This is a genomic window from Bacillus sp. BSL6 (genome assembly GCF_052928345.1).
This window is the reverse complement of sequence record NZ_JAVGCW010000003.1, coordinates 173,015-230,685: the sequence shown is the minus strand read 5'-3', so window position 1 is coordinate 230,685 and position 57,671 is coordinate 173,015. Positions and strand designations below refer to the sequence as shown.

The 57,671-nt window shown below is 35.1% G+C and carries 57 protein-coding genes and 1 pseudogene (1 of these 58 cut by a window edge); 17 read left to right on the top strand and 41 right to left on the bottom strand.

Translation table 11 applies throughout. From position 1 onward, the window contains the following. Positions 1 to 100 carry the 5' end (the start) of a spore coat protein CotH gene (gene cotH, locus RCJ96_RS12175; protein WP_074607244.1) on the bottom strand. It extends 977 nt beyond the left edge of the window, so the window shows 100 of its 1,077 coding nt (coding positions 1-100); the start codon lies at positions 98 to 100; its stop codon lies off the left edge, out of view. Between the two features lie 181 nt (positions 101 to 281). Between cotH and exsB the strand changes: the two genes are divergently transcribed. After that, entirely contained in the window at positions 282 to 860 is a 579-nt protein-coding gene (gene exsB / locus RCJ96_RS12170) for an exosporium protein ExsB (RefSeq protein WP_000817501.1), read from the top strand. A gap of 55 nt (positions 861 to 915) precedes the next feature. Here exsB and RCJ96_RS12165 read toward each other — a convergent pair whose 3' ends face one another. The 6 genes from RCJ96_RS12165 to RCJ96_RS12140 form a co-directional block, all read right to left on the bottom strand. Continuing rightward, on the bottom strand, positions 916 to 1,527 hold the full coding sequence (locus RCJ96_RS12165) for a phosphoserine phosphatase 1 (RefSeq protein ID WP_270794944.1): 612 nt from the start codon (positions 1,525 to 1,527) through the stop codon (positions 916 to 918). A 12-nt stretch (positions 1,528 to 1,539) separates the two neighbouring features. Continuing rightward, the gene (locus RCJ96_RS12160; RefSeq protein WP_074607243.1) at positions 1,540 to 2,085 is read right to left on the bottom strand and encodes a short-chain dehydrogenase; all 546 of its coding nucleotides are present in this window, start codon (positions 2,083 to 2,085) and stop codon (positions 1,540 to 1,542) included. A gap of 13 nt (positions 2,086 to 2,098) precedes the next feature. Beyond that, complete coding sequence (gene fosB, locus RCJ96_RS12155) at positions 2,099 to 2,515, bottom strand: FosBx1 family fosfomycin resistance bacillithiol transferase (RefSeq protein ID WP_000911692.1); 417 nt, start codon at positions 2,513 to 2,515, stop codon at positions 2,099 to 2,101. Between the two features lie 58 nt (positions 2,516 to 2,573). Further along, on the bottom strand, positions 2,574 to 4,235 hold the full coding sequence (locus tag RCJ96_RS12150) for a peptide ABC transporter substrate-binding protein (RefSeq protein ID WP_070805838.1): 1,662 nt from the start codon (positions 4,233 to 4,235) through the stop codon (positions 2,574 to 2,576). Positions 4,236 to 4,318: 83 nt separating this feature from the next. Beyond that, a complete protein-coding gene (locus RCJ96_RS12145; protein WP_270794946.1) occupies positions 4,319 to 5,314 on the bottom strand; it encodes a DUF2628 domain-containing protein in 996 nt (331 codons plus the stop codon). Positions 5,315 to 5,339: 25 nt separating this feature from the next. Next, positions 5,340 to 5,792, bottom strand: a complete 453-nt coding sequence (locus RCJ96_RS12140) for a methylated-DNA--[protein]-cysteine S-methyltransferase (RefSeq protein ID WP_000283894.1) — start codon at positions 5,790 to 5,792, stop codon at positions 5,340 to 5,342. Positions 5,793 to 5,925: 133 nt separating this feature from the next. Between RCJ96_RS12140 and namA the strand changes: the two genes are divergently transcribed. Then, a complete protein-coding gene (gene namA / locus RCJ96_RS12135) occupies positions 5,926 to 6,963 on the top strand; it encodes an NADPH dehydrogenase NamA (RefSeq protein ID WP_071730043.1) in 1,038 nt (345 codons plus the stop codon). 29 nt (positions 6,964 to 6,992) lie between these two features. Here namA and RCJ96_RS12130 read toward each other — a convergent pair whose 3' ends face one another. After that, positions 6,993 to 7,652, bottom strand: a complete 660-nt coding sequence (locus tag RCJ96_RS12130) for an oxidoreductase (RefSeq protein WP_001042754.1) — start codon at positions 7,650 to 7,652, stop codon at positions 6,993 to 6,995. A gap of 115 nt (positions 7,653 to 7,767) precedes the next feature. Then, the gene (locus tag RCJ96_RS12125; RefSeq protein ID WP_000540927.1) at positions 7,768 to 7,917 is read right to left on the bottom strand and encodes a hypothetical protein; all 150 of its coding nucleotides are present in this window, start codon (positions 7,915 to 7,917) and stop codon (positions 7,768 to 7,770) included. Positions 7,918 to 8,184: 267 nt separating this feature from the next. Between RCJ96_RS12125 and RCJ96_RS12120 the strand changes: the two genes are divergently transcribed. Together RCJ96_RS12120 and RCJ96_RS12115 are read left to right on the top strand one after the other, a co-directional pair. Beyond that, entirely contained in the window at positions 8,185 to 9,135 is a 951-nt protein-coding gene (locus RCJ96_RS12120; protein WP_001126173.1) for a metal ABC transporter substrate-binding protein, read from the top strand. 136 nt (positions 9,136 to 9,271) lie between these two features. Then, a complete protein-coding gene (locus RCJ96_RS12115; protein ID WP_000172423.1) occupies positions 9,272 to 9,742 on the top strand; it encodes a GNAT family N-acetyltransferase in 471 nt (156 codons plus the stop codon). Positions 9,743 to 9,838: 96 nt separating this feature from the next. Here the strand turns inward: RCJ96_RS12115 and RCJ96_RS12110 are convergent, their stop codons facing one another. Further along, complete coding sequence (locus RCJ96_RS12110) at positions 9,839 to 10,789, bottom strand: CobW family GTP-binding protein (protein ID WP_000613439.1); 951 nt, start codon at positions 10,787 to 10,789, stop codon at positions 9,839 to 9,841. A 164-nt stretch (positions 10,790 to 10,953) separates the two neighbouring features. Here RCJ96_RS12110 and RCJ96_RS12105 point away from each other — a divergent pair, with 164 nt between their 5' ends. Then, positions 10,954 to 11,856, top strand: coding sequence for an aldo/keto reductase (locus tag RCJ96_RS12105; RefSeq protein WP_270794951.1), 903 nt, complete (start codon positions 10,954 to 10,956; stop codon positions 11,854 to 11,856). A 24-nt stretch (positions 11,857 to 11,880) separates the two neighbouring features. Here the strand turns inward: RCJ96_RS12105 and RCJ96_RS12100 are convergent, their stop codons facing one another. Both RCJ96_RS12100 and RCJ96_RS12095 read right to left on the bottom strand, forming a co-directional pair. Beyond that, positions 11,881 to 12,465 (bottom strand): GNAT family N-acetyltransferase, encoded by a 585-nt coding sequence (locus tag RCJ96_RS12100; RefSeq protein WP_416503732.1) that lies wholly within the window; start codon positions 12,463 to 12,465, stop codon positions 11,881 to 11,883. 75 nt (positions 12,466 to 12,540) lie between these two features. Continuing rightward, positions 12,541 to 14,013, bottom strand: a complete 1,473-nt coding sequence (locus RCJ96_RS12095) for a flavin monoamine oxidase family protein (protein WP_416503731.1) — start codon at positions 14,011 to 14,013, stop codon at positions 12,541 to 12,543. A 177-nt stretch (positions 14,014 to 14,190) separates the two neighbouring features. Here RCJ96_RS12095 and RCJ96_RS12090 point away from each other — a divergent pair, with 177 nt between their 5' ends. Both RCJ96_RS12090 and RCJ96_RS12085 read left to right on the top strand, forming a co-directional pair. Next, a complete protein-coding gene (locus tag RCJ96_RS12090) occupies positions 14,191 to 14,382 on the top strand; it encodes a DUF3896 domain-containing protein (protein ID WP_000805513.1) in 192 nt (63 codons plus the stop codon). A 105-nt stretch (positions 14,383 to 14,487) separates the two neighbouring features. Beyond that, positions 14,488 to 15,489 (top strand): LLM class flavin-dependent oxidoreductase, encoded by a 1,002-nt coding sequence (locus tag RCJ96_RS12085; RefSeq protein WP_270794957.1) that lies wholly within the window; start codon positions 14,488 to 14,490, stop codon positions 15,487 to 15,489. Between the two features lie 45 nt (positions 15,490 to 15,534). Here RCJ96_RS12085 and RCJ96_RS12080 read toward each other — a convergent pair whose 3' ends face one another. From RCJ96_RS12080 to RCJ96_RS12070, 3 genes are all read right to left on the bottom strand, one after another. Continuing rightward, positions 15,535 to 16,479, bottom strand: coding sequence for an alpha/beta hydrolase (locus RCJ96_RS12080; protein WP_416503730.1), 945 nt, complete (start codon positions 16,477 to 16,479; stop codon positions 15,535 to 15,537). 226 nt (positions 16,480 to 16,705) lie between these two features. Further along, entirely contained in the window at positions 16,706 to 17,161 is a 456-nt protein-coding gene (locus RCJ96_RS12075) for a DUF3939 domain-containing protein (protein ID WP_446699789.1), read from the bottom strand. Between the two features lie 154 nt (positions 17,162 to 17,315). Next, complete coding sequence (locus tag RCJ96_RS12070) at positions 17,316 to 17,759, bottom strand: Dps family protein (RefSeq protein WP_000105198.1); 444 nt, start codon at positions 17,757 to 17,759, stop codon at positions 17,316 to 17,318. A gap of 241 nt (positions 17,760 to 18,000) precedes the next feature. On the opposite strand from RCJ96_RS12070, the gene RCJ96_RS12065 reads away from it, so the two are divergent. Next, the gene (locus tag RCJ96_RS12065; RefSeq protein ID WP_003293891.1) at positions 18,001 to 19,041 is read left to right on the top strand and encodes a YkvI family membrane protein; all 1,041 of its coding nucleotides are present in this window, start codon (positions 18,001 to 18,003) and stop codon (positions 19,039 to 19,041) included. Between the two features lie 36 nt (positions 19,042 to 19,077). On the opposite strand, the gene RCJ96_RS12060 is transcribed toward RCJ96_RS12065, so the two are convergent. The 5 genes from RCJ96_RS12060 to RCJ96_RS12040 form a co-directional block, all read right to left on the bottom strand. After that, positions 19,078 to 19,446, bottom strand: a complete 369-nt coding sequence (locus RCJ96_RS12060; RefSeq protein WP_270794960.1) for a DUF3979 family protein — start codon at positions 19,444 to 19,446, stop codon at positions 19,078 to 19,080. 251 nt (positions 19,447 to 19,697) lie between these two features. Further along, positions 19,698 to 20,003, bottom strand: a complete 306-nt coding sequence (locus RCJ96_RS12055; RefSeq protein ID WP_000539566.1) for a hypothetical protein — start codon at positions 20,001 to 20,003, stop codon at positions 19,698 to 19,700. Between the two features lie 193 nt (positions 20,004 to 20,196). Then, positions 20,197 to 22,179, bottom strand: a complete 1,983-nt coding sequence (locus RCJ96_RS12050) for a HAMP domain-containing methyl-accepting chemotaxis protein (RefSeq protein WP_000533101.1) — start codon at positions 22,177 to 22,179, stop codon at positions 20,197 to 20,199. A gap of 204 nt (positions 22,180 to 22,383) precedes the next feature. After that, positions 22,384 to 23,433, bottom strand: a complete 1,050-nt coding sequence (gene rsgA, locus RCJ96_RS12045; RefSeq protein WP_270794964.1) for a ribosome small subunit-dependent GTPase A — start codon at positions 23,431 to 23,433, stop codon at positions 22,384 to 22,386. 182 nt (positions 23,434 to 23,615) lie between these two features. Beyond that, a complete protein-coding gene (locus RCJ96_RS12040; protein ID WP_074607228.1) occupies positions 23,616 to 24,143 on the bottom strand; it encodes a DinB family protein in 528 nt (175 codons plus the stop codon). 197 nt (positions 24,144 to 24,340) lie between these two features. Here RCJ96_RS12040 and RCJ96_RS12035 point away from each other — a divergent pair, with 197 nt between their 5' ends. The 3 genes and pseudogenes from RCJ96_RS12035 to RCJ96_RS12025 form a co-directional block, all read left to right on the top strand. Further along, on the top strand, positions 24,341 to 24,688 hold the full coding sequence (locus RCJ96_RS12035; RefSeq protein ID WP_000426313.1) for a DUF4257 domain-containing protein: 348 nt from the start codon (positions 24,341 to 24,343) through the stop codon (positions 24,686 to 24,688). An 84-nt stretch (positions 24,689 to 24,772) separates the two neighbouring features. After that, the gene (locus RCJ96_RS12030; protein WP_000162601.1) at positions 24,773 to 24,997 is read left to right on the top strand and encodes a hypothetical protein; all 225 of its coding nucleotides are present in this window, start codon (positions 24,773 to 24,775) and stop codon (positions 24,995 to 24,997) included. A gap of 266 nt (positions 24,998 to 25,263) precedes the next feature. Beyond that, a pseudogene (locus tag RCJ96_RS12025) lies at positions 25,264 to 25,491 on the top strand (ArsR/SmtB family transcription factor); the annotation flags it as partial. A gap of 112 nt (positions 25,492 to 25,603) precedes the next feature. Here RCJ96_RS12025 and galT read toward each other — a convergent pair. The 12 genes from galT to RCJ96_RS11965 all read right to left on the bottom strand — a co-directional run bounded on the left by galT (position 25,604) and on the right by RCJ96_RS11965 (position 43,423). Next, positions 25,604 to 27,094: a UDP-glucose--hexose-1-phosphate uridylyltransferase gene (gene galT / locus RCJ96_RS12020; protein ID WP_074607224.1), complete on the bottom strand. Its 1,491-nt coding sequence runs from the start codon at positions 27,092 to 27,094 to the stop codon at positions 25,604 to 25,606. A gap of 404 nt (positions 27,095 to 27,498) precedes the next feature. After that, entirely contained in the window at positions 27,499 to 31,875 is a 4,377-nt protein-coding gene (locus RCJ96_RS12015) for an endo-alpha-N-acetylgalactosaminidase family protein (RefSeq protein WP_074607223.1), read from the bottom strand. A gap of 503 nt (positions 31,876 to 32,378) precedes the next feature. Further along, positions 32,379 to 33,386: a tagatose-bisphosphate aldolase gene (lacD, locus tag RCJ96_RS12010; RefSeq protein WP_074607221.1), complete on the bottom strand. Its 1,008-nt coding sequence runs from the start codon at positions 33,384 to 33,386 to the stop codon at positions 32,379 to 32,381. A gap of 15 nt (positions 33,387 to 33,401) precedes the next feature. Next, positions 33,402 to 34,337 (bottom strand): hexose kinase, encoded by a 936-nt coding sequence (locus tag RCJ96_RS12005; protein WP_074607219.1) that lies wholly within the window; start codon positions 34,335 to 34,337, stop codon positions 33,402 to 33,404. Positions 34,338 to 34,363: 26 nt separating this feature from the next. Further along, complete coding sequence (gene nagA, locus RCJ96_RS12000; RefSeq protein WP_074607218.1) at positions 34,364 to 35,512, bottom strand: N-acetylglucosamine-6-phosphate deacetylase; 1,149 nt, start codon at positions 35,510 to 35,512, stop codon at positions 34,364 to 34,366. A 20-nt stretch (positions 35,513 to 35,532) separates the two neighbouring features. Beyond that, complete coding sequence (locus RCJ96_RS11995) at positions 35,533 to 36,699, bottom strand: SIS domain-containing protein (RefSeq protein WP_074607216.1); 1,167 nt, start codon at positions 36,697 to 36,699, stop codon at positions 35,533 to 35,535. A 68-nt stretch (positions 36,700 to 36,767) separates the two neighbouring features. Further along, entirely contained in the window at positions 36,768 to 37,664 is an 897-nt protein-coding gene (locus tag RCJ96_RS11990; protein WP_048556911.1) for an ROK family protein, read from the bottom strand. A gap of 108 nt (positions 37,665 to 37,772) precedes the next feature. Further along, a complete protein-coding gene (locus tag RCJ96_RS11985) occupies positions 37,773 to 37,940 on the bottom strand; it encodes a DUF6903 family protein (protein WP_000646587.1) in 168 nt (55 codons plus the stop codon). Then, positions 37,930 to 40,101: a 1,3-beta-galactosyl-N-acetylhexosamine phosphorylase gene (gene gnpA / locus RCJ96_RS11980; RefSeq protein ID WP_074607214.1), complete on the bottom strand. Its 2,172-nt coding sequence runs from the start codon at positions 40,099 to 40,101 to the stop codon at positions 37,930 to 37,932. Before gnpA ends, RCJ96_RS11985 begins: the two co-directional genes overlap by 11 nt. A 12-nt stretch (positions 40,102 to 40,113) precedes the next feature. Continuing rightward, complete coding sequence (locus RCJ96_RS11975; protein WP_000449885.1) at positions 40,114 to 41,103, bottom strand: carbohydrate ABC transporter permease; 990 nt, start codon at positions 41,101 to 41,103, stop codon at positions 40,114 to 40,116. Between the two features lie 15 nt (positions 41,104 to 41,118). Further along, positions 41,119 to 42,009 carry a carbohydrate ABC transporter permease gene (locus RCJ96_RS11970; protein ID WP_074607212.1) on the bottom strand — a complete coding sequence of 297 codons (891 nt, stop codon included), beginning with the start codon at positions 42,007 to 42,009 and terminating at the stop codon, positions 41,119 to 41,121. 70 nt (positions 42,010 to 42,079) lie between these two features. Beyond that, a complete protein-coding gene (locus tag RCJ96_RS11965) occupies positions 42,080 to 43,423 on the bottom strand; it encodes a carbohydrate ABC transporter substrate-binding protein (RefSeq protein WP_074607281.1) in 1,344 nt (447 codons plus the stop codon). A gap of 170 nt (positions 43,424 to 43,593) precedes the next feature. Between RCJ96_RS11965 and RCJ96_RS11960 the strand changes: the two genes are divergently transcribed. The 3 genes from RCJ96_RS11960 (at position 43,594) to RCJ96_RS11950 (ending at position 46,758) form a co-directional block, all read left to right on the top strand. Then, positions 43,594 to 44,454, top strand: coding sequence for an AraC family transcriptional regulator (locus RCJ96_RS11960; RefSeq protein WP_074607210.1), 861 nt, complete (start codon positions 43,594 to 43,596; stop codon positions 44,452 to 44,454). Positions 44,455 to 44,522: 68 nt separating this feature from the next. Beyond that, positions 44,523 to 45,386: a PucR family transcriptional regulator gene (locus tag RCJ96_RS11955; RefSeq protein ID WP_000615939.1), complete on the top strand. Its 864-nt coding sequence runs from the start codon at positions 44,523 to 44,525 to the stop codon at positions 45,384 to 45,386. A gap of 268 nt (positions 45,387 to 45,654) precedes the next feature. Continuing rightward, on the top strand, positions 45,655 to 46,758 hold the full coding sequence (locus RCJ96_RS11950) for an ABC transporter ATP-binding protein (RefSeq protein ID WP_074607208.1): 1,104 nt from the start codon (positions 45,655 to 45,657) through the stop codon (positions 46,756 to 46,758). Positions 46,759 to 46,966: 208 nt separating this feature from the next. On the opposite strand, the gene RCJ96_RS11945 is transcribed toward RCJ96_RS11950, so the two are convergent. The 3 genes from RCJ96_RS11945 to RCJ96_RS11935 all read right to left on the bottom strand — a co-directional run bounded on the left by RCJ96_RS11945 (position 46,967) and on the right by RCJ96_RS11935 (position 50,476). Further along, on the bottom strand, positions 46,967 to 47,917 hold the full coding sequence (locus RCJ96_RS11945) for a serine protease (protein ID WP_001089035.1): 951 nt from the start codon (positions 47,915 to 47,917) through the stop codon (positions 46,967 to 46,969). A gap of 274 nt (positions 47,918 to 48,191) precedes the next feature. Continuing rightward, complete coding sequence (locus RCJ96_RS11940) at positions 48,192 to 48,479, bottom strand: AbrB/MazE/SpoVT family DNA-binding domain-containing protein (RefSeq protein WP_000648330.1); 288 nt, start codon at positions 48,477 to 48,479, stop codon at positions 48,192 to 48,194. A gap of 116 nt (positions 48,480 to 48,595) precedes the next feature. Next, on the bottom strand, positions 48,596 to 50,476 hold the full coding sequence (locus tag RCJ96_RS11935) for an ABC transporter permease (RefSeq protein WP_416503726.1): 1,881 nt from the start codon (positions 50,474 to 50,476) through the stop codon (positions 48,596 to 48,598). A gap of 271 nt (positions 50,477 to 50,747) precedes the next feature. Between RCJ96_RS11935 and nadE the strand changes: the two genes are divergently transcribed. Beyond that, positions 50,748 to 51,566, top strand: a complete 819-nt coding sequence (gene nadE / locus RCJ96_RS11930; RefSeq protein WP_000174879.1) for an ammonia-dependent NAD(+) synthetase — start codon at positions 50,748 to 50,750, stop codon at positions 51,564 to 51,566. Positions 51,567 to 51,614: 48 nt separating this feature from the next. Here the strand turns inward: nadE and RCJ96_RS11925 are convergent, their stop codons facing one another. The 4 genes from RCJ96_RS11925 to RCJ96_RS11910 all read right to left on the bottom strand — a co-directional run bounded on the left by RCJ96_RS11925 (position 51,615) and on the right by RCJ96_RS11910 (position 54,467). Continuing rightward, positions 51,615 to 52,076, bottom strand: a complete 462-nt coding sequence (locus tag RCJ96_RS11925) for an NUDIX hydrolase (protein ID WP_000035005.1) — start codon at positions 52,074 to 52,076, stop codon at positions 51,615 to 51,617. Between the two features lie 31 nt (positions 52,077 to 52,107). Further along, a complete protein-coding gene (locus RCJ96_RS11920; protein WP_001048092.1) occupies positions 52,108 to 52,305 on the bottom strand; it encodes a DUF4083 domain-containing protein in 198 nt (65 codons plus the stop codon). 103 nt (positions 52,306 to 52,408) lie between these two features. Further along, entirely contained in the window at positions 52,409 to 53,569 is a 1,161-nt protein-coding gene (locus RCJ96_RS11915; RefSeq protein ID WP_242303587.1) for a transglutaminase domain-containing protein, read from the bottom strand. A 145-nt stretch (positions 53,570 to 53,714) separates the two neighbouring features. Further along, on the bottom strand, positions 53,715 to 54,467 hold the full coding sequence (locus RCJ96_RS11910; RefSeq protein WP_242303586.1) for a YwqG family protein: 753 nt from the start codon (positions 54,465 to 54,467) through the stop codon (positions 53,715 to 53,717). Between the two features lie 224 nt (positions 54,468 to 54,691). On the opposite strand from RCJ96_RS11910, the gene RCJ96_RS11905 reads away from it, so the two are divergent. Continuing rightward, positions 54,692 to 54,838 (top strand): YjcZ family sporulation protein, encoded by a 147-nt coding sequence (locus tag RCJ96_RS11905; protein ID WP_000540425.1) that lies wholly within the window; start codon positions 54,692 to 54,694, stop codon positions 54,836 to 54,838. An 88-nt stretch (positions 54,839 to 54,926) separates the two neighbouring features. After that, the gene (locus RCJ96_RS11900) at positions 54,927 to 55,892 is read left to right on the top strand and encodes a patatin-like phospholipase family protein (RefSeq protein WP_074607200.1); all 966 of its coding nucleotides are present in this window, start codon (positions 54,927 to 54,929) and stop codon (positions 55,890 to 55,892) included. 106 nt (positions 55,893 to 55,998) lie between these two features. On the opposite strand, the gene RCJ96_RS11895 is transcribed toward RCJ96_RS11900, so the two are convergent. Both RCJ96_RS11895 and RCJ96_RS11890 read right to left on the bottom strand, forming a co-directional pair. Continuing rightward, positions 55,999 to 56,166, bottom strand: coding sequence for a DUF3933 family protein (locus tag RCJ96_RS11895; RefSeq protein WP_446699788.1), 168 nt, complete (start codon positions 56,164 to 56,166; stop codon positions 55,999 to 56,001). 12 nt (positions 56,167 to 56,178) lie between these two features. Continuing rightward, positions 56,179 to 57,621, bottom strand: a complete 1,443-nt coding sequence (locus tag RCJ96_RS11890) for an aminotransferase-like domain-containing protein (protein WP_074607198.1) — start codon at positions 57,619 to 57,621, stop codon at positions 56,179 to 56,181. Positions 57,622 to 57,671 lie beyond the last annotated feature (50 nt).

Genomic DNA, 57,671 nt, shown 5'->3' with positions numbered 1-57,671 from the left:
CATAAGTTAATTTTGCTGGTACTGGACTGTCTGACCAAATGTCTTTTTTCAATTCCACTAAGTACATTGGATGAATAAAAAAATCATATGAAGGTAACATGTTTTCTCATCCCTTCTCAGTTCTCTTCATTCAATGTATGCACTTTGCCTTGTCCATACATCCGCTATCAACCATTTATATAAAATTACACTCTTGTCCTGTTCAGAAAGATACCTATATACATATCCTGTTAATGAAAAAGAATACCTTTTCACCTGAATACATGATAAGGAGGATTTCTATGAAACGTGATATTAGAAAAGCGGTTGAAGAAATCAAAAGTGCTGGGATGGAGGATTTCTTACACCAAGATCCAAGTACTTTTGAATGCGATGATGATAAATTCACTCATCATACTTGTACAACTGGATGTAAATGTACAACTGGGGGTAAATGTCCAAGAACAAGATGTACTCGCGTGAAACATTGTACGTTCGTTACAAAATGTACGCATGTGAAAAAATGGACATTTGTTACGAAATGTACTCGTGTACGCGTTCAAAAATGGACGTTCGTTACGAAAGTGACGCGTAGAAAAGAATGCGTTTTAGTTACAAAACGTACTCGCAGAAAACATTGTACATTCATTACAAAATGCATACGCTTTGAAAAGAAATTTTTCTGGACTAAACGAAGTTTCTGTAAAAAGTGCGAATTCTTCCCGCATAGACACGGCGGCTCTTGCGATGATTCATGCGATCATGGTAAAGACTGTCACGATGATGGACACAAATGGAATGATTGCAAAGGCGGACATAAATTCCCATCTTGCAAACACAAGAAATTTGATCACTTCTGGTATAAAAAACGTAATTGTTAGTTTTTATGCCTACAAAAAAAGGCCGTTTTGCGGCCTTTTTTACGTTTATCCCGCTTTATTGAAAATGACTTATATCTGCAAATTGCTTCACTTCACCTTTACCATCTTCAAATTCTATTATACTGAGACTAGCACTATGCATAAATGGATCATTCCACACATTTTCTATTTCAATACCTGCAAAATGTCCTACAAGTAATTTTGCTGCTGCCGCATGGGAGACAATTAATATACTTTCTCCTTTATGCTTTTCCAAAAGAAGCTGCATCCCCTCAATTACCCTTTTATGAACAGCCTCAAAATTTTCTCCTGATGTTGACTGAAAAAGATGTGGTTCATACCAAAATAACTGTATGTCGTCTGGGTATTGCCTTTCTATATCATCAATTGTCTGTCCTTCCCATATACCCATGCTAATTTCATAGAAATGCTCATCCGCGATTATCGGTATATCACGTTCTCCCTTTATTAACTCTGCAGTATGAAGGGTTCTTTCACTCGGACTACTATAAATCGCATGAATAGATAAATCTTTCATTCGCTCTCCTAATTGCTTAGCTTGTAGCATACCATTTTCAGTTAAAGCAGAATTTTTCCGTCCTTGCATTCGCTTCGCTACATTCCATTCCGTTTCACCATGCCTTGTTACATATACCGTTGTCTTCACTTCAATTCCCCCTTACCATGTTGGCCGCAATTCCCACGGTTCTACTCGTCCTACAATCCATTCATTACATTTACTTTCAATTCCTTTTATTACCCCATCCGATATTTCTTCATGAGTAAGCCATCTTGCGTATGTATCTTCTAATATAAAACCTAAAATTATTCTATGATAGCTACATCGCGTACCGCCTATTTTTTGTGAGGCTATTCTCGATGCTTTACTGCCTAAAATATGAAAAACTTCGTATGTTTCAGACGACAAGTCTAATTCTCTACAAATAAGTGATAACGCATCTTTTGCACTTGAGTGTATCCATGCGACAACTAATGTTATTGGGCCATTCTGCTCAATTGCGCTTTTAATAGCTACCCTTACATCGTCATCATTATGATAATCTAACGGAAGGCATGTGATATTTTCTGGTATAGCACTCTCTCGTTTAACATTTTCTAATTTCACTTCATCTCTTCCAATAATAGAAACTTGAAACTCTTGCTCACAAAGCCATATAGAAACCCTCTTTAGCATTCCTGTTCCACCAATTACTAGCGCATGCAACTTCTTTTCCTCCTTAGTAAAATGTCATATGAGGTTTATCTTCCCTATAATAATTAAGTCTGTCTTGCAATGTCCCTGAATGAAATTCAAACTTATGCCCGTCTGGGTCAACAAAATAGATAGATTCACAATCCCTTACATCACGTTCTCTTCCTTGTAAAATATGAACATCATTTTCTTCTAATCGCTGCAGTAGACGTTCAAAGTCTTTCTGTTCAACAGAAAACGCAATATGTGTATAAGATTGATGAATCTCGTTTCTTGGAATATGTATTTCTTCATTAAGCGCTATCCATACTCCACATATATTAAAATATGCAAGTTTTCTTCCTCTAACTAATAATTCTCCTTCCAATACTTTTTCGTAAAATGTAATAGAATCTTCTAAATTAGATACTGAAAAACAAAGATGATTGATCCCTTTTAACAACTCTAATTCCTCCTATACAAATAAAAGATGAGCGAAAATTCACTCATCTTTTATTATACTATTTTTTTGTAATATATGCCCATTTATAACTGAAGTCCCCACCAAACGTATGATTTGCAATACCTTTTACGTATGGTTTCTCTAAGTATGCGGTACTTTGTTGGTACGTAGGAGAAATGGCAGCATCTTGACCAATTAAGATTTTTTCCGCTTCTGCAAGTGCATTCCAGCGTGCTTTATCATCTTTTAATAGTTCTCCTTTTGATTTCGCTACTAACTCATCATACTTTGGATTAGAATAATCCATTTCATTAAATGAGCTTCCAGTAACAAACATATCAATATAAGTCATTGGATCTGGATAATCTGGACTCCATGCAGATAACGAGAATTCATATTCAAATTTCTTTTCTAAATCCAACTTCTGCTTATATGGCTGTTGTTTTAAATTCACTTTAATACCAGGTAAATTTTTCTCTAACTCTTCTTTAATAAAGTCTCCTACTTTTTTACGACTACCGTTATCATCATTTAGTAATTCGACTGTAATTGTATCTTGGCCAAGTTCTTTCTTTGCTTCTTCCCATAATTTTTTCGCTTTTGCTGCATTATCTTTACTGTCACGGAAATTTTTATTTACAGTACGGAAATCTTTCCCATCTGGTCCTGTCGTAAATTTTTCAGGTACTAAGAAATATGCTGGCAGTGATCCGTCATTTAAAATAACATTTGCAATTCCTTTTTTATCATATGCTAGGTCAATTGCTTCACGAACCTTTTGATTTTTAAACGTTGCATTTTTTTGGTTAAATCTTAAGAAATACATACGCGGATCTAACTTCGTTTTAAATTCATCTGGCTTATTCTTTTTATATTTATCAACAAATTCAGAAGTTAAAATAACACGGTCCGCTTGATCACTATCATATAAATTTACTCCTGTACTTGTTTCCTTCACAATATTCACATTAATTTCTTCTAACTTCACAGTATCTTTATCCCAATAATTAGGGTTTTTCTTTAACTGATAACTTCTTTCATGTTTCCATTCACTCATCGTAAACGGTCCATTATATAATAATTTATCTGCTTCTAATCCGTATTTATCTCCTTGTTCTTTCACATATTTTTCATTTAAAGGGAAGAATGTTGGGAATGAAGTAAGCTCAAGGAAATATGGTGCTGGTTGTTCTAATTCTACTACTAACGTTTTATCATCCTTCGCTTTCACTCCTAATTGATCTAACGGTAACTCTCCTTTATTTACTTTCTGTGCATTTTTCACATCAAATAAAATAAATGCATACTCAGCTGCCATTGCTTTATCTAATGTACGTTGCCATGCATATACAAAATCTTGCGCTCGAACTGGATCACCATTTGACCATTTTGCATCACGTAATTCAAATGTATATGTCTTTTTATCTTCACTAATTTTCACGTCTTTTGCCATACCTGGAGTTGGTTTATTATCCTTATCCAAACGATATAATCCTTCCATTGCATTTACAAAGGCACGGAATGATACAGAGTCTGTTGATTTTGACGTATCCATTGAAGGAATTTCAGCTGTTTCTAGTAAGTTTAATACTTGCTTATCTGCTGCCCCCTTACCTGTTTCTTTCTTCGTTGTAGATGCCTTCTCCCCATTTCCGCAACCTGCAACTAATACACTAGTCGATAATGCAACTGCAGCAATCGTTGTTACCTTTCTCTTCATTCTTCCTTCCCCCAATCTATATGTATAAATGAAAGCCAGTATAATACATATTATTATACAAAAGATTCAGATTATTTCAAATATTATTTTCGTATATACAAAAAAAGAAGCGGATAGAGAGCTCTACTATCCACTTCTTTTTCTTTTTCTATTTCTTTTACTTGTAATCCATCCTCTATGTCAAATGGATTTTGAACTTTAAATATTTCGTCCATTATCTTTAAAAATTCTTCCTCATTTTTAGATTCGCCATTAATCATAAGTGAGTATGGCTCAATCTCACCCAATTTATAATCAACAACAAATTGGATCGTAACCTTTTTCTTCGACATATCCGGACTATCCCCTTGGAACTCTACCAATTCTAATCCTTCAGTGCCACGATAATATGCCCAACCCGGATTTCTAAAATAATTTTCAAACGATTCACCAATTGAAAAGAATGGATATTCATATAGCGAGCTTGTACGAACTTTTTGAATAATATCTCGATCAGTCGGGAAAAAGAAATGGCTGATAAAAATACTAGCAACCGCTAAAATCGTAACAATTGTTGCTCCCATTTTACTCGTTCCACCACTATCACGAATGAGGTACTTTTCAACTGATCCATCTTGAATTTCTCTTGCTTTTATTCGATATATACGCCTTTCTGCAAATTGATAATATAATCCATTCGCAAAAATCGCCATTCCAAATAAAATAAAAACGAGTAATAGAAACGTAAGAGGCACCATATTAATGATCGGCAATGCTACGTTGAAGCCCATATAATAAGAAAACGCATCACACGCTAATAATAACACTACAAATAAAGCTGCAGGTAAATAATACTTACGATATCCGAGCCAACCTACATTGAAAATAGCTGCCCAACCATTCCAGCTCCACCTAGCAATCCGCTTTTCCTCAAGCTCCCATTTCCTTTTGTAATACGGATATTGTCTCCCTACATATACTTCTAATTCCTTGTCTATTAGCGAACTTCCTTCACTCTGTTCAGTATGCAAAGTCCGCTGGCAACTTTCACAATTTAACTGATTTCCCTCGCAAAGTTGCCCACAATTTATACATTTCAAAACAATCCCTCTTCCCATCCATACGTCATTTCAAAATACCTTCGTGTTTTAATAACCACTCTTTCCTCCATAAACCGCCCGCATACCCAACAAGTTTCCCGCTCTTTCCTATTACACGATGACACGGAACGATTATTGAAATCGGATTGCGACTATTTGCTCCTCCTATTGCTCGTACAGCTTTCGTATTTCCGACTTTCTCTGCAATATCTAAATATGAAGCACTTACGCCATAAGGAATCGTATAGAGCGCATCCCATACATTTTTTTGAAATGCTGTTCCCTCAGGAGACAACGGGACTGTGAACTCTTTTCTATTCCCCTTAAAATATTCATCGAGCTCATTTATACATTGATCTATCATTTCATTTGTATGTTCTTCTTGTCTCTCATCAACAAATATAACAGACGTAATTCCTTTATCGTTCGCTGTAATTTCTAGCAAGCCTAATTCACTTTCATAATAAGCTTGGTACATATGTCATCCTCCAATTCAATTCATATTCATTATTGTAACACGAATAGACAAAATTTTTCGTATAAGCGTTTTATTAGAGAAACGAAAAAGAGAATGATACAATGTAAGAAAATTCAATCTAGGAGGCTATTGGATGAATTCCGAACTTTTTTCACCTTATACAATTAAAGACGTTACACTAAAAAACCGGATTGTTATGTCACCTATGTGCATGTATTCATCAGAAAACGAGGATGGCCAAGTAACGAATTTCCATCTCGTTCATTATGGAACAAGAGCTGCCGGTCAAGTTGGTTTAGTAATGATTGAAGCAACAGCCGTGTTACCTGAAGGTCGAATTTCAAATAAAGACTTAGGCATTTGGGATGACAGTCTAATTGAAGGCTTACATAAAACGACAACTTTTATACATGATAACGGTGCAAAAGCTGCCATTCAACTCGCTCATGCTGGAAGAAAAGCTGAATTAGAAACGGATGCTCTCGCTCCATCCGCCATTCCGTTTAATGAAACTATGAAAACACCAGTAGAAATGAGTAAACACCAAATTAAAGATACTGTATTAGCTTTTCAGCAGGCTGCAATACGATCAAAACAAGCTGGATTTGACGTTATTGAAATACATGGCGCCCACGGTTATCTCATTAATGAATTTCTTTCTCCGCTTTCCAATAAGCGGACTGATGAATATGGCGGTTCACCTGAAAACCGCTATCGTTTCTTACGCGAAATCATTGACTCGATAAATGAAGTTTGGAACGGACCGTTATTTGTTCGTATTTCAGCAAATGATTATCACCCTGACGGGTTAACGGTTCAAGATTACGTTCAGTATACAAAATGGATGAAAGAACAAGGAGTAGATTTAATCGATTGTAGTTCTGGGGCTGTTGTACCTGCACGCATCGATGTTTATCCTGGATATCAAGTACAATACGCTAAACATATTAAAGAACATGCTAACATTGCAACTGGTGCAGTTGGATTGATTACGACCGGGGCACAAGCAGAGCAAATTTTAAATAATAACGAAGCAGATTTAATTTTTATCGGACGTGAGTTACTTCGCAATCCTTACTTCCCAAGAATAGCCGCCAATGAACTTGGCTTTGAATTAGAAGAACCGTATCAATACGAGCGAGCGCCTGGGAAAATCAGTACAAATAAATAAAACCGAGAAGCTCTTCTTCTCGGTTTTATTTATTCTATCGTTGTAATTTCATTCGAATTATAAATGTGGATACCTGATTCTTCTCGCAATGCAGTTATATACATCCCTTTTGCCACATCTTTAGCGGAAATTGGTTTATACTTTTTGAAGGCTCCTTTAAATATAAAAGGAATCATACGAGATAATTTTTCCGCCATTCTTTCACCAAAGCGAAATTCTTGTCGATTTCCTACTAATAAAGATGGCCTAAAAATGTGAATACCACCAATTACTAACTTTTGCAATTCCTCTTCCATTCTTCCTTTCACTTGTGAATAAAAGAAAAACGATTTAGGATTCGCTCCCATTGAGGACACAACAAGGAAATTTTGCACCCCTTGTTTTTCAGCTAAACAAGCCGCTCGTAACGTATATTCATAATCTACCTTTTTGAAATTAGCTTTCGTTTTTGCTTTTTTGATTGTTGTTCCTAGACAACTAAATACGTCATCTACAGCAAAGAACTCTTTATATTCCTCTAATGCCAAATAATCTACTTGCTTTTGCTGTAACTTTTCATGTTGCCATTGCATTGGTTCTCTTACAAAAATAGTAACCGAATCGTAGTAATCTGATTCAAGTAATAGACGCGTTATCTCTTGCCCAACTAAACCACTTGCACCAAGTACTAACGCTGTTCGCTTATTCATATATGCATATACCTCTTATTTTACTTTTCTCTCCTTTAGTAACATACAACTTTTAGGAGTTTCCTTCTCTCATTTTACCACAAGTAAAGCACTATGCGTACGCATAGTGCTTTACTCACTCTTTTTTCTCATCTTTCTCTCGTAATTTTGTTACGGTTGATGCATCTCCTAAATTACTTATTAATCTTCTTAAAAAAATTAAGACTACGGCTAATGGTAATACTACCGCTAATATCAATAAAATAGCTTCCATTAAGTAACCCAAACACTCAGCCCCCTCTACACCCTCCTTTCATATATATGAACACAGCGTTGTCACATATGCATGTATTCGCAAAAATAACACACCTATATTTGACAACTTTATAACAAAATCAAATCGGAATGATTATTATTTATTGCAACTTTATAAAAGATGTATTATACTAAGTTCGCAAACTAAAACGTAATTATTCCGTTTTGTATTAAAATGATATTTTTCTTCTATAATTTGGGAAAATATATCCGTAAAAAAAGAAAAGAGGAGAACTTCATGCCTAAAAGATTGACTATATTTTCATTCTTACTTATTTTCACTTTAATTTTTACTGGCTGCTCAAATACAAAAGAAGGTAATGCCAAGAAAGACGGAAAGCTAACTGTTTATACAACTATTTTTCCTCTTGCAGATTTCGCAAAAAAAATTGGTGGCGACTATGTAACTGTTGAAGCAATTTATCCGCCTGGTGCCGATTCTCATACATTTGAGCCAAGTCAGAAACAAACAGTACAAGTTGCAAAAGCCGATTTATTCGTTTATAACGGTGCTGAATTAGAACCATTTGCTGAAAAAATGGAAAAAACATTACAAAAAGAAAACGTTAAAATTGTAAATGCATCAAAAGGTATTGAACTGCGTACTTCTACTGAAGAAGAGCATCATGATCACGGAGACGGCCATAAAGAGGATGAACATCATCACGATAAAGACCCACACATTTGGTTAGACCCTACTCTAGCAATGAAACAAGCAGAAAAAATTAAAAATGCACTTGTAGCATTACAACCTGACCATAAACAAGAGTTCGAAAAAAACTTTGCAGCACTTCAAACAAAATTTACTGATTTAGATGATCAATTTAAAGCAGCAGTTGCGAATGCAAAAACGAAAGATATTTTAGTTTCTCATGCGGCTTATGGATACTGGGAACAGCGCTATGGCCTGAAACAAATTGCTATCGCCGGTATTTCAGCTTCTGATGAACCATCTCAAAAACAACTTGCTGACATTACAAAAACAGTAAAAGAACATAATCTAAAATATATTTTATTTGAAACATTTTCTACTCCAAAAGTAGCATCCGTTATTCAAAAAGAAACAGGTACAAAGATTTTACGCTTAAATCACTTAGCTACTATTTCTGAAGACGATGCGAAAAATAATAAAGATTACTTCACTTTAATGGAAGAAAACGTAAACACATTGAAAGAAGCTACTAACTAACCAACTTTTGATAAGAAGCTGAATACGACATTCAGCTTCTTTTTTTATGTGTTTCTGCTTGACTTGACCAAAATAACAAGTAAAATTATCCATATTAGCTTTTAAGCTATATTAATTTAGAAGGTGAGTTGGAATTATGACTCTTCACATTTGTGAAGTAACAGAAAAAAATTGGCGTTCGGTAGCTGCTTTAAACGTCGCAAAAGACCAGCAGCAATTTATTGAAAGCAATGCGTTTTCTTTAGCAGAATCATTATATGAGGGAAACGGAACGTCAGTAGGTTTATATGATGGAGAAACACTTGTAGGATATGCAATGTATGGATGGTATTGTGAAAAACGTAAAAGCGTATGGTTAGACCGCTTTATGATTGACCAACAATATCAAGGAAAAGGATACGCAAAACGTTTCCTTCGCTTGCTTATTCAATTCTTACAAAATAAATTTGAATGTAAAACAATTTATTTAAGTTTACACCCAGACAACAAACTTGCAATGGGATTATATGAGTCATTTGGCTTCCGTTTAAATGGCGATATTGATGATGAAGGCCCTGTTGTAGGTGTTGTAATGGAGTTACTTTTAGATGAACATACAAACCTGTGAAAACAGGTTTTTTTAGTCCTTCGTTTTTGGCAATCTAGTATTTTTCTACAAAACACTTAGTTAAGTCCAAAAAATAAGCCTGCAATAAACGCAGACTTATTTCACACACTCCTCGAAATGTGCTTGGAACCATTCTTTATTAATATCTTTTCCGATAAAAACAACTTCACTTACTCGATCTTCGCCCTCTTGCCACTCTCTATCATACGAAGCAGCAAATAACGTATGTACGCCTTGGAAAACGATACGTTTATCCACTCCATCAATCGATAAAATTCCTTTGTAGCGATATAAGTATTCTCCTAGTTCTTGAACGACAGCTGACATCCACTCATTTAGTTTTTGTAAATCTAACGGACGCTCTTCGCGTAGTACAAACGATTTTACACCTTCTAAATGATTATGCTCTGTATGAGGATAAATTTGTAACGTATCTTTCGTTTTAAACGTTTGAATTTGTAGTAACGATGGAATATCCACATCACAATTAGTCGACTGAATTAACTTTGCAGTCGGGTTTATTCCTTGCAGTTCATGTAGGAGATTTTCTTTTTCACTCTCTTCAATTAAATCTAACTTATTCACTAATACAACATCGGCAAATGCAATTTGTTCTTTTGCTTCTAGCCCTTTTTCAAAATGTTTATGTATATGATAACTATCTACTACTGTTACAACACCATTAATTTGGTATGCAGATTGAATAACAGGATCTAAAAAGAATGTTTGAATAATAGGACCTGGATTTGCAAGACCCGTCGTTTCAATTACTAATCCATCAAAGTCCATTTTCCCTTCTGCTTTTACGTCCAGTAATTGTTTTAACGCAACGAGTAAATCCTCACGTACAGTACAGCATAAACAGCCGTTTGTCATTTCCATAATTTCTTCTTCAACATTCATAATCAACTGATTATCAATACCAATTTGCCCGATTTCATTTACGATCACCGCCAATTTCTGACCGTGATTCTCTGATAAAATACGATTTAATAATGTCGTTTTCCCTGAACCAAGAAAACCAGTTAATATTGTTACTGGAATCATTTTGTACCTCTCCTTCTAGCTATATGTTTTTACATTATATCATATAGAAATAATCGTTTTTGTAGCAAAACATATTTATTGTTTGTACGCCCCTCTAACTATATAATAATATGTAGTAAGAAAGCCTTTTCAAAATAATAACCATTCATCAAGGGGGTACTATAATGGAACGAGTTCAAATGGCCGAAACGCTCGAATTTTCTCGTATTATTCAAGGTTTTTGGCGTTTAGCAGAATGGAATATGACGAAACAAGAATTACTTTCTTTCATTGAAGATTGTATGGATATGGGAATTACTACTTTTGATCATGCTGATATTTATGGCGGTTATACGTGTGAAGGACTGTTCGGAGAGGCATTACAACTAAAGCCTTCTTTACGTGAAAACATGCAAATCATCACAAAATGTGGAATCGCTCCCCCATCACCGAAATTTCCAGAGCGATATGTTGCTCACTACAACACTAGTGCAAAACATATTATTCAAAGTGCAGAAGCATCACTTAAAAATTTACATACAGATTATATTGACGTATTACTTATCCATCGTCCTGATCCTTTCATGGATCCAAATGAAGTGGCAGAAGCGTTTTTACGCTTAAAGCAAGAAGGAAAAGTTCGTCATTTCGGTGTATCTAACTTTTTACCTTCTCAATTTAATATGTTAAGTTCATACTTAGATTTCCCGCTTATTACGAACCAAATTGAAGTATCTGCACTGCAACTTGAGCATTTTGAAAAAGGAACAGTTGATTTATGTCAGGAGAAACGAATCAACCCAATGATTTGGTCACCTCTTGCTGGCGGAGAAATCTTTACTGGTCAATCAGAACGCGCTGTACGTGTACGTGAAACCGTTCAAAAAATCGCTACTGAACTAGGTGTTACTAGCATTGATACTGTTATGTATGCATGGTTACTTGCACATCCAGCTAATATGATGCCAATCGTTGGCTCTGGTAAATTAGATCGTGTTAAAACGGCTGCTCTTGCTACAAAAGTTAACTTAGACCGTCAACAATGGTTTACAATTTTCGAAAGCTCTAACGGACATCCTGTACCATAATACACAAAAAGAAGAGCCGTTTCTTTACAGCTCTTCTTTTTCATATGTATTTCTCGTCATAGCAAAGACACACATATCTCTTAATCCATTTCCATCTACTGCAACACTCGCACTTTCTAACGTCCCTTCTAATTTGAAGCCCAATTTTTCAGGGATCGCTCTACTCTTCTTATTTAAAGCATCACAACGAATTTCTATGCGGTTTGCTTTTAGTTCAGAAAAGGCGAAATCCGTTATCCCCTTTGCAGCCTCTATCATATAGCCCTGTCCACTAAATCTTGAATCAATCCAATACCCGATTTCAAATTGAGGTATATCCCAATTAATACGATGCAATCCAGCTGATGCAATAAACTCACCTGTTTCTTTCGAAAAAACTAGTAACCTTAAATCCTCACGCTGCAAAAATTGAATATGCGATTTTCTAATGCTCACTTCTACTTCTTCCTCTGTTTGCTCTTTTTGCGCAAAAACCATCCATGGTTTTAATTCTTTCATAGAAGCTTGAATGGCATCGTATACAACTTTACCATCACCTGGTTTCGGCATTCGAATCAATAACCTTTCAGTATAAAATTCAGAAGGAAAATCGAATAATAACGGATTCACTTTCAACCCTCCATATAATTCTTTTATATATAATAATATCCATCTCAAACTATACAGTAAAGAAATTTCTGAATTTTATACATTTAATTCATTTACATCGACCGCAACACGAACGCCAGATTCAATTGCCCCTTGTATCCATCCGTGATATAACGTTGTATGGTCTCCAGCAAAGAATATTCTTCCCTCTGGTTTGACAATCGCTGGTTGCAACTCTGATTCTTGACCGGCCTGAAATAGAGCAAACCCTCCAAGTGCATATGGATCCAACGTCCAACTTTTTGATATACCAGATAAGAATTCATCATATACTTGGCCACCTAATATCGTTGCTAAGTTTTGTAATGTGTAATAAATACGGTCACCCTTTGATAAGCCATCCCATAACAACGCATCATAAGACCATGTATAGCTTCCTAGCATCATAGCTGGTCCCTTCTCTCCAATTCCATAGCTTGGATAATAGGCGTAACGAATTGGCAAATCTGTTATAATTCTGCCACCTAACTGTCCTTGTTCTTCCCAAAATCGACTTTTAAATTGAATTCCTATTTTTGTCGCTGGCATATAATGCAATTCACGAATTGCTTTCCATTTCTCATGAGATATAGAATCAAATGGATCTACTTCTACAAACCGCATTGTCGAAAACGGAATGGTAACAATAACTAAGTCCCCTGTAATACTACTATATTCAAACGTTTCTTCGTTTCGATAGAAAGCTGTCACACCATTATCATGCTGATGTAGCTTCATTAATTTTTGATTATATATAATATTTTCTTCTAATTGTGGTAAAAAGGACTTTGGCAATCTATCATTCCCGCCTACTATTTCACAAAATCCGCTCTCCTCTTGCATAATATATAAAAAACGTAATGTCTCAACAAATGAACGTTCTAAAAAACCTTCTAAATCTAATAGAACACCGATCATCTCAATCGTTACTGGCGAAAAATATGTATTATATTGATACGGATGATACTTTAAAAATTGTCCTGTAGAGTATCTGCCAAAATCATTTACTACAACATCCCAATTTTTCTCTGGGTTCTTTTTTATAAAATTTATAATAGGCTGTACCGCTAACAATAATAGCTCCTCAGACGTTTTCCCCACTTCATTCATTTCTACAGGATACTTTAATATACTTGGATCTTTTTCATATTGTTTTAATGTCGTTTTCCGGCCATTTACGTAAATGATATCAGTCTCATTCCTATTAATAAAAGGGCTCACCTGTAGCCCAAATTTTCTTATATATGCCATCGTTAATATATGCGAATACGGAATTCTCATTGCCCCTACATCCAAATATAAACCGGTATCTTCCATTCTAACTGTCTCTATGCGGCCACCTACCCGGTTATTTGCTTCAAAAATCTTCACTTCATGTCCCGCAGCTTTTAATAAAGATGCCGAAACTAATCCAGCCATGCCAGCCCCTACTACAATAATTTGCTTCGGGCTCGTCGTCTTCTTTAATCCTTTATTTATAATTTTTAACGTTTCATCCATCTCAGTGTTATACATTATATCTTTCTGCACAATTCCACCCCTTACTTCATCAAATGGGCATTAGTCGTTTAGTGCATTTTATTCATAAATTTCCATAAACATAACAACAGAGCAAGTTGAATATTCACTAAAAATACATAAGAAATCGCTCTCACATCTCTTCACGCTTCGTATAATATAGCAACAGCAAATAAGGAGTGGTTAAAAATGAAACCAACTTACGACTACAATGCTACAAAAAAGTATTTAGAAGAAAAGAAACAACAGCTATGCAACAAGCTTAATAGTTTGCATCTATCTAAAAAAGAGCGTGAACAAATAAAACTTGAGATTGATAACTACGAATATATTTTAAATGTAGTCGAAATGAATCATTATGAACGAGGATTTTCACATTAAAAGTGGATATATAATTTATCCACTTTTTATTTTGAGCATTTCATTACGCATTTTTCGTAAGTAAATATATAATAGGATGTACATTAAGATTGAGAGGTATATTCTATGATCAAATTAAGTGTATTAGACCAATCCCCTATTTCAGATGGTAGTACAGCAACCCAAGCTTTTTCACATACAGTTACGCTTGCGCAAGAAGTTGAAAAACTCGGATATACACGCTTTTGGGTATCAGAGCATCACAATTCTGTAAGCCTTGCTGGTTCAAGTCCAGAAATACTTATTTCTCATATTGCAGCAAAAACGGAGCGTATGAAAGTTGGTTCGGGTGGTGTTATGTTACCTCACTATAGCCCGTATAAAGTTGCTGAGAATTTTCGTGTTTTAGAAGCGCTTTATCCAAATCGTATTGACCTTGGTGTCGGCAGAGCACCTGGCGGTATGCCAATTGCAACTCGCGCACTTCAAGAAGGAAAAATGGTCTCACTTGATCAATATCCAGAACAAATTGCAGATGTTGCAATGTACTTACATGATCAAGTACCAGAAAACCATCATTATGCGAATTTAAAAGCTACTCCTGTAATTCCAACATCTCCCGACATGTGGTTGCTTGGCTCTAGCGGAGAGAGTGCAAAGATTGCCGCACAACAAGGTGCTTCTTTTGCATTCGCACAGTTCATTAACGGATACGGCGGCCCTGAAGTAATGGAAGCTTATCAAGAACAATTCCAGCCTTCCTATTTAGGAGATAAACCAAAATCAATCGTCGCTATTTTTGTTATTTGCGGAGAAACAAATGAAGAGGCGGAAAAAATTGCTTCTAGTTTAGATTTATCAATCTTATTACTAGAACAAGGAAAGCGTACAACTGGCACTCCTTCTATCGAAACTGCTCAAAATTATTCATATAGCACGTATGATTTATTCCGTATAAAAGAAAATCGTCAACGTATGATAGTAGGCGATCCGTCTTCTGTAAAAGAAAAAATCATAAACTTAAGCAAAGCGTACAATACTGAAGAATTTATGATTGTCACTATTACTCATCGATTTGAAGATAAATTGAATTCTTATCGCTTATTGGCAAATGCTTTTAATTTATAATTTTAAAAAGGAGATACATCACATATGATGCATCTCCTTTTCTTACTACTTATTGTTTTCATTCCCTATATATTCAATAGCTTCTTTCAATACCTCTTCAAAGTGAATAGGATAATCATGATTTAAGTTAGGTATAATTTTATACTTATGTTCTATATTCTTATCTCTTAATAATTGTACAAATTGCTGTGTGCATTCGAAACAATCTTCATCTTGATCACCGCAGACTATATATCCCTTTATATGTTTATCCTGTAGTACTCCCAGCAACTCATTCCATTCTTCAACCTCTGGAAGCCACGGTGCCATAAAAATAAACCCATCCACAGCTATATCTTTTTGTAAAATTGTATATAGAGCTACTCTTGCTCCAGCAGAAAAACCGCCAATTATTACATGTTCTACTGTACGGTTCTCTATAAGCTTATCGTAATGCTCTTTTAATTCTTCTTTCCCTCTATGTAAATCATCCCATACAAACCCATCTGAAAACTGGATTTTCGAAGACTGTGGTAAAGCTAACGTATAATTTTGTGCCAAAACAGATTTCCAATATGGTTCTATTATTCCTATATTTTCTTGATCACCGTGCATTGCAATAAATAGTTTTTCTTTTTTCTTACTTTCTATATATTTCACATCTGCTCGTTCTGTTTTCTTTGCTAACTCTTCTCTTTCTTTACATAATTGAACCATTTGATGAAACTCTTCAAATTTATGTAGTGGTTTTAAATCGTCGTCCGAAATTAAATACTCATTTCCATACCAAAAACCCTTTTCCATAATAACTTCCTTCATTAAATGCAACGCTTCTTCTTCAAGTCCTGCTGCACTCGCTAATGCATATTTAAAATTATATATTTGAGCCTCATTCCCTACTATACCTTTAGCATGCTCCATTATATAAGTGTACGCTTCTAAACCTCCTTTACTTGCATAGCAATGTAACGTTTCATTTAATAATTGAATGTAAGTCATACCATTTTTCATACATCTACTCCCTCGTAACCTGTTATAATATTTATGTCTCAAACCTTTATATCATTCTGTAATCGTTATATAACTCAAGCTAACAATAACTTTATTCTTAAAATGATACTCAATTATTACTCCTCTTTACCCAATAAATTTAGTATAAAGTTTAATAGACTGAAAAATAAATATTTTTACAACCAAAAAAAAGACAACAATATATTTATTGTTGTTCTCAATACATCTACCCACTCTTTTGTTTTTTTCTATCTGGTTTACTTGAAACTAAATAATGTTTTTCTGAAATATATAAGTCTCTTTTTAATATACGATCTAAGTAAGGTCCTAGTTTCATTCCGCATATGAGGCGATCTTCACTACCTTCTACAATTGGAAACATTTCTTTTTCTGTTACATACTGATCTACTGCCTTTTGTACAATATCAATTTCTTTCACTAGGTTTAAGTTTTCTTCTGTATGTTCAAATACCTCAAGCGTTTCCTTCGTAATAAGAAAATGGTTTGTTGGAAATGCAGGTAAATACGGCTTTAACAAATCATAATTCACTGTATAATCATCATTTACTAATACTGTATAAACGATATTAGCATTCTTTTCTAGAAACTTAGCCATCGCTTGTTCCAATTCATCTTTCGTAATTTCACGCTCTTCTTTTCCAATTTTGAAAAAGCGAAACATCGCATCGCCTCCTTTTTATTATATTATAGCATAAAAGAAAACTGAAAAATCACAAAAAAGTCATTGAAAGAATTTTTCAATGACTTTTTTCTTTATATTCTTATATTTATCCCGCTTTAATGGGCAGTAAGCCCCCACTGATTAAAGTTTCACTTTATTTTAAGAACGCACTTAGCATCCATACATGTTGTTCTAATGTTGTATGAATTGCTAACAACATGTCCGCTGATGTTTCATCTCCAGCTTCACCAGCAACTTCCATGCCTTCTTTTAGTTCTTGAATAAGTGCTGAGTAATCATTTACTAATGTTTGCACCATTTCTTCTGCAGATTCCTTGCTTGTCCCTTCATTCACACTAGATGTTGCAAGATATTCTTTCATTGTCGCTAACGGCTTACCTTCCAATGCTAAAATACGTTCTGCTAATTCATCAATATACGTTCCAGCTTCATTGTAAAACTCTTCAAATTTCTCATGTAATGTAAAGAAGTGTGGTCCTGTCACATACCAGTGATAATTATGTAGTTTCACATATAACACATTCCAGTTTGCTACCTGCTTGTTTAATACTTCAACAACATTTGTTTTCGTACTCATACAATCCACTCCTCTTATCATTTTGTAATGATTATCTTTTCATAACCTAGTTACATGTTACCATACATTTCCTATCCTTTCGAACGATTAGCTTATATGTAACAAAGTTTTAACACCTTTAATATTTCCCTAATATGTATTAATTCATGTATGTTTTCAAACACTTCATACGTCTAATTGTCCAAGCTCATACATATGCATAATAGTAAATCAAGCTCATCGTAGTAGAAAGAGGGATAACATGGACAATCAACAATGGCAAGTAGCAAAGAAAGTCGCTGCTACTTATATTGGAACAGTCGTTGGAGCTGGATTTGCTACTGGACGAGAAATTGTTGAATTTTTTACAGTGAATGGCTTTTATGGAACAATTGGTATATGTATAAGTGGATTTTTTTTTATTTGGCTCGGTACAAAAATGATGTTACTCTCCTCACAAATCGGTGCATTTTCAGCGCAAGAATTTAACAAATATTTATTTGGGGATGTATTTGGAAATGTCGTAAACACATTATTATTGCTCGTATTATTTGGTGTAACGAGCGTTATGTTATCAGGAGCTGGAGCGGTATTTGAAGAGCAACTTCGTTTACCAAGACAACTCGGTATTTTCATTACAGTAATCGCCTGTCTCATTATAGGTAGTCGCGGATTACAAGGGGTTTTTGAAGTTAATACACTTGTCGTACCTATTATGATGATTTTCATTATCGGACTTGCTATTACAACGTTTTTTCACGGTACAACTCCTATTAGTAACACTATTCCTGCAGAAAGCTGGAATATGAAGTGGATAACTAGTCCTATTACATATGTCGCCTTAAATCTTTCTCTCGCCCAAAGCGTTCTCGTCCCGTTAGCCAGCGAAGTAAAAGATCGAAAAGCCATTTTATGGGGTGGTATTTTAGGTGGTGCAGGACTTTCTTTAATTTTATTATGTAGCCATTTAGCGATCTTATCAGTCGACCAATTTTATCAATATAATATCCCAATGGCTGAAGTCATTAGAAAATTCAATACAACTTTTCACTTTTTCTTTGTTCTTATCATTTTCGGTGAAGTGTTCACAACTTTAGTTGGCAATGTGTTCGGAATGACAAAACAAATGCAATCCATCACTGGCTGGAAAAATAACAATATTATTTTCTTCATCTTACTAATAAGTTATTGCTTTAGTTACGTTGGTTACAGTGAATTACTCCATATTCTATATCCAGTAATCGGGTGGGTTAGCATCATTTTACTTCCGATTATTGCTTTTAAACAACTTCAAAAAACATAAAAAGCATCCATGTTATTGGATGCTTTTTATATATATTTACTCACAATCATCACATACTTCCCAGTACGGCCCCATTTCGAGTGCCAAATATGGCTTTAATTGCAACCGAATCATTCGACTAGGCATACGTTCTAAAACGAATTGAATCCCTTCTTCCTCTTCGTCTAATTCAACTTTTGAAATCGCAATTCTTTGCATAGTAGAAATAGGCATTCCCTCTTTATATAAAATGATTTTCACCTCATCATATTCATTAAAGTACAATTCAACACTCATTTGATTTTTCAACATTTCATCAACAATTTCATATTTATCATTTCGTTCCTGGATTATATATTTCCAAGCGCCTCTATCTTCTTCTTTCGGAGCTGCTTGAAATAATGTCATCAAATCCTCGTATAACATAAGATAACCCCTCTCTTACTAAAAAACGATGAGTATTTTATATACTCTTTATCTCTATCACTATCCATATGTATTGTACCATATATCAACGTTCTAACCGTATTCATTTGCTTCATAAGTATATAAAACACTTTATTCAGTCTTCATTATTATGTGGCTTACTTTATTCCTTAATCCTCCTTAAATTTTAAACCTATTCCCAATCATTATTTGCTCACATCAAAAAAGGAGAGTGATTTACATCACTCTCCTTAAAAGAATTTCCCAGTAGCTGCTAACGCTAATACTAGTATTAGAATTGTAAATAATAATGATACTATAAAACTAAAAATAGGTAATGCTTTCTTTTCATTCTTCTTAAAGAGTAACTTTAAACTAAGAAAGATGTTTACTGGTACAAATATAAAATAAAAATATTTAACAATTTGCACTGAACTATTTGAAAGTGTTTTAAAAATAAACACTTCAATGAGAAAAACAATAAAAAATGAAATACTTAACCAAAATGAGACATAACTAAGCCAAGAATGTCTTTTTGTCCCCCAATACACTCCCATACGAATCTCCTTTTATTTGTATTCTATATGATTATAATTATACACAAAGTTAACAAATACCTCTATTTTTCGACAAATATTATACAAAATATATATTTAAACCTCATAAAAGTATTGTGTATTTCTATTTAATTTTACAAAAAAACAGACTACTCCAATAGCATACTGCTATCTTGGGGTAGTCTGTTCTCTATTAAACTTTAAATCTTTCAATTAATACTTGTAACTCTTCAGCCATTTGAGAAAGCGTACCAGCTGCAGAACCAATTTCCTCCATCGAAGCTAATTGTTCTTCCGCTGATGCTGCAACGTTTTGAGTACTCGTCGCATTATTCTGCGCTGTCATTGCAATTTGCCCAACCGAAATAGACACTTCATTTGCACCTTTTGACATCCCGTTAGCTGTTTCAACCATCGTTTTAATTTGATCTGCAATTTCATTTGTAGATTGTAAAATCTCAGTAAAGTTTTGCTTCGTTTCATTCGCAATAACAAGTCCAGATTGAACTTCCTCATTTACATGACCCATAGACTTTACCGTCTTACTCATGTCATCTTGTATTTCACATATTAATTTACTAATTTCACTAGAAGATACGCTAGACTTCTCAGCCAATTTACGTACTTCATCTGCAACAATTGCAAATCCTCTTCCATGCTCTCCTGCTCTTGCAGCTTCAATTGCTGCATTCAAAGCTAGAAGGTTTGTTTGATCTGCAATATTTTGAATGACTTCTAGTATGTCACCAATTTGCTTTGATTTATTATTTAATAACTGTATAACTTCATCCGATTGTGAAACAGATTCTGCAATAGACTGCATTTGGTTTACTGTTTTTCCTACTAGTTTTCCACCATCTTCTGCTTTTTCACGAGTATGAGCAGAAGCCGTATTAATCGATGATGAACTATTTGCTACATGCTGAATTCCTTCTGTTACATCAAATAATAACATTGCACCATTTTCTACACTTGTCGTTTGCGTTGTTGCCCCGCTCGATATTTCATCCATTGCCATCGTAATTTGCTCAGTCGCTTCACTCGCCTGTCTTACACTTGCCGTGAGCTCTTCTGATGCTGCTGCAACATGTCCAGCCGAAGTATTAATTCTTCCGATTAACGTTCGCAATGCATCAGTCATCTCATTAAATCCTTTTGCAAGTTGACCAATTTCATCATTAGAATGAATATCAATTGTTTGCGTTAAATCTCCCTCACTTATTTCTTTAGAAGTAGCAACTAATCTTTTTAATGGCTTCGTAATAGAAAGTGTCACGAAATAAATAAGAGCCCCGCCTATAACTAATGAAATGAACATAACAATTAACATATTATAAAATACAGGCTGCGCAGCTTCAATTACTTCATTTGAGTACATCGTCCCGCCAATTTTCCAACCCGTTTTTACATTTGTAGCAAATACCATTTGCTTTTCGCTACCGTCATACGTATATGAAAAAGCACCATGATTATCTTCATAAATTTTCTTCGCCCAAGAATCAGCTGCTTTTTCTCCTGACTTCTCTTGAGGATGTGCAATTATTTTTTGTTTCCCATCTAAAATGAAAGCATATCCTTTTTTACCAATATTGATTAACTTTGTTGTTTTTAATAGGTTATCTAAACTTAAATCTATCGCTACAACACCGTTTTTATCTTCTGCTTGTTTTGCAATCGTTACGACAATATGTCCATTTCCCTTTGCTTTATACGGCTCAGTAATTACAATACCACCTTGTTTTGCTACTGCATCTTTATACCAAGAACGTTCTGTTGGATCATAGTCTGCTGCCATTTGTATATTTGGTTCTTGTACAAATTTTTTATCATTTCCAGCAACATATACTTGTTCAACATCTTTATTCAAGTTGATATATTGAGATAACATTTTTCTTAATTCATCTTGATTATCCCCTTGATACATATTACCTTGAATCACCCGTGCAAAATTATTTACATCATTAAATTTTGCCTCAATCATTTGATTAATTAAATTATCTAATATTTTTATATTGTCGTGAGCACTACTCGTAATTTGTGATTCAAAATTCTTTTTAGCTGTTTGATAAGACATGCCTCCGATAATAGAGACAGCCGCAATTAAAATGACGAAAAATGAAATTAGTAGTTTTTTTGCTACTTTCATATCACGAAACGAATTTAATAGTCTACCCATTACAAACCTCCTGCTTTTCAATTTCAAAAGTTAAATTTAGTGAACTATAAATATTTCCCATTCCCTAATTATTATTTTCATAACCTATTATGATGAATACTTTGTAAAGTTTAAACAATTAACTTTCCTTTGTCTATATATACGAATAATATTATTATAAAATTTACAAATACAAAAAGCCAAAGGGAATCACCCTTTGACTTTTCACATTTTTTTATGCTGTTTAGAAATCTTTTTCCACTTATCACGCTCTGCTCTTGCAAGAACAGCATCTTGTTTTCTCATAAAATAGGCTAGTTCTCTTTGTAATTTTTTATAACTTTGTAAACGATTTATCGTAATAATTCCGTTATCAATTGCCTTATGCACTGCACACCCTGGCTCATTTTCATGCTTGCAGTCCCTAAAACGGCACGTTTTTGCTAGTTCTTCAATATCAGAAAATGTTGTTTGAATCGCATCGCTTCCTTCCCAAAGCTGTAGCTCCCTCATACCAGGAGTATCAATAACTAAACTACCACTCGGTAATCGGTACAATTCACGATGAGTTGTCGTATGTCTTCCTTTACTATCTTCCTCACGAATATCACCCGTTTTTGCTACTTCAATTCCAATGAGTGCATTTAATAAAGTAGATTTTCCAACCCCGGATGAACCGACTAAAGCAATTGTTTTTCCTGAAGTAACAAATTGTTGCAACGATTCAATACCAGTATGCTCTAAACTATCAACGACGAAGATCGGGACACCAATTGCTACAGCTTCTGTTTCTACAATTTTCTGTTCCACGTCTTCACATAAGCTACTCTTTGTTAAAACAATAACTGGCATTGCACCGCTTTCATATGCTAATAATAAATAACGTTCTATTCTTCTTACATTAAAATCCTGGTTCAGTGCATTCACTAAAAATAGATAATCTACATTTGCTGCTATTACTTGTTCTTCCGTTCGAGTACCAGCCTCTTGCCTAGAAAAAGAGCTTCTTCTAGGAAAAATACGATGAATAATTGCCTTCTTTTCATTCTCTATTTTCTTTATATACACCCAATCACCAACCGCTGGATAATCACCCTTCGTTACTGCTTCATGCCGAAACTTACCAGACAGCTCTGCCATATATTCACCATCATTACAAATAATTCGATATATATGCTTATGCTCGAGTAAAATACGCCCTACTTCAAAGTTCTCTACAGCTTGTTCCTCAAAAAAAGAATCCCAGCCGAACGATTCTAAAATATTTTGATTCAAATTGATATCCTCCCTAGTGTAAGCTAAGTGGAAGGATCGTGCGCTCACTTATATAGTATCGCCCTTTCCATCCACCTTTGTATTTGGTTTATGATTCATATAAGTTATTTTCGCCATAATACATCACCCCGTTCTCATTTTAATTACTCTCATTATATGGAATATTTATTTAAAAAGCTACCTCATTTAACGCAATTTTCAAATAATTTATTTTTCATCATTCTAATTTGCCCACGGTGACTAATCTCATCTTCTAGCACATGAAACCACAAATAGTACTGGTTATGCGCTACACCGTTAGGCCACTTTCTTTCTGACATTAGCCATGCATCATCTTGTTTACTCAAATACTTCAGGGATTCTTCTCGAATACTCTGTAAAAGTTGTACATAATACTTCATTTCATGACCACGGATTGTTCTCCCCACTTCGTCTAAATACAGTGCGTCTTCCCATATTTCTAATTCTTCCTTTGTAAAATCACGCTCTTCAAATGAAATAAGCTGATGTGCTTTTTCAATAGCTGCAATATGCTTTAATAAAGCTCCGATGGAATTCCCTCCACTTGGCATAATTGAATCTAATTGCTCAACTGATAGATTGTTTATTTCCTGTAATGTTACAGCCCTCGTATGCTCTAGCATACTTACTAATTCCCCTATATGTTTTGTATAACCATTCACACTTCTTATTCGGTAATCTATATTCATATCACGCACCCCTTTCTACATTCATATTAAGGAATAACTGCTTCGTATAATAGACTCCTATATATCAGATTTTTCTCATATAATTAAATTGAATATAGAACAAAAACCAAACAAACTTTCTCAATATGCTTCTATGAAATATTAAAAGGAATCAATATAAAATAATCGAATCTTATTCACTAAAAGGAGTGGATTCGATGGAAATGTATCAATGGCTAACTGCTATACTCGTTGGTGGCATTACCGGTTTCGTTTCCCATCTAATCAATAACCAAGGTAAGTTATTGCTTCCACGCCGTTTGAAGACTTTTTTTCACTTTGGGTTTTTGACTGATATTTTCACTGGTAGTCTAGCTGCACTTCTTGGACTCGTTTTATTTGATGTCACCTTAATAAAAGAAATTATTAAAGTATCCATTGTGACTGCTATTTCCGGTCAGACTTTTTTACTACATCAAGCTCTTGGTGGCGAACAGGCTAAAAATACGCAAATCGGGAAAGCTGATGAGAAGATTCAAGAAATTGACAAATTATTACGACGTTAGTCTATACTTTTTTTGAAAATTATTGCTATAATAAACAATAAATATTTTCTATTGCGTCGTTTGTCAGAAGAAAGGGTGTTTCGTATGACAAAAAAGAAAATAGAAGATTTCTTAACAGACACTGAAAAAGAGGAACTGCTAGAAAACTATAAATGTTTACGAGAAGCCCGCACAAAAAGCGAAGCTAACTATTTTGGAGAAGCAGTAAACCATCTATTAAATAAAGCTAAACAACGAATTATTAAAGATGCAGGCATACATGATGAAAATGCAGCAACTGTTCAATCAAAGAGAAAAGCACTGTTTTAGTTCATTAGCTAAAACAGTGCTTTTTATTATGTTATTTTTCACATTACTTTCACATCTATTTCACAATTATAAGTAGTCCTATATGTTATACTCAGTATATCCTTTTCCAAGGAGCTATATGCCGATATATGAATCCCTATCTTTATAGGGATTTTTATTTTTGGGCTCTTTTTTATTTGTAAAGACTTTATGACGCAATTCCTGTTTCACGATTCTCAGTTAGTCTTTCACTTTTTCTAAACAGAAATAAAGCTAAAATATATAATAACGCAGTAACTATGCTACTAGAAAAAAACGAACAATCTTGTGGCGCGTTAAACATTCCAATCGCGAAATCAACTTTATCACACCATTTCAAAGTTTTACGTGAATCCGGTGTTATGTATACACGCCTTGAAGGAACTCAACGTTTCATTTCAATTCGTGAAGATGACTTAAATGCTAGATTCCCCGGTTTATTAGATGTCATAATACATGCAACAGAACCATACTAAAACAACATCTCATAAGAATATGAGATGTTGTTTAGTTTTTTCTATTTTTTTAATACTGTGAAGCTTTATTCATTGAGGATTTTGTTCTTCACTATAACTACCAAATCCCTTCCTAAATTAAAGTTTGAATAAAACGTTTGAACGCTGATATCCCTTCTTCATCTCGTTTAAAAACACCAGCATCTTCAAGCGCCTGAATAAATTTCCGTCCCAATTCTTCTCTCATAATCTCCTGTATATTTTGTTCATTCATCCTATTTTCATATTTGGTTTTTAATTGTTCTGCCCATTGTATATGAGGTGCTGGAATATCATTTGGAATATTAAGTAAAAATTTCCCCACTTCCTGAAGTTCTGTTTTTAAACGAGCAGGAAGTACAGCTAGCCCCATTACTTCAATCAGACCGATATTTTCCTTTTTAATATGTTGTATTTCCACATGAGGGTGGAAAATACCCAGTGGATATTCCTCACTTGTATAATTGTTCCGTAAAACTAGATCCAATTCGTACATATTATTCCGGTAACGAGCAATAGGAGTAATCGTATTATGCGGAACATCATTCGTGAATGCAAATATATTAACAGAAGGATCACTATATCCCTTCCAACTCTCTAATATGTACTCCCCTGCATTTACTATTTGTTCTATGTCGTTACTTCTTAAGCGAATAACTGACATAGGCCATTTAATAATCGAACATTGTATTTTTGGAAAGTTAGTTAGTTCAAAAATTAGGTCGTTCGATGCATTTGCCATAGCAAATTCATAGTTTCCGCCTTGATAGTGATCATGTGTTAGAATAGATCCTCCTACAATTGGCAAATCTGCATTGGAACCGAGGAAATAATGCGGGAATTTTTCTACAAATTTTAACAAACGTAAAAATGTTTGACGATCAATTTTCATTTCCCGGTGGTCTGAGGACAATACAATACAGTGTTCATTGAAGTATATATACGGAGAATACTGTAGAAACCAGCTTTCATCTGTAATGTTCATTCGAATCATACGATGATTCGAGCGTGCAGGATGTCCAATTCTGCCCCTATATCCTTCATTCTCTATACAGAGTAAACATTTTGGATAATTTGTATTTTCCAATACTGTTTCTTTAGCAATTTGTTTAGGGTCTTTTTCTGGTTTTGATAAATTAATTGTTATATCAATGGCACCGTATTCCGTATTTACTTTATAATTTATATTTTTGGCAATTTGCTTCATTTGGATATAGTTGCTGTTTTTACTTAATTCATAGAAGTAATCTGTCGCAGCCTTCGGATTTTGTTCGTATTTTTCATAAAATAGAGAATTGATAACGGACGGTTTGGACATAAAAACATCCATAATTGCACTTGCTAAAATCTCCTTCTCATCCAGTACTTCCTCAATGACTTTATGCATACAAGCATATTCTATTAACTCTTCCAACAACTCCGAAATTACTTTCTTTGCAGGCCCAGGAGCTGGCGCTTCCACTACAAAGTCATCTAAACGAAGTAAGGAAAGGATTTTATTCCTTGTATATATTGCATCTTCTTGTTCAATCAATTGAATTTTGATAACACGATCAATTAACTGCTGGATAGCTTGATATATCATCAGCATTTACCTCCTCTAGTCTCATAGCGTTTTAGGTTGTTACGATGCAAGTTCTATGTACCTTTTATCATTTTATGAACGGACGTATGGGATAACCAACATTCGAATATACGTTTTACTTTCTCCGAAGAAGCTATTAGCATACTAGAATCGCCCGTTTAGCAAGCTATTTTGTTACATTATACGTACGTAAAAGCACTTCTACAATCAACATCTTGTCGTATTTTTTAGACATATTGCTTTTCACTTTTGCTATCTCACTAAAAACATACAAAAGAACATTTTTCAAAAGCAGTTTCCGATTATTTAATGAATACAATGAGACCTATCTCCTTCGAGATAGGTCTCTAATTTACGATATTACACTAGCTATAAAACTACCTTTTCCTTAAAATTCAGATTCTTTATCTCTGTGACGCTCCACCTGTAGTCACCTTTTCGATACGTAAATTATCTAAAATAAACGTACCCGCTCCGGTATCTCCATTTAAATTAGTTCCATCACTGAAAATTCCAACGTAAGTTTGACCGTTCTCAGAACCTGTCACAGTAAACTCTGCTGTTTTTGTGTCAGTAGATGCAGTAAGAGTGTTATTCACACTCAATCCCTTTGCACTCGCAATGTCTCGAACATCAATTTCTTGATCCCCTGAAATAAAGCGATATGCGTTTGCTGTTGTTTGATAGTCAAATGATACTTTATAAGTTACGCCAGATTCGAAATGGTAATTTTGAGGAATGGTACGGTACAGCAAACCTTTATTTCCAGTGTTTACTTTAACGGACCAATTCCCACCTAATACATCATCAACTAATTTTTTACCTGCCCATCCTTTTTGCGTATATGGAGCATGCAATTCCGACAAATGAATTCTGTTGTCTTCTACACCTTCTGTATTACCAATAACAAATGGGTAAATACCTTGTACTACCGATTCAAAATCTTGTTTAAATTCCGTCGGTGAGACATTATTTTTTAAAGACTTTTGAACAATTCGAATGTCATCAAATTTTGTGTTTCCTTTTCCAGAATCACGGCTTAGAGTTAATTTAGCCTTATTAGATGCAGCTGTAAAACTCACTTGCATGATTTGCATTTTGCTATTATATCCATCATTTGTGGCATGTGAATCTGCCTTAACATAGTTCTTTTGCAGGCTGCGAAGTGTGTAATTGCTAGCATCTTCTTTCCCACCTGTTACTGTAATTCCGGCCTTTACATCACTATTGTTTTCAACATATACTTCTGCTACGTAATCTTTACCTGGTTCCAAACCAGTAAGGACACGGGAAACAGTTGTATCTTTTGATGGACTATCAATGTTTAAGTAGTAATCTCCACTACTTACATTACGGTTGTTTCCAGTTTGATTCGTTCTGATGACGCTTACTGCTTTATTATCACCCTCAATAGTTGTATATGCGCTTACTTTTCCTGTATTGAATCCCCCATCATATATATGAGCATCCTTGCCCCAATTGTAGTCAAGGATTTCCAAACCCTTATCTCTTTTTGGTACGACAACATAAGGAGTTGCGGCACTAGCTGTCAAAGTTATCTTATTATTCACGACCTTTACTTCTTTCATATCTGTTCTACCTTGATCTGTCAATTTGTATACATAAACAGTAGTGGCATTTTTATATTCATCTGGAAGTGTCCAAGTCGTTGTACCACCTTCCAAATTCCAGTGATATAATTTTTCTGAATCAGCAGTTGGATTTTTAAAGTCTTGTTTCACCCAAGGAATTAAATACGCATGGCCATCAAGTATAACATTTCCATTTAGCTTAATAACACGTTCTCTAGCATTGTCTTTTCTAGTTACATCGACAACATCCCCATTGCTTGGGTCCTTCAATTTTATTTCCTTTTCTAAATTCGTCTTGCTTTTATCCCCTTCTACATCTGTCCAGTTCGTTACATAATATTTTTGTAAGAATTTAGTAGGTAAATTCGTATCAAATGTCATACGAATAAAGTTATCGAAATTCTTATCAGATTGCCATCCTTCGAAACCAGCTAATTCAAATCCACCAAGCAATGGATGGTCAGCAGTTCCACCTACTTCAGGCCAATTTAACACCCATGAGTCTCTTTGGTGATTACTAATAAAGCGCAGTACTTCTGAGTTAATACCTTTACTTTCCGGTCCACCGTAGTTTTTATCAGTAGCCCAATGTTGCCACGTTGAATAATTGGCCATAGAACCACCAAATTCGGTTGTTAATCTCCAACCTCTATCTTTAAATTGATCTGCTATTCTATTTGATTCCCATTGATTTTGATACCATACATCCAAATAAATAAAGTCAAGATCAGGAGCAGCAGTTTTCAATTCATCAAGTCTTTTCGCACGCGATCCAGAATACAAATCTTTTAATTTATTAATTGTGTAAGATTGATCTAACCATCCCCATCCTAACGAACTTGGACGATCAATAAAATCATTATTGAAAGCTTTTGCTTCTGGATAAGTTTCTTGAGCATTTATATGGACACCAAATTGGGTATTATACTTATGTCCCTCTTTAATAAGCGTATTTAAATCTTTAACGCCTCCCATACGTTCGCCCACATCACCATAATCTGGATGACCACTATCATGCCCTTCGTTTGCATATCCTTTTAATATGACCGCTTGCCCCAATTCATCTGTAGCAAGAGCAACCTTTTTCACATTATCGGATGTTTTTAAGAATGGTTGTTGCGCTTGTGAGCCGAAATTCATTGCAATACGCATTCCAACATTATTGTTTACATCTTGGTATCCTTTAATGTCTTGCATAATATCACGGTATGCAATCGCCGCATCTTGCCAGTCTGCCTTATTATCATTATTCAAATCTTTAGCAATAGCTATTTTAATAGTTGGTTTATCTTTTTGTGGTTCTGGCATAAAATCTCTTTGATAATAAAGTGCACTAGAACTGATTCCCATTGCTTTAGCACCATTTTTATTTACATATCGATTTGCAACTAAATTTTTATAGCCGTCCACTTCTGAACTAGACCATACACCTGCGCTCAATTCGTCAGCTGACAAGAATGCTATATAATTTTTAGTAGATGTACCTATTTCTCCCATAGAAGAATCTACGCTTACATCTACATCACCTGTTTTCCTAACATCTGTACTAATATTCGTTAATTTAGCTTTTGCACCTTTTTGTTCCGAATTTACCGATATAAAGTTCATATCAGCAAACTCAACCGTCTCGATTTTGGCACTACCATTATTCTTAATTTCATCGAAACTATAAACAACCTCATTATCATTCACCTTTAAAGATACCTTAAATACCGCATCAAGATTTTTCATTTCATCTACAACTTTTAATGTATATAGCGCTTCACTATCGTTTAACTTTTCAAAGATTACTTTAGGATAGTATAGTCCACCATTTACTTTCAATCCGTAAACAGGAGCTTCCTGTCCGCTCATTACTTTATCGCCCACTTTGTATTTCACAATCCGCGGGAATACTTGGTCAATTGTGACGTCCATATACTTTGACTTTATTATATTTTCTACTGGTTGAGTATCTGGAGGCTTTGGTGCACTATATTCCTTTATTTTGACATTTGAAATCGTAATATCGGCAGCACCTCGGCTTTTTTCAAATCCTAGTAAGCCAGCTTGATCTACACCACCTGTTAAAGTCCAAGAATCTACCTTTTTACCATCAATGTATAACGTCGCAACATCGTCCATGAATACTAAACGTAAATGGTATGTTTGTTTTGCTTTTAACGGCACGTTTGAAGTCATCGACGTCCAATTGTTTATAGGGCCAAAAGTTTCTCCAAAATACTGATCGTTCGTATCCCCTGTTCCCACATATGTGTATGTAGATGAATTTTGAACACGATAGATGAATCCAAAACGATTCATCTTATCAGTATTAGTAGTAACATCCGCTTCAAAAACACCATTTTTAATCGCCTTCATTTGGTTGTAGACAATTCGATTCTTTTGGGTAGATGTAACACCGAAAGTGGCTGAACCATCTTCATTATAGGTAACTTTTCCGTCACCTGAGATAATTTTCAAGTCACCTTCTTCCAATTTATTATCCGTAATGTCGACAAGTTTTTCATTGCCTGGATCTGTGCCTCCATCCCCAGGCGCCTTTCCTAATTCAATGAGTACTTGACTATTTTTATCTCCATAAGCCCCAAGTTTAATCGCTTCCTTACCTGTAAGAAGGTTATTTACATCATTAGATAAGGTAACCGGTCCAAATAAATCTTTTCCATCTAACGTAATATTCAAAGTGGTTTTATTATAATCAATTTTAATAGAGTGCGAAGTTCCAGCCTCTGGAAGTAGAACATTAGGTCTAGTTTTTAGCCATTCACCTTTCCCTTGATATTTGTATTCGTAGAACCACCCAAGTGAGTCGTAGCCTACAAAAACGAAATTATTATTGTCAATATAATGAGGATAGAAGCCGAATCTAGTATCTTCTCCCTTAGTTTCTGGAATAAAACTATATTCCATCGTTCCTGATTCTTTAGCGACTTTATTCTGCTCTTGAAAAACTGCAGCTTTAGCCCCATTATCGTTGCCAGCACCTGCTCCAAGCCTTGCATATGACTTACCATTTTGTTCTATTAATGCATTGATTTCGTTTCCAACAGATGAAATTGTAACCCATGGATTAGACGTATTTGCCCCTACATGCAGCGGCACAATCATGCTTACTAAAAGTGTTGGCACAATCAACATACATGCAAGAAGGGTATTAAAAACTCTCTTGAAATGCTTATTTTCCAATTCTTCTCCTCCTTTGAATTTAAAATTTTGGTTAAAGACGATACCTGGACATTAATTTTTAAATAAACAAAAACCTGAAAGGCACCGCTTTCACTTATGTTTAGAATAGTTTTTTTAAAGTGCCTCCACAATAAAGATATTGTTTCTTTTTTTAGGTATATTGTCTTTTTAAAAACGCTTACAATACAAAGATATTGTTAGCTTTTTTAAGTGTATTTTTTGGCGAAACCCCACTAAAATTCAATTAGTTTGATTGTACATGGCTATTAGTACTTACCATTTTCTTTATATATAAAGGGTCCCCATATACCTTTACCCGAAGCTATAGTTACTACTGCCCTTGCTATTCTCGATTTTCATTCTAGGGTTTTCACCATGTTGGACACACTAAAAAAAGAGCAGACGAATGTCTGCTCTTAATTTGTCATTCCGTTTAAAAATTGATTCTGATGCAATTATCACTTAAAGCTAGAAAAAGGACATATAGAAGGAAAGATATCGTACTAACTTTGAAGATCCGCTGTTTGTTTTACTTTAGCAAACCATGAGTTGGCTGTCTCTTTCAACACAAGATTTAGTTCTTCAGCGTTCCTTTTACCAGTATCTTTTAACCAATCACGACCTGCTTGTTCCCCGCTTATAGCAAAAGGTGCCACACCGTCCTTCCAGGTTGCCCGACCACATAACACTCCGTTAAAGGTAGAACCGGATTCTTTAGCAAATTTCAATGTTTCTTGGAATAATTTAGCACTTACACCTGCACTTAAGAAGATAAACGGCAGCTCAGTTACTTCACTTTGTTCTTTGAAAAAAGAAGCAGCTTCTTCTTTTCTGTAAACGAATTCACCTGTCGTATACCCTTCCACAAAATTCATATCCACCGGAACCTCTACTTTTAAAACATCTACTTGGTATTGAGATTTCGAGAACTCCTTCATAGCCTCAATCACTTTATGTGGTTTTATTTTTGCGTACTCTTTACTTTTCGCATCATCATTTTCAGCATCATAAGTAACAATCTCCAAGAAAAATGGAATATCTTCAGCAGCACACTCAGATCCGATACGTTCCATATAGACATGTTTATAGTTATTAATTTTTTCATCTTCATCGAAATCATAGTAGAGTAAGAATTTAATAGCATCGGCACCTGCTGCCTTTAATCGTTTCACTGACCATTCCGATAATAAATCTGGTAACCGTCCTACTTCTGACGCATCGTATCCGGTTTTTTCATACGCTACTATTAAGCCTGATTCTTTATGTCGGACCTTTGCCGCTGGCAGTCCGTATTCCGGGTCCAAAAGAATTGCTGTTGCAAATGGTGTTAATTCCTCAGAAACCAATTCTTTGAAACGGATAATGCCCTCATCTCCAACATGACTTGCACCGCCAGACGCAATCATTTTTTTCAATGAACCGCGTTGATCAATAGCCAATGCTCCAATTATGCCATTTTCAGCAGATAAACGTTTTAGAGCTCCCAATTTATTCTTGGTTAGTTCTAACATCAACATTCTCCTCTACTAATCTATTTTTTCAATTTTAATGAGATCAAAGTATTGTTTAAACTTATTTATATTAATATAACCAGTACCAACTTCCATCGTATTTAATATTCCTGTAGTCATCGACGTTTTAAGAACAGTCTCAACCGTTTGATTTTGATATAATGCCACAGCTAGCCCTGCAACTGTCGCATCACCAGATCCAACTGGATTGACCACTTCTATTTTTGGAACCGTAACTTGGTAATAGTCCTCACCATTCCTGACAAAGGCACCTTCACTACCCAATGACACGATAATCCACTCAATTCCAGTAAATAGTTCATGGTTTAATGCTTGCTTCAAATCTATGATTCCCATTTCCATGTTAATGCCCAACAACTGAGATAATTCTGCTTTATTTGGTTTGATGGCAAATGGTTTTTCCTTATGCACCAAGGCGTTTTTCAAAGATTTCCCTGATGAATCTATAATCACTGGAATTCCATTGTTATTACAGATTTCTAACATTTGATAATAAAAGTTAGTCGGTAACCCTTTCGGCAAACTACCTGAAATTGTCACAAGTGAAGCTGTTGTAAGCAAACATTCAAATTTTTCTAAAAAAGTTACCCCTTCTTCATTGGATAATGTCGGCCCTGATTCTAAAATCTCTGTTTGCATCCCTTCATGAAGAATGGCAATACAATTTCTTGATTCTTTTTTAATTTTTAAAAAGTCATTTGGAATATTGTTTTTATTTAATTCTTGAATAATGTATTCGCCAATCGTACCACCAATCACACCTGTCGCTAGAACAGCTTCTTCCATTTGAGCGATCACTCGCGCCACATTCAATCCTTTTCCACCAGCAGTTTTATGAACTGTTTCCACACGGTTAACAACATCTAACTTTAATTCATGAGTCGAATAGGAAATATCGACAGATGGATTCATGGTGACAGATAAAATCATTTGAAATCCCTCTTTCAGAAAAATATTTAAGCTTGAAAATGGCACACACCATCAAGATAGGTAGCTGCTAAATCCATCGCTGGCGTCAGTACTATAAAGTCAGCGGCATATCCTTCAGCGATTTTCCCACATTCGCCATCTAGTTGAATACTTTTAGCTGGTGCAGTACTCGCCATGTAAATTGCTTGCTCGGGCGCGGCAATTCCCCAATCGACGACATTTTTGACAGCATCTTTTAATTGCAAAATGCTACCTGCTAAACTTCCGCTTTCCAAACGAGCCATCCCACCTTTTACTTTCACAGGAAATTCTCCCAATTGATACGTTCCTTCAGGCATACCTCCGGCCATCATACAATCGGATACCATTACAACCTCTTCTCTGTCACGGACATTCATTAAAATATTTAAAGCAACAGGATGAACATGATGTCCATCACATATGATTTCGGTAAAAACATCTTTTAAATTCATGGCTGCTCCAACCATCCCTGGCTCACGATGGTGCAGCGGACTCATACCATTGAAAGTATGAACAAAAACGGATGCGCCTTTTTCACTAGCTTGCTTGGCTTCTTCATAAGTTGCATCACTATGGGCCAATGCTACTATAATCTCTTCTCCTACAGCATATTCAATGAATTCCGCTGCTCCTTTTCTTTCAGGTGCAATCGCAATTTTTTTAATAGAATCATTTGATAATTTCTGCCAACCTTTCAACATATCAACTGATGGGTCACAAAAATATTTCGTGTTTTGTGCTCCTTTATGCTTTTCAGTAAAAAACGGCCCTTCTAAAAAGATCCCTTTAATTTTTGCGCCCTGTACTTTTTTGTAATTGGCACCAATCATTTCAACGACATTATTCAACGATTCTATTGAGGATGTTAAAGTTGTCGGTAAAAAGGATGTAACGCCGCAAGAAAGGAGTCCTACCGATATTTGATTTAGTCCTTCAAAATTATTGTCCATAACGTCGTGATTTCTAAAACCATGAATATGTGTATCCACTAGACCAGGAGCAATCCAATATCCTGCATAATCGATGATTTCTTCCGCTTCTTCTGGCCTGTTATCTAAAAAGATACCGAATTTTCCATCTTTTATCTCCAAAAAACCAGGACCTACGACCTTCCCCTCAAGAAAAAACTTATCTGCAAAGATAAAAATAGACATGTATGTTTCCCCTAACCTAGTTACTCATATTCGTAGATAGTAACACCTTTAACGACACGGTTCACCGTTCCTGTCGGTGAAGGTGTATCTGGTGTATTACCTACTTTCACGGAGGCTAACAGTGATATTGTTTGCCCAATCATAACAAAAGGTAATGCTAAGTAAGCATCTGGTACAGACTGTGCCTCGCTACCAAATACAAACCTATTCCCAGCGTAATTCGTTTCTCCATTAACCTCGATGGCACATATATAGCTGGCAATGTTGTCTTGTTGCATTTCGTTTAACATATCTAAATCATATTGACGTGTATATGGATTGTTAGAAACAAACACAAAAACTAATGATTTTTCGTTTACAAATGATTTTGGACCGTGCCGGAATCCTAGTGGTGAATCAAAAGCGGTGACAATTTTTCCAGCTGTCAGTTCTAATATTTTTAATTGTGATTCTTTCGCTAAACCTTCTAAACTACCAGAACCTAAGTAAATAATTCGGTCAAAATCCAAATCTACTATCTTTTGGATAGCATCTTCTCTTTGAATGACACTTTCACCCATTTGATAAATTTCTTTCACTATCTTTGATTTTTCTTCAGTCGATATAGAATCAAAAACAAGTAATGCCGTTAACGCCATGCAAGTATAACTCCCTGTCATTGCAAAACCATGATCATTTGATTTTTCGGGCATCAATAGCAATAAGTTTTTGTCATTATTCACGGCCTGTTTAGCTAATTTTCCATCTTTCGCACAAGTAATCGTTATTTGATACAAATCGCTTACTATTTGCTCAGCTAATTGTACGGAAGCGACACTTTCTGGGCTGTTCCCGCTTCTAGCAAATGAAACGAGTAAGGTTGGAAAATCCTTTTTGAAAAATTGGTAAGGATTTGAAACTAACGTAGTTGTCGGGATACTTAGTACTTCCCACTGTTGTTCATCTACTTTTTCTATTACATAAGGGGTGACTGTATCACCGACATAAGCAGACGTTCCAGCACCTGTAAAAATAACTCGAACCCGATTATGTTTCGTTACTATTTTTTGCAAAAACTCATCAATTCTCTCGCTCTTCTCCATATACAAAGCAAAGGTTTCAATCCATAAATCAGGCTGCCGTCTTATTTCCGCCGTTGTTATCGATGCGCCTAACGAAACTAATTTTTCTTGACTTAATGTAAACATATTCGTCACTCCTCTACCTATTTGCCATCATTCTCTCCATAAAAGAAAAGAAGACCAGCATCGCCTCATTACATACCTTCAAATACTCGTAATCCCGCACCAACAACTCCATTATTTTGTGCCAATGTACTGATGCTCATCTGCTCCAAAAGATGTTGTTGCTCAGGAAGCTGAAAACTCTTTAGCTTCACTTTGATCAACTCCAGTAGAAATGGATTTTTCACAATGACACTGCCACCAAAAACCATTCTATGTGGATCTAATAAACAGGAAATCTTATAAAGACCTTGAGCTAAATAATCAGTTACCTCATTGATAATGGACTGATATTCTGGTACCCCATTTATATAACTAGCAAAAACATCTTTTGTTGAAATCGTACCTACCTGTAAGTCTCTTTCGGCTATTCTCTGGATCCCTGGCCCAGCAGCGATTTTTTCTAATCGTTCATTGATCCCCTTCGATAGAACAGGGATCAAACCTAGTTCTCCAGCAAATCCTGCTCCCCTAAAAAATGAGCCTTTATGAATGATAGAACAAGATATTCCCGTACTTATAGTCACGTAGACAAAGGTTTCATTTCCTTTTACATGTGCTGCTCTCCATTCAGCAAAAGCCGCCATATAGACATCATTGTCAATCGTAATCCGCTGGATTCCAAATTGCTCCTGCAAACGGACTGAAATAGGAAACTGGCTCCACGGTAAATTGTTTTGAAAAACGGCAATTCCATTCTCACAATCCACTTTTCCCGGTACTCCAACGCCAATACCCTCAATATCAGAGATGGAAACTGATAATTTTCTGAGAACTTGTTCCACAGCTTCTACAACTCTACCAAACATTTTTTCCCGGTCTAAAGGATCACTTTTTACTTCCGTACGTTCGAGCAGTTCGCCTGTATCTGAAACAACTCCCGCTGCAATCTTCGTTCCTCCAATATCAATACCGACTGCCTTTTTCATTTGTCTGCACCCCTAAGTTTGTATTTGATGCACTGAGTAGTTTTCTATGTTCATTATCGTTGAACATAGACCTGCGATTTCGTAATCAATCCACTTGCCCCAATTGATTTATACGTATTTCCGATTGTAATTATAAAGCAGCCCTAAGAGACCAGCTAATCCAATTAACATCATACCCAGTTCAAATTTACCAGCTGTCTTTTGGTAGACGATAATGAAAGATAGGCATACGAGAAACACAACAATTTTAATAACGAATACGATATTAGCCTTCATTTGAAAAATCCTCCCACCTGATTTCACTAGGTGCCAACGTCACTTCTATCCTGTTTCCTTGTCCATCGTAGACAAACGTCATTTGTTCGACCATCGAATTGTTAACAATCGCCATTTTTCGGATGGATGGATATGCATGAACTTCACAATAAATGTTGCTCGCATGATACTTTTGAAATTCTTCTTCTTTATGGGCAGCATAGTATAACGCACGCATCAGCAGACGTGTATTTTCTTCGCTGTATGGAAGCCCTGCTATATAGACAGCTCTGCCTTCTCCAAACGGATGAGCAGAAAGATGAACTTCCCCATTTGAATATTCGATTATTTCGGTTTCTTCTGATAACGCATAAATATTTTTCATTCCTTCACCAAAATTAAATTGGGTGCTGTCAGCAGAAATAAAATGATTTTCAACAGGATTAATAAAATATTTATCTGTTGATAAGCTGAATCCGAGTTCCTTGTCAACGCCTAAGACATTTGCCAATTGAAAATAATGTCCTTCATGCTGATAAGCTGTAGGTTCTCCAATACCTATGAATCCTCCGCCATTATACATCCAAGCTCTGATTGTAGTGACTAACTTTTCATTAATCCAATTAGCCCCCCCTGAAAAAGCTGTGCCCACATCTCCGGCATTAATGATTACATCAATATCCTCTGGTATCCCATCATTCATGACATCATCAAAACTAATGAACGAAACCTCCACGGCAGCCCCACTCAAGGACTCTAAAACGCCTAAATAAGAATAAATTTGTTTATACCATAGTGCATGAGCAACCATATGTGTTTGCCAAGTTCTCAACTTGCCCCAAGAATTCAAAATCGCAACTTTAAGACCGCTATATGGTTTCACACCTTTGATTGTGTCATGAATTTCACGAAATTCCTCAGTAACTTTTTCAATATAGGAGATGAATTCTGGAAATTGATATGCTAGACTTAAATACCCCCCATATCCGATACGATCAACAGGATTACGCAGTATAGCTCTACGCGCCGTTAGCCAATTTTCATTCGCTTCAATCGTCGGGTTGTTACCTTCGTAAAAAGTATCTGGAAAGAAATAAGGTAAGAACCGCCCTTCCGTATATCGAACATGTGGTATATCTGCAATCATACGCAATGTGGCTCCACCGCCCACACTGCCTACAACTGCATCCAATCCGATATTTTCAAAGTATTTTCCATATGGTTCTGTCCCAATCCAGTTATCACCAAGGAACATCATTGCTTCTTTTCCACTTTCATGGACAATATCCACAAGTTTCTTTGCTTCTTCAGCAACGAACTTATGAACAAAATCTATATAATCTAAAAAAGCTGGGGTTGGAATTCGAAACGAAGTATTATAATAACCTTGATCAACAATGTCCTCTGGTCTTAAGCGATAGCCTTTTTCTTTTTGAAAAGCATCCAAAGCAGCAACTGAAACACTAGCACCATATCCGAACCAATCGACAAACTTCTCTTTGCCAAGATTATTGAATACAAGGGTAAAATGATAGAAAAACGTTGTAAACCTGACCACATCTGTATCCGGATTTTCTGTCAGCCATTGTTTTAAATAGGTTTTCATAAATTCATTAGAATGTGGCTGCCTGACATCAAAAGGAATATCATGTGGCTTATCTCCCCAATTATTAGTAATATGATTGTACATTTGGGTTGGATCCCAAATCGCATAGACTAGGAATGAAACCGTATATTCATGCCAAGGAATCGCCTTCGTAATCAAAACACGATTTTGATCTTTGTTTACTTCCCAATCATTAACGTCAACAACTTCTCCTGTTGTCCGATCAATAACCTCCCAGTATTTTTTTGGACTGTGAACGTAATCCGGTTTTAATTGTTCCTCAAAGTAGCCTTTCATAAAATCAATTTCGAGGGTGTCAGTAATCGCAGTATTGAACAAGCTCATTAAATAAAGTTGCTGGCATTCATCCATATGCTTCTCTGCGAACTCATTGTGAGCTCGAGCAACAAAATAGGTCGTATAAATTTTCGCATCCAATTGTTTAATATCATTATCTAGTTTTGTTCCATCACTATCGCGAATCGCATCTGCACCCCATCGTTCCATTAATTCTTTCGTTTCCTTAAGAAAATTTTCTTCACTCGGTAAAGTAACTCGGCCTGTTCTCCTTTTCATGTAAATCCTCCTCTAATCCTTTAAACCACCAAGGGTCATTCCTTGTGTTAATTTTTTTTGAACAATAATATATAAAATCAAAGTTGGCAGCATGACAAGAACCATTCCTGCATACATTTGACCATAGTTTGCAGCAGATTTTTGAGCTGCCATCAAGTTCATTAACCCAACAGGTAACGTCTTATTCGGCCCTGGAATTAATGTTAAAGCTATAATGTATTCGTTCCAAAAAGCAAGAAAATTAAATAAAATGACGGCAATAATACTTGGACGAGCTATCGGAATCATAACTGAAATCATTGTTTTGAAATATCCGGCACCATCGACCAACGCCGCTTCCTCATACGTGGATGGAAGCGATTGAAAAAAACTAGACAGCAAGTAAATCGTGAATGGTAACGCCGTCGCCGCATATACCACAGCTAAAATAAATAAATTGTCTAATAGCAATCCATCACCTAGTTGGCCTCGTAAAAAGTTATCTCCGTCCAATAACATCAAGAAAATTGGCACAACAATGTAGTTCACATTGATGAATAATCCAGCTTTAAAAAAAGTATTTATCAATTTACTTCCTCTAAAGGTATATCTTGCCAACACATAAGCTGCTGGTAAAGCCACAATCAATAAAATAAGAAGGGCCAACGCAGTTACCATGACTGAATTCAACATATAGGTACCCATGTTTGCCTTTTGGAAAGCATCGATAAAGTTTTGAAAATAGAAACTTTTCGGCATGGCCCAAGGGCTTCCATAAAACTCCGAATTTTGCTTCACTGAGGCTAAGAAAACCCATGCAACAGGAATAACAATTGAAATTGCTAACGTAATAAGTGCTACGTAGATAAAGCAGCGATACATTGCTTCTGTAGTCATTCCTTTTTGTGTTTTCATTGTTTTTGGGGCTGGATAAGCTGATTCTACAGTCACTTCTTTTTGTGTTTCTATCGTTTTTGGATCTCGATAAGCTGTTTCTGTAGTCATTCTTTTTTGTGTTTCCATCGTTTTTGGACCTCCTTAATACTCCAACACTTCCCTTTTAGTAACACCACTGATAATTGCAGATAATGCGAATGAGAATAAGAAAATGACCACCCCAATAGCCATACCGTAACCGTAAGAAGAATTCGTGTAAGCCTGCTTATACATGTAGCTTAAAAACACTTCCGTCGATCCATCAGGTCCGCCGCCAGTCATTGCTTGAACGAGAAGAAAACTTAAATTAATCGTACTAATAACGAAGAAAGTTAACGTCGTCCGAATGTTGTTCCAAATTAACGGTAAAGTAATACTAAAAAATTGTCTGAACCGTCCAGCACCTTCCAAAGCAGATGCTTCATAAAAACTTTCCGGGATACTTGCCATTGCCGCCATATACATGACCATATAGTAGCCAATTGCTTGCCAAATGAGCGCCCCGCCAATGCTGTAAATGGCAATTTTCTGATTTCCGAGCCACATCTTTTGTAAGTGTTCCAGGTTAAATAAAGCAAGTAAATTATTTAACAACCCTGTAGTTGGGTCATAAACTGCAGAAAATATTCCCGCGATAACTACAACCGATAAAATATTAGGGATATAAAAAATAATTCGAAAGAAGCTTTTTCCTTTTATTTTTTCTCTTGTTAACAAAGTGGCAAACAAGATCGCCATCACCATCGTGATGAGTGTGACGATAACAATCAAAACTATACTGTTTTGGAGAGACCGAAGGAAGTTCATATCATTCCATAAAATCTTGAAGTTTTCGAGCCCAACAAATACCTTATTATTAGAAAATCCTCCCCACTTATATAAGGACATCCTGAATACCTCAATCGTAGGAACAATCATAAAAATGGCTAACAGGATTAGTGCTGGTGCAGTACAAACAAAAATAAAAATTCTTTTTTCTGTCGTCTTATTCATGCCATCACCTCAATTAATAAGTACAACGGTGAGACTAGGCGACTCACCATTGTACATAGTGAAAACGAATTCATTTTAATGCAGACCGTAATTGGTCACTCACTTTTTCAACAGAGCTTTGCCAATCTTTCACCTTTTTATCACCAGAAACAACACTGTCAATCGTTCTAAATAATGTATCTGGCATACTTACACCTTCAACAGCTTTCGTTGCAGCAAATCCACCTATTCCCACTTTCACTCCATTATCATAGATACTATAGAATGATTTATTTTCACCTGTCAGTTTATTAGAAAGGCCTTTAATAGGCTGGATCGCACTCGACTCAGCAAAAATTTCAGCTGCCTTATCCGAATAAACAAACGTCATGAAGTCTTTAGCAAGTTGTTTATTTTTAGCTGCCGATGGAATCCACATTTGTTCAAAGAAAGTAAATGCATAACGGTCGCTATTAGCATCAAGTGTTGGTAAAGCCATCATGCCCCATTCAAACCCTTTAGATCGAGGAGCTTCTTTCATTTCACCAACTACCCACGTACCATTTGGCATAAACAAAGCTTTGTTATCGAGAATCAACTGTTGATTTTTCTTGTAGTCTTTATCATTTGCATTCGCAACAGTAGTTGGTTCTGTATACTTTCCTAATTTTCCGATAATTTCAAAAGATTTTGTTGCTTCAGAAGTTTCCCAAACACCATCTGTATATTTCATAGCTTTATTAAATAACTCAGGCCCGCCCACCCCTAGTAGTAAAGAATAGAAGAATGTATCAAAGTAGCCTGTAGTAGGATAAGTAAATAATGAAATCCCTTCTGCTTTCGCTTTATCTCCTAAAGCCCACATTTCGTCCCAAGTCTTCGGCACTTCCCAACCTTTTTCTTTTAATAAACTAGCATTATAAAATAATCCAGTTGGACTATAGAACATCGGTGCCATATAAATTTTACTGTCATTATAAGGATTAGTTGCAGGTGTACCAGTAAGCCCTGGTACTAACTTATCTTTGACTTTAACATCTTCACCATAAACATTTTTATCAAAAACATCAGTAATGTCTTCTAATGCTTTATCTTTAATCAAAGTTTCTGTTAGCGCCTGTTTTCTCCCAGTTGCCAACAACACAACATCCGGATACTTTCCTGCTTTCATATTTGAACCTATGACATCCTCAAGATTTTTGTCCACTGTCAATTTAACATCAACTTTAGGATTAGCAGCTTCATATGCGTCAATCACTTTGTTCCACATCTCTTTACCATAAGCCGATTCAAGTGTTGCCACATGAAGGGTTTGTTTTTCACTGGAGCCTTTACCATCCTTAGCGTTATCAACTTTTGTAGTATTACTTTGGCAAGCTATTAAACTAAAAGATAACAAAGCTGTCATTCCAGACAACAATAACTTTTTTTTCATCTTTATCTTACCCCCATCTCCTAATCTTCCTTTCATAATTAAAGAATACAAAATAGATAACGCTTTCACAATAAACATCTTGTTCTGTTTTTTAGATATCTTGCTTTTTACTGAATATCCCACTAAAATCTTTATAAAATAGATAAAAATTCTAAGAAGGAGGGATTCATTTGTCCAATGAAGTATATGAGATTCCACAATTTCAACGAAACCATCTTCCAGTAAAACTTCTTTATATAACAAAATCAAAATACGATAAAGATTGGCATAGTACCATTCATGCTCATCACTTTACAGAGCTATTGTATATTACTAAGGGCAAAGGCACTTTTATCTTTTACAAAGAAGAAATCCCTGTTCAAGAACACAATTTGATTATCGTCAATCCAAATATCGAGCACACGGAAAAGTCGGATACAAATCATCCACTCGAATATATTGCACTTGGTATTCAAGGCCTGTCCTTTTCATCCATAGAAAATCCTAGTCCTGTCACTATTCATAACTATAAACAGGATCAAAAAAACTTCCTCTTCTACCTTCAGCAATTGGTCGAAGAAGTGGAAAACCATCAAGAAGATTATGATTTGATTATACAAAATATTCTGGAAATTTTATTACTTAAGATGATGCGAAAAAAATCTTTTAATGTAGAGAAAACATCTACTCAAAAAATTAATAAAGATATTGAATTTATTAAAAACTATATTAAGCAGCATTTTCACGAAAATATCAGCCTAGATACATTAGCAAGCATTAGTCATATTAATAAATATTATCTATCCCATTCCTTTAGAAAATTCGTCGGTGTGTCGCCTATTGAATATTTAATTCAAACTCGTATTAGAGAAAGTAAAATTTTATTAGAAACTACTAACTATTCGATTTCTAATATTTCAACCATTACCGGTTTTTCTTCACAATCATTCTTTGCACAATCATTTAAACGAGAAATGAATCTATCTCCTTCACAATACAGAAACGCTATAAATTCTAGCAAAAACAAACTAGATTCTAGTGCAAAAATTTAAAGATAAATGCAATGAATCTATACTTCTTTAATATATTGTTACTATTATTTTGGAAAGAGAGTGTCCCTATGATTCAACAATTAAAAACATATTATGGTGAGGATATAAAAATCAATGAAGCTGTGTTGTCAGAAGATTATAGCTGGTTTTTAGTTGAAGGAAATAAAGTCGGGATTCGAAAAATTCGATTACATCAAAAGGAACATCAATTGCTTTCATCCATCTTAACACCCATTCATGCTGATACATTTTATAAAACGGAAAAAGAAAAATCGTGGTACGAAGCATTATACAGAAATAACAATATCCCTATACGATCAGTTCGTTTTTTACACTTCTTCACAACACAATCTATTGTAGAAAGAGAAGAATTTCAAGATGCTTTACAGTCTATGTTTTCTTTTACTACTACAATGTTATGGGAAACTTCGCAAGCCGGTGTCCTCATCTTAGAAGAAAACATAACGGAATCTGTATTGCAAACAGCCTTAGATACACTAGAAACAGATTTTTTTATATCCCTATCCTTCTTTGTTGGAAGACGTTATTCGCAAACAACTGAATTTACTTACCTGTATCAATGGGAACGAACATTATTTTCTGTTCTTTCTCCCTATTTATCAAAAAAAATTACATACATTGAACAACTTCTCCCTTATCAATTAATGATTTCATTACCAAAAGAAGAAAGAAAAAAATACACGAATCAATTATTAGAAAATATTTCAAACGATAAAGAACTAATAGATAGCGTTAAAGTATTCTTCCAGTGTAACTTAAATGTCTCTCTTGCAGCTAAACAATTATATTTACATCGTAATACTTTGCAGTATCGAATTGATAAATTCATTGAAAAAACAGGGATTAATATAAAAACCTTTGAAGGTGCAGTAGCAGTTTATATGGCGTTTCTTTCTTTAGATATCTCGTGAAAGACGATACAATATTCATTTCTCTTATATCATCATCGTTTTATAGTCCCTTGTGTGACTGGGAAACTCTATAAACTTATTTTTCTACGAGAAAAGAATACTTTCTTCCCATATCTATAGATGAACTTAAGTTCTACAGGAGCTTTCTCGTATCTTAAATCTGTAAACTTGCATAAAAGCTCCTCATTCTTTTGTGCACAATGCCAATTTACTTACGCCTTTAATAATCTTATAATTCTATCAATTACCAAAAAAGGAGTGGATATTTATGGCCGAACTTGTATTAGATCATATTTTTAAAGTTTATGATAATAAAATCACTGCCGTTTCTGACTTTAATTTACATATTAAAGATAAAGAGTTTATTGTATTTGTCGGTCCTTCTGGGTGCGGAAAATCAACAACTCTACGTATGATTGCAGGGCTAGAAGACATTTCTGATGGTTCGTTTTATATTGATGGGGATCGTATGAATGATGTCGCTCCAAAAGATCGCAACATTGCGATGGTATTTCAAAATTACGCACTCTATCCGCACATGACTGTGTATGATAATATGGCGTTTGGCTTAAAGTTACGCAAACTTCCAAAAGATGCAATTAATCGCCGGGTAACGGAGGCAGCAAAAATCTTAGGGCTAGAAGATTACTTACAACGAAAACCAAAGGCATTATCAGGTGGACAACGCCAACGGGTTGCACTAGGAAGAGCTATAGTCCGTGATGCAAAAGTATTTTTAATGGACGAGCCTCTATCGAATTTAGACGCAAAATTACGCGTAAGTATGCGTTCAGAAATTTCTAAACTTCACCGCCGTTTAAATACGACCACTATATATGTGACACATGATCAAACAGAGGCAATGACAATGGCATCACGCCTTGTTGTTATGAAGGATGGGCTCATCCAGCAAGTTGGAACTCCAAAAGAAGTATATGATACTCCTGAGAACATATTTGTTGGCGGATTCATTGGTTCTCCAGCTATGAATTTCTTTACTGGGACATTACAAGATAGCTATTTTCACATGGAAAATATCCGCTTCAAAGTACCAGATGGTCAACTAAAGACATTAAAGCAAAAAGGGTATAATGGAAAAAAAATCATACTCGGTATTCGTCCTGAAGACATTCATGATGAACCTATCGTTCTTCAATCTTCTCCTGAATCCACAGTCGAAATTACAGTAGAAGTTGCTGAATTATTAGGTGCTGAAACGATGATTCATGGAAAACTTTCAAACCAAAACTTTATTGCGCGAATTAACGCTCGTTCCGAGATTAAAACTAACGATACACTTCCATTAGCTTTTAGTTTAGCGAAAGCACACTTTTTTGATATCACTACCGAGCAAAGAATACGAAATAATTAACGAATGTCTAAAAAAATCCCGATAGAATTGTCCCGTAAGTAACTCAATCTTTCCATTTTATTGTATGCATAACTTCTACTTCGAAAAAATAGATGTAGCTACGACAAACATTTCTTGAAAAAGAATTCAAGACTAGATTCCACTATATATGCGACAGAACCATACTAAAAAACATCTCATAGGAATATGAGATGTTTTTTAGTAATTGTTATTCTTTCAATAAATCTATTAATCCATTCCCTTCAGATGTACGTTCATATCCTAAAGGTACAGTTCTTTTAATAAGTTGTGCATATATTTCTGGTTCTGATAACTTTCTACCATATTCCCTTTCACACTGCTTTATGAGCAATGCCAGTGCTCCAGCGACATGCGGTGTGGCCATAGAAGTACCACTTAATACCGCATATTTCCCTTCAGGATACGTAGATAATATTTCATCGCCTGGCGCCACTAAATCAATTTCTTGATTTGAATTACTAAAACATGCGATTTTCCGCTCTAAATTGACGGCACCCACTTCAATTACTTCTGAGTATGCACCTGGGAAATCTAGTTCCTCCGTATTATCATTACAATCTCCATTATTCCCAGCAGCACATACGACGAGAACATCTTGCTTTACCGCATTTTGAATTGCTTCATGTAATTCCGGAACGTCTTGCGGGCCACCAAGTGACATGGAAATGACTCTAACTCTTTCTTTATTAGGTCCTCTCCAATTTACAGCATAATGAATCGCCTCAATAATTTGCTCATAACTTCCAGAACCATCTCCTGCTAAAACCTTTAACACTAACATTTTAGCGAGCGGTGCGACTCCTAAAACACCAACTCCATTTTCAGTCGCTGCAATTGTCCCAGCTACATGAGTACCATGTCCGTTATTATCAAGATAAATATTTGGATCTCCTTCGTAATCTTTCGTGAAATTTCTTCCGCCGATAATACGATCCTTTAAATCTATATGATTCATATCACACCCTGTATCTAATACGGCAACAACAATATCTTTTCCTTTTGCACTCTTCTCCCATACTTGCGGAGCATGAATGAGTTGTACACCTGGTGGAATTTCATTTACTTGTTCAACTACCTTATCTACTGTAAAAGGAATCAATTGTATACCTTTTTGTTTATTCGCTGTACTACTGTTCATCGTAATCCCTCCTGAAAATATATTATTTTCATTTCAGACCACTTTTGAAAATGCTTACATGTAACATTCGTTTTAGTTGTTTCGTTTTCCTTCCTTAAAAATATTTCTCAATAAGGCTTACGAAATTTATACTACTCTTTTATTTATCTCGTAATTTGTAGACATCAAAAATCCGATTGGTACAACCAATAACCAAAATAAAAGGACCACTAAATTGGTCCTTTTATTGTCTTTCAAGAATGATATGAAATTTTTAAAATAATATAAATTAAGACTAAGCCTCACTCTTGTTTAAAAACTTCTCTATTTCTTTTATTAAATATTTCGCTCCATCTATACTAACAGTAATGTTTCCATTTGCTAATGATATGTTTTGATTTGAAACATCACCTGTTATTTGACAAGCATTGTAAGGTTGATATTTTTGTAAAATGACTTTGTCTTCTTCTACGAAAATTTCAAGCGGTGATTTAATTTGTATTCCCAATACATCACGTAATTCTTTAGGAATTACAATTCGTCCTAATTCGTCTACTTTTCGAATAACTCCTGTTGCTTTCATATTACTTCCTCCCTTACTTTTTATTAATTTTTTCACCTCGCTTTTTCCATTTTATCACTTTTTGGTAATACCTGCCTCTTTTTAGAAAATTTTGTACTCAAGTTAAAAAAACACATTTAACGAATATATAATCTCTCTTTCAATTGTTTTAAATAACGAGATCGAATCAGTAAGAAATATACAACTTGAATTCCTACGAAAATACTTAATACAATCGTATTTTCTTTAAATAGTGGGTACTCAAACATCTGCCCGAGTGCAGTTAACGCTACTGCCCCATGTAATGTTGCAACACCTATTGGAACAAAGAATAAAAGCGCCAATCGAATTGTAACTACTTTCGATAATTCTCTACTCGTTAAACCTACTTTTCGAATCATTTCAAACAAACGAGTATCATCCTCCAAATCAGAAAACAAACGGAAATAAAGGAAGCTTCCTGCACATACGAAAAATACAATACCGATAAAGAAACCTACAAATAGAATTGGTCCTGCAATTTGTAAACTTTGGTTTTGTGCGTACTCTTCTGCACTAAACGTTGCATGTTCTTCATAAGGTTTCATCTGATGCGTTAGTTCTTTCCCAACCTCAATTTCATCTTTCGTTCCTTCTGTTTTGTATACATAATTTTTTTCCTCTTTAAATCCATCTTGTAATGCATCATACTGCTTGTTAGAGATTACATAAACGTTACCTCTTATTATTTTACTTAATGAAGACGTATTAATTTTTTTCACTTTTAAAGGTTCATTCAAATGCGGCAACGTAATTTCTTTTCTTTCTTTCATCGGTGGTCCTGGTATATCAACTGCCAAAAATAAAACTTCTTTTTTTGATACCGCATGAAAGGGTTCTCCTGTTAACTTCGCATATTCCTTATAGTCTGATTCCTTTATAAACGTGGCGCTTCTTAACGACTGCTCCTCCGTTTTCTTCGTTGAAATATTAGTTTTTGAAGCTGCTATACTATGTTTCTTTAACCCTTCGTCAATCATCTTCAAATGCTGTGATTCATTACTATTTCCTTGCTTAGAATGATAGTGAAACGCAATTGGTCTCTCCATAATCGCCTTTGTCATTGATGTAAAGCCAACTAATGTACCTATTGCTGAAAATGCTACAGTTGAAATTATCGTTACAATAAAGAACATTCTTGCGTTATCTCTCATACGGTAAGCTAAATCTGACAACGTAATAATATTTGTCTGTGTCCAATAAAAACGTTTACTTTTTTTACATAGTCTAATAATAAAAACACTCAACTGCTTGTACAGCAAATACGTACCAATAATGACTACCGTTGTAACAGGAATCATCATGATAAATACCATTGCACCGTGTGAAATAAGCGCTCCTGCATATCCGGCACTAAGCAATATAACTGCTAATATAGAAGAAATAATGGATGCTTTCGGTTCCGGCTTCGCTTCTGCCGATCCTCTAAACAATTTCATAATTTTATTTTTCCGAATCATTCCTGCACTAAACAATGAAATGATCATAAATAATACGAAAAACATCATACTCGTTACAACAATGGCTTTCATTGGAATGTAATAAGGTAAGGAAATATCTAACTTTAATATCATTGGAGCTATAAATAGTAATATTCCGGAAAATAGCATTCCAGCAAGTATCCCAAAAATAATTGCCCCTATTCCAATCATAATATTTTCAAAAAAGATAAGACGCTTTAATTGATATTTCGTCATACCTAACATCATTAAAATTCCTAGTTCACGCTTTCTCGTTTTTAAAAACATTCCCATCGAATATAAAATAAAGAAAAATGTAAATAAGTAAATAATGGACTGTGCAAAAGACATACTTACGAACACATATCGTCCCAATTCTCCAGCACTTAATGCCGGATGAAACGCAAAAAACGAATAAACAAAAAAGGCCATAATAGCAAATGCACTACTTAAAAAATATGCTGAATATGTTCGTCTATTTCGCGTCACATTCCGATATGCGAGTTCTCTAATATTCATATTACTTCTCCGCCCTTCTACTAACTATGTTCTTATATTAGTAAAGTACGGAAATCCCTTCCATCGATTCAAATGACAAAAACCTTACATTATTGAAAGGTTTCAAAAAAATTGCTTAAACGATGCAGTTTCATTATAATGACTACATTCATATTCATACACACATCCTATTGTATATTCGTTAATTTTGCGAAATAATAAAGGATAGAAGTATGTACCAATATACATATAAACTTATTTACCGCTTTAATATGAATAGGAGGAAAACATAATGACATTGCAAGAACAGATTATGAAAGCATTACACGTTCAACCTGTAATTGATCCGAAAGCAGAAATCCGTAAACGTGTTGATTTCTTAAAAGATTATGTAAAAAAAACAGGTGCGAAAGGATTTGTACTTGGAATTAGTGGCGGACAAGACTCTACATTAGCTGGACGTTTAGCTCAGCTTGCAGTGGAGGAAATTCGTAATGAAGGTGGTAATGCAACGTTTATCGCCGTGCGCCTTCCTTATAAAGTGCAAAAAGATGAAGATGATGCGCAATTAGCATTACAATTTATTCAAGCTGATCAATCTGTTGCATTTGATATCGCTTCAACTGTTGATGCTTTCTCAAATCAATACGAAAACTTATTAGATGAATCGTTAACAGATTTCAATAAAGGTAACGTAAAAGCACGTATCCGCATGGTTACACAATATGCAATCGGTGGACAAAAAGGGCTCCTTGTTATCGGAACAGATCACGCTGCAGAAGCTGTAACAGGATTCTTTACAAAATTCGGAGATGGTGGTGCAGACCTATTACCATTAACGGGATTAACGAAACGCCAAGGACGCGCTCTATTACAAGAATTAGGTGCGGACGAGCGACTTTACTTAAAAATGCCAACAGCTGATTTATTAGATGAAAAGCCAGGTCAAGCTGATGAAACAGAGTTAGGTATTACGTATGATCAACTTGATGACTATTTAGAAGGTAAAACAGTTCCAGCTGACGTTGCAGAAAAGATTGAAAAACGTTACACAGTGAGTGAGCATAAAAGACAAGTACCAGCATCAATGTTTGATGATTGGTGGAAATAAATAAAACATAAAAAAGAAGCTAATCTCATTTAGCTTCTTTTTTATATGTTAACGATATACCCCTACCCTTTTCTCCAATAAATCTTGCAGGCAATCTTCATGCTGTTTACAAAATAACGGTGGCATGTCGTCTAACGGGAAAAACTTCAAATCCAACGTTTCATCACCATCCACTTTTTTGTCGCCTCCAACTATTGAGCATGAAAAACACATCACAATTGACTGCGCCTTGTCTCCATTTGGATATGATTGAAAATATTTTGTATACACTCCAATAAGTTCATTTATTTCTACATCATACCCGGTTTCTTCTTTTATTTCTCGAATTGCAGTTTCCGCAGCCGATTCTCCTATCTCCATTGCCCCCCCTGGAAAGCCCCAAGCGTTAAAGTCGCCTCTTTTTTGCAGTAATACTTCTCCTTCTTTATTAAATACAAAACCACCGGCAAAGTTTAAGAAAACATAATCATGCCCTACTTTTTCGCGTAATTCTTTTATATAATTGGCCATTCTCTTTCCCCTTTTCATACTTCTTTTATCGCTATTCCTTATCTTTTTCAAGCAATTCAATAATTCGATCTAGCTTCTGATTCATATGCATCACTTGTTGTTTTTTTGCAGCACTGCTTTGCAATACTCTTTTAATGAACAAAGTAAATGATAGGAAAAACAAAACGATAAGTCCGATTACTAAACAAGTATATATCAATGTAAAAATATCACTCTCGAACAAATTCATTTAGATTCCACATCCTTCCTCCTTTCATTTTATTATATAATTCTAATTTTTGTAGTAATACATAAGAAAAAGAGCATCCTTTACAGATGCTCTCTTTCACCGATTAATACGTAAATGTAATTGTCGCTAATGAATAATCTGCCATCGCACTATAAGGTGCTACTTGATAAGACACACGCTTTGCACCTTTTGGCCAATTTATTTCATTTAATACTTTCTTTATATCTTGCATCGTCCCATCCATAGACTGCTTATATCGTACTTCTACCTTTTCTGGCTTAGAAGCAAATTGTTGCTGTAATTTCTTCTTAAAATCACTATAATTCTCTGCTCCGTATTGTGTAGACATATATTTTAAATTTGTTTCTTTTAACATTTGTTCATACGCCGCAGTCTTTGAACTACCCGCTTTTATTTTGTTTGTTAATTCATTAAAGTAGCTTGTAGTTGCTGCTGGATATTTGCTACGATCCCATTCGTGATCTTTACTTAACTGCTCGTCAGACATATTAAAATATGAATATGTTACACGTCCAGCTTTATCTGGCACTGGATCATCGAATGTAGTATCAAGGTGGTACCATTTGTTTTCAATGTTCACTAAATTCCATGCGTGAGCTTGTCCATTCCCTGTACCTGTTACAATATGGTTTTGGATACCTGCTTCTTTTAGTAATTCATATGTTAATAACGTATATCCTTGGCAAACAGCAGAGCTATTCGCTAACGCTTCATATGCTGTATATGCTTGATACGACGTGTCATACGATACATGTTTTACAACGTAATCATGAATAGCTTTTACTTTCTCATGATCATCCATCCCTGGTTTTACAATCGAGCCGATAATCGCTTTTGCCTGAGATTTTACATATTGTGTTTGCTCTTTCAATTCACGGTACTTCACTTGCAGTGTAAACGTATAGTTTCCTGGTAACCCTTTAATGGAATATCTAGTAGACGCTACATTATATTTTACATACTCATCTGCATCTACAATCTTATTAAACTCGCCATACAATTCATCCATAATACTTCTAGCATTTCTATCTTTTGTTTTATATGTGATTGTAATATTTTCTTCTCGATTATCAATCTGTTTTTTTAATTCTTTTTTGAAATCATTTAACAACTTTGTATCTGATTGCGATGTCGCTACAGTTTGATTTGTAGCTGCATAAGATACAGATGACGCGTGTAAGCCCCCCATTACTATAGTTGAACAAAGTGCGGCAGCTGTCACATACTTACTTGTCTTTCCCATCTCGTCACTCCTTACATTCTATAACTATACGAAAAAGTATCGTATAGTTTCAGAGTATACAATACTTTTTCGTATAGGTCATATGAGATTATGCATATTTAACATTGTAAAAGGGTTGTTCTTTTTACAAGAACAACCCTTTTCATTAACAAGTTTGTAATACACAACATACATTTTCAAAACGTCGATTTTTCAAGTCTTCATTTCCAATGCAGAAATAAAGCATCCCTAAATCTCCCCACATCATATTACAATTTTTAGTATCTGAATCAATTTGGAATAAAAGCGTCATTTGCTGCGGATCTATGTCCATATATTGTCCAGTCTCGTATAATACCTCATCTTGTACAGAAAATGGCTCACCAAATATTTGATGGTTATCATAGTTGTCTGGGATTAGCTCTTCAAGTAATTGTAAGAAACGGTCCGAATCAGCCTCATCTTCAATGAAAAGCTCTGGCAATTTATACGTTAATTCAAAAGTAATTGCACACTGGTTATAATTCGTTTGCAATTCATCTCCTCTTCGTAATTGCTCTACAGGAACATCATAATAAAGCACACGCCCCGCTTCGGTTGGATTCACATCTTCTTCAAAGTAATTTTCCACGGTAAAGAAATATAACATCCCCGTCTTAGGAAGATCGTGATTCATACCAATATTTTGTAAATCCTTTAAATTAAATTGTGCAATAAACTGTAACGTATTTCCTTTATGCGTTGGATATTCAAATGTAAATGGCAAGTCAGGAACCCCTCCCATTTTCGAACTACCTATCGCTACTGTTTCCTCCTGCTTTGGCACAACTTTTATACAAGGAAATACAGTATTCATAAGTTCCTCTTTTAAATGCGTCAGCCCATATTTATCAATTAATACTTCAATTTGTTTATTCATACATTCTCCTTATATTTACATACTTATTTGTATCATCGCACAAAAATTATACTCCATTCTTTGCAAAAACAACAAGCCTTCAAAAAAACGGGCTCATCTTCCATACGCGAACAAGTTAAAAAAAGCATAGTATACATTGTTCCTACAAACACGATAGTTCATTATTTCTTCCAGTACATTTTCCCCTCGTTCATTTTTATTTTTAATTTAAGGAGGAATTCCACATGGGTTACGGATATAGTTGCGGCGGTTACGGTTACGGCGGTAGTTGTGGTGGATGTGGTTATGGAGGCTTCGCTTTATTAATCGTTTTATTTATCCTTCTAATCATCATCGGAGCTAGCTGTTGGGGCGGCTTTGTAGGCTGCTAGTAAATTTAAAAACTATTGTAAAAAAGCACGTATAATACGTGCTTTTTTGCCATTTTCAAATATTTTATGTGAAAGGAAGTATGACTTTATGAAGATTGATGGTGTTTTTGAAGGAGGCGGTGTACGCGGAATTGCGCATGTAGGGGCAATTTGCGCGTTAGCTGAAAAAGGCTATGAATGGGAACGTGTAGCTGGAACATCAGCTGGTTCGATTATCGCTGCGCTCCTAGCAGCAGGATACTCTTGCTCAGAGCTAAAAACGATTATAACAAATATTGATTATGATAAATTTACGAAGAGAACCTTTATTGACAGAATCCCGTTTATTGGAAAAGGATTAAGCGCATGGACTACTCTTGGTATTTACTCTAATATTTTTATCGAAGAATGGATTGAAGAATTACTTCGAAAAAAAGGAGTTCACTTATTTACAGATTTACCTGATTTAAATAAGCTTAAAATTATCGCTTCTGATATAAGCAATGGTAAAATGGTTATCTTTCCTGATGACTTACCGAACTATGGATTTTTGAATTATCGCTTCTCTATTGCGAAGGCTGTAAGAATGAGTAGTACAATCCCCTTCTTTTTTGAACCGGTAAAATGGCGAACCCCAAAATGGAAACAACCTTGTTATATGGTTGATGGAGGGATTTTAAGCAATTATCCAATTTGGATTTTCGACTCCCCTACCTCTCCCCGCTGGCCGACTTTTGGGTTTCATTTCGTAAAAGATGAGATTCAAGCTGACCCTGCTCACTATAACGAGCCTATCTCCATGTTTAAAGGACTATTTAAAACAATGATGCAAGCCCATGATTTACGTCATTTAGACAAAGAATCAAAAGCAAGAACAATTACAATTCCAACAGGGTCCATTACTAGTACAAACTTTGAGTTAACAATAGAAGAAAAAGAGTGGCTATACAATTCTGGTTATAACGCCGCAAATAAGTTTTTACAATCGTGGAATTTCAGACAATATATTGATAACTATAGAAACGGAAATCAGGACCGAAAATCAAATCGTTATTTCCGTCAACTTGACTCATAATATTATTATCTTTTATACGAGAACACGTAACGCTTTCAAAAAATAAGCCTAGTAATATAATATATTACTAGGCTTATTTACTTTCTGCATCATTATTATACGTTGTTTAAGGATAAGTTAACCCTTCTGCTTCCTCTGCAGTAATAACGGTGTATCGATTTCCCGTTCGTAATCCTAACAATTCTACTTTTTCAATTGCTTCCTGCTTCGTCTCCGCATAAGCAGCTAAATATTTTTCTCCATTGATAATTTGGCAAATTACATATTGTTTCATTACTCTCTCCTCTTACTTTTTCATTAGTTGTGCAAGTTTTTTTATACCTATTTCAATTTCTTCTAACGTTGCGTATGAATATGATAAGCGCAAAAATTGATTTGCACTTCTATCATACAAAGTACCTAAATTTAATAAAATCTTTTCTTTCAAAGCTTTGTCAAATAAGCTACGGTTTGAAACGGGTACATTCATATGTAACCAAATATAAAAACCACCTACTGGTTCATACCAAGTTGCTATATCACAACAATATTTCTCTAACATTTTTAACATAAAATCTCTACGTTTTTTCAACTGAGTTCTTACAAACAGTAAATGTTCATCATACAATCCATTTGTAAACCATTCCGCTGCAATTTGCTGGGAGATTGAACTCGAGCCATAATCCGTTTGCATTTTTATATCCGCCAATCTTTGAATGACTGGCTCTGATCCAACAATCCATCCGATTCTTAATCCTGGACTAATGACTTTAGACATACTCCCAATATGTAGTACAATTCCGTTTTTATCATATGCCTTTAAAGGCTTTGAAATAGGCTTATCAAACCATAAGTCTTGATATACCGCGTCCTCTATAATAGGCAATCCAATTTCATTACATATTTCCATTACTTCTATCCGTTTCTTCGCATTCATACTAAAGTTCGTCGGATTATGAAAAGACGGGATTGTATATAAAATAGATGCATTAAATTGCTTCTTATATTTTGGAATATATGATGCATGTAAACCGTTTTCATCCATCGGTATACCAATTAATCGCATTCCTGCTGATTGAAAAACATTAAGAGAATATAAATAAGATGGTTTTTCTAATAAGATAGATGCCCCTTTTGGTAGAAGCCCCATAGAAATAAGTTGCAACGCTTGAATTGCCCCTGAAACAATTAATATAGAATCAGGAGTTACATATACACCATGCCCTTTTAAATAGTCCGCAATTTTCTTCCTTAAATAAAAATTCCCTTTCGGTTCTTCATATCCAAGTATCATGTTCGACTTTAAAAGCTTATTCATAATATCTTTCATCTTTTTTTCAGGTAAAAGACTTGGCGCGAGTTCACCTGTTCCTAAACGAATTACATGCGGATAAAATTCAGCTTGATTAATTTCTTGAATAGCAGGCAGATTTGGATAATGAAGTCCCTTTTCTACATAAGACTGCCAATTAGGCGGGGGTGCGTATATTGAAGCATTCTCATTATTATTTACAACAATTGTTCCTTTTCTGCCATTTCCTTTAATATACCCCTTTGCCGCTAGTTCATCGAAAGCCATTACAATTGTACTCCGGTTCACACCAAATATATGTGCCAAATCTCTTTGCGAAGGTAATTTCGTTCCAACAGTCCATTCACCATTAACGATTCTTTCCTTAATATACGTTTCTATTTGTTTATATAGAGGAGTCGCTAGAGACATATTCGGTTTCCAAACGAATCTTTCCATCATATCACCTTATATTCTTTTTGGTTGGTAACCTCCCCAACCATATGGAT

Coding starts and splice junctions, on each gene's coding strand:
- exsB (WP_000817501.1), top strand. CDS start 282: ATGAAACGTGATATTAGAAAAGCGGTTGAAGAAATCAAAAGTGCTGGG.
- RCJ96_RS12150 (WP_070805838.1), bottom strand. CDS start 4,235: ATGAAGAGAAAGGTAACAACGATTGCTGCAGTTGCATTATCGACTAGT.
- RCJ96_RS12140 (WP_000283894.1), bottom strand. CDS start 5,792: ATGTACCAAGCTTATTATGAAAGTGAATTAGGCTTGCTAGAAATTACA.
- namA (WP_071730043.1), top strand. CDS start 5,926: ATGAATTCCGAACTTTTTTCACCTTATACAATTAAAGACGTTACACTA.
- RCJ96_RS12130 (WP_001042754.1), bottom strand. CDS start 7,652: ATGAATAAGCGAACAGCGTTAGTACTTGGTGCAAGTGGTTTAGTTGGG.
- RCJ96_RS12120 (WP_001126173.1), top strand. CDS start 8,185: ATGCCTAAAAGATTGACTATATTTTCATTCTTACTTATTTTCACTTTA.
- RCJ96_RS12115 (WP_000172423.1), top strand. CDS start 9,272: ATGACTCTTCACATTTGTGAAGTAACAGAAAAAAATTGGCGTTCGGTA.
- RCJ96_RS12110 (WP_000613439.1), bottom strand. CDS start 10,789: ATGATTCCAGTAACAATATTAACTGGTTTTCTTGGTTCAGGGAAAACG.
- RCJ96_RS12105 (WP_270794951.1), top strand. CDS start 10,954: ATGGAACGAGTTCAAATGGCCGAAACGCTCGAATTTTCTCGTATTATT.
- RCJ96_RS12090 (WP_000805513.1), top strand. CDS start 14,191: ATGAAACCAACTTACGACTACAATGCTACAAAAAAGTATTTAGAAGAA.
- RCJ96_RS12085 (WP_270794957.1), top strand. CDS start 14,488: ATGATCAAATTAAGTGTATTAGACCAATCCCCTATTTCAGATGGTAGT.
- RCJ96_RS12080 (WP_416503730.1), bottom strand. CDS start 16,479: ATGAAAAATGGTATGACTTACATTCAATTATTAAATGAAACGTTACAT.
- RCJ96_RS12075 (WP_446699789.1), bottom strand. CDS start 17,161: ATGTTTCGCTTTTTCAAAATTGGAAAAGAAGAGCGTGAAATTACGAAA.
- RCJ96_RS12070 (WP_000105198.1), bottom strand. CDS start 17,759: ATGAGTACGAAAACAAATGTTGTTGAAGTATTAAACAAGCAGGTAGCA.
- RCJ96_RS12065 (WP_003293891.1), top strand. CDS start 18,001: ATGGACAATCAACAATGGCAAGTAGCAAAGAAAGTCGCTGCTACTTAT.
- RCJ96_RS12060 (WP_270794960.1), bottom strand. CDS start 19,446: ATGTTATACGAGGATTTGATGACATTATTTCAAGCAGCTCCGAAAGAA.
- RCJ96_RS12055 (WP_000539566.1), bottom strand. CDS start 20,003: ATGGGAGTGTATTGGGGGACAAAAAGACATTCTTGGCTTAGTTATGTC.
- RCJ96_RS12050 (WP_000533101.1), bottom strand. CDS start 22,179: ATGGGTAGACTATTAAATTCGTTTCGTGATATGAAAGTAGCAAAAAAA.
- RCJ96_RS12040 (WP_074607228.1), bottom strand. CDS start 24,143: ATGAATATAGATTACCGAATAAGAAGTGTGAATGGTTATACAAAACAT.
- RCJ96_RS12035 (WP_000426313.1), top strand. CDS start 24,341: ATGGAAATGTATCAATGGCTAACTGCTATACTCGTTGGTGGCATTACC.
- RCJ96_RS12030 (WP_000162601.1), top strand. CDS start 24,773: ATGACAAAAAAGAAAATAGAAGATTTCTTAACAGACACTGAAAAAGAG.
- galT (WP_074607224.1), bottom strand. CDS start 27,094: ATGATATATCAAGCTATCCAGCAGTTAATTGATCGTGTTATCAAAATT.
- lacD (WP_074607221.1), bottom strand. CDS start 33,386: ATGTTAGAACTAACCAAGAATAAATTGGGAGCTCTAAAACGTTTATCT.
- RCJ96_RS12005 (WP_074607219.1), bottom strand. CDS start 34,337: ATGATTTTATCTGTCACCATGAATCCATCTGTCGATATTTCCTATTCG.
- nagA (WP_074607218.1), bottom strand. CDS start 35,512: ATGTCTATTTTTATCTTTGCAGATAAGTTTTTTCTTGAGGGGAAGGTC.
- RCJ96_RS11995 (WP_074607216.1), bottom strand. CDS start 36,699: ATGTTTACATTAAGTCAAGAAAAATTAGTTTCGTTAGGCGCATCGATA.
- RCJ96_RS11990 (WP_048556911.1), bottom strand. CDS start 37,664: ATGAAAAAGGCAGTCGGTATTGATATTGGAGGAACGAAGATTGCAGCG.
- RCJ96_RS11985 (WP_000646587.1), bottom strand. CDS start 37,940: ATGAAGGCTAATATCGTATTCGTTATTAAAATTGTTGTGTTTCTCGTA.
- gnpA (WP_074607214.1), bottom strand. CDS start 40,101: ATGAAAAGGAGAACAGGCCGAGTTACTTTACCGAGTGAAGAAAATTTT.
- RCJ96_RS11975 (WP_000449885.1), bottom strand. CDS start 41,103: ATGGAAACACAAAAAAGAATGACTACAGAAACAGCTTATCGAGATCCA.
- RCJ96_RS11970 (WP_074607212.1), bottom strand. CDS start 42,009: ATGAATAAGACGACAGAAAAAAGAATTTTTATTTTTGTTTGTACTGCA.
- RCJ96_RS11965 (WP_074607281.1), bottom strand. CDS start 43,423: ATGAAAAAAAAGTTATTGTTGTCTGGAATGACAGCTTTGTTATCTTTT.
- RCJ96_RS11955 (WP_000615939.1), top strand. CDS start 44,523: ATGATTCAACAATTAAAAACATATTATGGTGAGGATATAAAAATCAAT.
- RCJ96_RS11950 (WP_074607208.1), top strand. CDS start 45,655: ATGGCCGAACTTGTATTAGATCATATTTTTAAAGTTTATGATAATAAA.
- RCJ96_RS11945 (WP_001089035.1), bottom strand. CDS start 47,917: ATGAACAGTAGTACAGCGAATAAACAAAAAGGTATACAATTGATTCCT.
- RCJ96_RS11940 (WP_000648330.1), bottom strand. CDS start 48,479: ATGAAAGCAACAGGAGTTATTCGAAAAGTAGACGAATTAGGACGAATT.
- RCJ96_RS11935 (WP_416503726.1), bottom strand. CDS start 50,476: ATGAATATTAGAGAACTCGCATATCGGAATGTGACGCGAAATAGACGA.
- nadE (WP_000174879.1), top strand. CDS start 50,748: ATGACATTGCAAGAACAGATTATGAAAGCATTACACGTTCAACCTGTA.
- RCJ96_RS11925 (WP_000035005.1), bottom strand. CDS start 52,076: ATGGCCAATTATATAAAAGAATTACGCGAAAAAGTAGGGCATGATTAT.
- RCJ96_RS11920 (WP_001048092.1), bottom strand. CDS start 52,305: ATGAATTTGTTCGAGAGTGATATTTTTACATTGATATATACTTGTTTA.
- RCJ96_RS11915 (WP_242303587.1), bottom strand. CDS start 53,569: ATGGGAAAGACAAGTAAGTATGTGACAGCTGCCGCACTTTGTTCAACT.
- RCJ96_RS11910 (WP_242303586.1), bottom strand. CDS start 54,467: ATGAATAAACAAATTGAAGTATTAATTGATAAATATGGGCTGACGCAT.
- RCJ96_RS11905 (WP_000540425.1), top strand. CDS start 54,692: ATGGGTTACGGATATAGTTGCGGCGGTTACGGTTACGGCGGTAGTTGT.
- RCJ96_RS11900 (WP_074607200.1), top strand. CDS start 54,927: ATGAAGATTGATGGTGTTTTTGAAGGAGGCGGTGTACGCGGAATTGCG.
- RCJ96_RS11895 (WP_446699788.1), bottom strand. CDS start 56,166: ATGAAACAATATGTAATTTGCCAAATTATCAATGGAGAAAAATATTTA.
- RCJ96_RS11890 (WP_074607198.1), bottom strand. CDS start 57,621: ATGGAAAGATTCGTTTGGAAACCGAATATGTCTCTAGCGACTCCTCTA.